The organism is Labilithrix sp., from assembly GCA_019637155.1.
GTDB lineage: Bacteria > Myxococcota_A > Polyangia > Polyangiales > Polyangiaceae > Labilithrix.
Genome location: JAHBWE010000012.1, coordinates 284,243 through 341,786, shown reverse-complemented (window position 1 = coordinate 341,786; position 57,544 = coordinate 284,243). Strand labels below are relative to the sequence as shown.

General features: G+C 71.1%; 51 protein-coding genes (1 of these 51 only partly in view). 23 read left to right on the top strand and 28 right to left on the bottom strand.

What is annotated here, in order from left to right:
* Nucleotides 1-161: 161 nt before the first annotated feature.
* Together KF837_26385 and KF837_26380 are read right to left on the bottom strand one after the other, a co-directional pair.
* The gene (locus KF837_26385) at nt 162-1,478 is read right to left on the bottom strand and encodes a DUF58 domain-containing protein (protein ID MBX3230876.1); all 1,317 of its coding nucleotides are present in this window, start codon (nt 1,476-1,478) and stop codon (nt 162-164) included.
* Between the two features lie 9 nt (nt 1,479-1,487).
* Nucleotides 1,488-2,447, bottom strand: a complete 960-nt coding sequence (locus KF837_26380; protein ID MBX3230875.1) for a MoxR family ATPase — start codon at nt 2,445-2,447, stop codon at nt 1,488-1,490.
* A gap of 35 nt (nt 2,448-2,482) precedes the next feature.
* Here KF837_26380 and KF837_26375 point away from each other — a divergent pair, with 35 nt between their 5' ends.
* The gene (locus tag KF837_26375; GenBank protein MBX3230874.1) at nt 2,483-3,850 is read left to right on the top strand and encodes an FAD-dependent oxidoreductase; all 1,368 of its coding nucleotides are present in this window, start codon (nt 2,483-2,485) and stop codon (nt 3,848-3,850) included.
* A gap of 142 nt (nt 3,851-3,992) precedes the next feature.
* Entirely contained in the window at nt 3,993-5,396 is a 1,404-nt protein-coding gene (locus tag KF837_26370) for a hypothetical protein (GenBank protein MBX3230873.1), read from the top strand.
* A gap of 9 nt (nt 5,397-5,405) precedes the next feature.
* Here KF837_26370 and KF837_26365 read toward each other — a convergent pair whose 3' ends face one another.
* From KF837_26365 to KF837_26320, 10 genes are all read right to left on the bottom strand, one after another.
* Nucleotides 5,406-7,325, bottom strand: a complete 1,920-nt coding sequence (locus KF837_26365) for a hypothetical protein (protein ID MBX3230872.1) — start codon at nt 7,323-7,325, stop codon at nt 5,406-5,408.
* On the bottom strand, nt 7,322-8,143 hold the full coding sequence (locus tag KF837_26360; GenBank protein MBX3230871.1) for a hypothetical protein: 822 nt from the start codon (nt 8,141-8,143) through the stop codon (nt 7,322-7,324). Before KF837_26360 ends, KF837_26365 begins: the two co-directional genes overlap by 4 nt.
* Nucleotides 8,140-9,171, bottom strand: a complete 1,032-nt coding sequence (locus KF837_26355; protein MBX3230870.1) for a stage II sporulation protein M — start codon at nt 9,169-9,171, stop codon at nt 8,140-8,142. Before KF837_26355 ends, KF837_26360 begins: the two co-directional genes overlap by 4 nt.
* A complete protein-coding gene (locus KF837_26350; GenBank protein ID MBX3230869.1) occupies nt 9,168-9,986 on the bottom strand; it encodes an RDD family protein in 819 nt (272 codons plus the stop codon). Before KF837_26350 ends, KF837_26355 begins: the two co-directional genes overlap by 4 nt.
* Nucleotides 9,987-10,013: 27 nt before the next feature.
* Nucleotides 10,014-10,211, bottom strand: coding sequence for a hypothetical protein (locus KF837_26345; protein MBX3230868.1), 198 nt, complete (start codon nt 10,209-10,211; stop codon nt 10,014-10,016).
* Nucleotides 10,212-10,274: 63 nt separating this feature from the next.
* Complete coding sequence (locus KF837_26340) at nt 10,275-10,577, bottom strand: hypothetical protein (protein MBX3230867.1); 303 nt, start codon at nt 10,575-10,577, stop codon at nt 10,275-10,277.
* A gap of 186 nt (nt 10,578-10,763) precedes the next feature.
* A complete protein-coding gene (locus tag KF837_26335) occupies nt 10,764-11,429 on the bottom strand; it encodes a hypothetical protein (GenBank protein MBX3230866.1) in 666 nt (221 codons plus the stop codon).
* Nucleotides 11,408-12,331 carry a branched-chain amino acid transaminase gene (locus KF837_26330; GenBank protein MBX3230865.1) on the bottom strand — a complete coding sequence of 308 codons (924 nt, stop codon included), beginning with the start codon at nt 12,329-12,331 and terminating at the stop codon, nt 11,408-11,410. Before KF837_26330 ends, KF837_26335 begins: the two co-directional genes overlap by 22 nt.
* A gap of 117 nt (nt 12,332-12,448) precedes the next feature.
* Nucleotides 12,449-13,210: a Smr/MutS family protein gene (locus tag KF837_26325; GenBank protein ID MBX3230864.1), complete on the bottom strand. Its 762-nt coding sequence runs from the start codon at nt 13,208-13,210 to the stop codon at nt 12,449-12,451.
* On the bottom strand, nt 13,194-13,724 hold the full coding sequence (locus KF837_26320; protein MBX3230863.1) for a (2Fe-2S) ferredoxin domain-containing protein: 531 nt from the start codon (nt 13,722-13,724) through the stop codon (nt 13,194-13,196). The genes KF837_26325 and KF837_26320 overlap by 17 nt, the downstream gene beginning before the upstream one ends.
* 255 nt (nt 13,725-13,979) lie before the next feature.
* Here KF837_26320 and KF837_26315 point away from each other — a divergent pair, with 255 nt between their 5' ends.
* A complete protein-coding gene (locus tag KF837_26315) occupies nt 13,980-14,996 on the top strand; it encodes a serine/threonine protein kinase (protein MBX3230862.1) in 1,017 nt (338 codons plus the stop codon).
* On the opposite strand, the gene KF837_26310 is transcribed toward KF837_26315, so the two are convergent.
* Nucleotides 14,936-15,520 (bottom strand): NUDIX hydrolase, encoded by a 585-nt coding sequence (locus KF837_26310; protein MBX3230861.1) that lies wholly within the window; start codon nt 15,518-15,520, stop codon nt 14,936-14,938. The genes KF837_26315 and KF837_26310 overlap by 61 nt on opposite strands.
* Nucleotides 15,521-15,556: 36 nt before the next feature.
* Between KF837_26310 and smpB the strand changes: the two genes are divergently transcribed.
* From smpB to KF837_26290, 4 genes are all read left to right on the top strand, one after another.
* Nucleotides 15,557-16,066, top strand: coding sequence for an SsrA-binding protein SmpB (gene smpB, locus KF837_26305; protein ID MBX3230860.1), 510 nt, complete (start codon nt 15,557-15,559; stop codon nt 16,064-16,066).
* Complete coding sequence (locus KF837_26300) at nt 16,063-16,356, top strand: hypothetical protein (protein MBX3230859.1); 294 nt, start codon at nt 16,063-16,065, stop codon at nt 16,354-16,356. The genes smpB and KF837_26300 overlap by 4 nt, the downstream gene beginning before the upstream one ends.
* Nucleotides 16,357-16,406: 50 nt before the next feature.
* The gene (locus tag KF837_26295) at nt 16,407-17,126 is read left to right on the top strand and encodes a hypothetical protein (protein ID MBX3230858.1); all 720 of its coding nucleotides are present in this window, start codon (nt 16,407-16,409) and stop codon (nt 17,124-17,126) included.
* A gap of 65 nt (nt 17,127-17,191) precedes the next feature.
* Entirely contained in the window at nt 17,192-18,547 is a 1,356-nt protein-coding gene (locus tag KF837_26290) for a hypothetical protein (protein ID MBX3230857.1), read from the top strand.
* 37 nt (nt 18,548-18,584) lie between these two features.
* Here KF837_26290 and KF837_26285 read toward each other — a convergent pair whose 3' ends face one another.
* From KF837_26285 to KF837_26275, 3 genes are read right to left on the bottom strand one after another with little or no spacing between them, the layout of a single operon-like run.
* A complete protein-coding gene (locus KF837_26285) occupies nt 18,585-20,096 on the bottom strand; it encodes a hypothetical protein (protein MBX3230856.1) in 1,512 nt (503 codons plus the stop codon).
* On the bottom strand, nt 20,096-21,046 hold the full coding sequence (locus KF837_26280; GenBank protein ID MBX3230855.1) for a hypothetical protein: 951 nt from the start codon (nt 21,044-21,046) through the stop codon (nt 20,096-20,098). Before KF837_26280 ends, KF837_26285 begins: the two co-directional genes overlap by 1 nt.
* Complete coding sequence (locus tag KF837_26275; protein ID MBX3230854.1) at nt 21,043-22,362, bottom strand: serine/threonine protein kinase; 1,320 nt, start codon at nt 22,360-22,362, stop codon at nt 21,043-21,045. Before KF837_26275 ends, KF837_26280 begins: the two co-directional genes overlap by 4 nt.
* A 237-nt stretch (nt 22,363-22,599) precedes the next feature.
* Between KF837_26275 and KF837_26270 the strand changes: the two genes are divergently transcribed.
* From KF837_26270 to KF837_26250, 5 genes are all read left to right on the top strand, one after another.
* A complete protein-coding gene (locus KF837_26270) occupies nt 22,600-22,992 on the top strand; it encodes a response regulator (protein MBX3230853.1) in 393 nt (130 codons plus the stop codon).
* A gap of 102 nt (nt 22,993-23,094) precedes the next feature.
* Nucleotides 23,095-24,807, top strand: coding sequence for a hypothetical protein (locus KF837_26265; GenBank protein MBX3230852.1), 1,713 nt, complete (start codon nt 23,095-23,097; stop codon nt 24,805-24,807).
* A 58-nt stretch (nt 24,808-24,865) separates the two neighbouring features.
* Nucleotides 24,866-25,894: a Holliday junction branch migration DNA helicase RuvB gene (gene ruvB, locus KF837_26260; protein ID MBX3230851.1), complete on the top strand. Its 1,029-nt coding sequence runs from the start codon at nt 24,866-24,868 to the stop codon at nt 25,892-25,894.
* A gap of 60 nt (nt 25,895-25,954) precedes the next feature.
* A complete protein-coding gene (locus tag KF837_26255) occupies nt 25,955-28,045 on the top strand; it encodes a PAS domain S-box protein (protein ID MBX3230850.1) in 2,091 nt (696 codons plus the stop codon).
* 96 nt (nt 28,046-28,141) lie between these two features.
* Nucleotides 28,142-29,362 (top strand): GHKL domain-containing protein, encoded by a 1,221-nt coding sequence (locus KF837_26250; GenBank protein MBX3230849.1) that lies wholly within the window; start codon nt 28,142-28,144, stop codon nt 29,360-29,362.
* A gap of 3 nt (nt 29,363-29,365) precedes the next feature.
* Here the strand turns inward: KF837_26250 and KF837_26245 are convergent, their stop codons facing one another.
* From KF837_26245 to KF837_26235, 3 genes are all read right to left on the bottom strand, one after another.
* Nucleotides 29,366-30,235: a helix-turn-helix transcriptional regulator gene (locus KF837_26245; protein ID MBX3230848.1), complete on the bottom strand. Its 870-nt coding sequence runs from the start codon at nt 30,233-30,235 to the stop codon at nt 29,366-29,368.
* A gap of 24 nt (nt 30,236-30,259) precedes the next feature.
* Nucleotides 30,260-31,045 carry a hypothetical protein gene (locus KF837_26240; GenBank protein ID MBX3230847.1) on the bottom strand — a complete coding sequence of 262 codons (786 nt, stop codon included), beginning with the start codon at nt 31,043-31,045 and terminating at the stop codon, nt 30,260-30,262.
* Nucleotides 31,046-31,203: 158 nt separating this feature from the next.
* Nucleotides 31,204-31,566: a hypothetical protein gene (locus KF837_26235; protein ID MBX3230846.1), complete on the bottom strand. Its 363-nt coding sequence runs from the start codon at nt 31,564-31,566 to the stop codon at nt 31,204-31,206.
* 29 nt (nt 31,567-31,595) lie between these two features.
* Here KF837_26235 and KF837_26230 point away from each other — a divergent pair, with 29 nt between their 5' ends.
* Together KF837_26230 and KF837_26225 are read left to right on the top strand one after the other, a co-directional pair.
* The gene (locus KF837_26230) at nt 31,596-32,876 is read left to right on the top strand and encodes a hypothetical protein (GenBank protein MBX3230845.1); all 1,281 of its coding nucleotides are present in this window, start codon (nt 31,596-31,598) and stop codon (nt 32,874-32,876) included.
* Between the two features lie 51 nt (nt 32,877-32,927).
* Nucleotides 32,928-34,082 (top strand): hypothetical protein, encoded by a 1,155-nt coding sequence (locus KF837_26225; protein MBX3230844.1) that lies wholly within the window; start codon nt 32,928-32,930, stop codon nt 34,080-34,082.
* 9 nt (nt 34,083-34,091) lie between these two features.
* On the opposite strand, the gene KF837_26220 is transcribed toward KF837_26225, so the two are convergent.
* From KF837_26220 to KF837_26205, 4 genes are all read right to left on the bottom strand, one after another.
* Nucleotides 34,092-35,348, bottom strand: coding sequence for a hypothetical protein (locus KF837_26220; protein MBX3230843.1), 1,257 nt, complete (start codon nt 35,346-35,348; stop codon nt 34,092-34,094).
* Nucleotides 35,349-35,464: 116 nt separating this feature from the next.
* A complete protein-coding gene (locus KF837_26215) occupies nt 35,465-37,837 on the bottom strand; it encodes a hypothetical protein (protein ID MBX3230842.1) in 2,373 nt (790 codons plus the stop codon).
* Nucleotides 37,838-37,839: 2 nt separating this feature from the next.
* Nucleotides 37,840-39,630: a cyclic nucleotide-binding domain-containing protein gene (locus KF837_26210; GenBank protein ID MBX3230841.1), complete on the bottom strand. Its 1,791-nt coding sequence runs from the start codon at nt 39,628-39,630 to the stop codon at nt 37,840-37,842.
* The gene (locus KF837_26205) at nt 39,627-42,377 is read right to left on the bottom strand and encodes an FAD-dependent oxidoreductase (protein ID MBX3230840.1); all 2,751 of its coding nucleotides are present in this window, start codon (nt 42,375-42,377) and stop codon (nt 39,627-39,629) included. The genes KF837_26210 and KF837_26205 overlap by 4 nt, the downstream gene beginning before the upstream one ends.
* Before the next feature lie 53 nt (nt 42,378-42,430).
* On the opposite strand from KF837_26205, the gene KF837_26200 reads away from it, so the two are divergent.
* Nucleotides 42,431-43,516 (top strand): MBL fold metallo-hydrolase, encoded by a 1,086-nt coding sequence (locus KF837_26200; protein MBX3230839.1) that lies wholly within the window; start codon nt 42,431-42,433, stop codon nt 43,514-43,516.
* Here the strand turns inward: KF837_26200 and KF837_26195 are convergent.
* From KF837_26195 to KF837_26180, 4 genes are all read right to left on the bottom strand, one after another.
* The gene (locus KF837_26195) at nt 43,498-44,433 is read right to left on the bottom strand and encodes a hypothetical protein (GenBank protein ID MBX3230838.1); all 936 of its coding nucleotides are present in this window, start codon (nt 44,431-44,433) and stop codon (nt 43,498-43,500) included. The two genes, KF837_26200 and KF837_26195, sit on opposite strands and share 19 nt — an antisense overlap.
* A gap of 356 nt (nt 44,434-44,789) precedes the next feature.
* A complete protein-coding gene (locus KF837_26190; GenBank protein ID MBX3230837.1) occupies nt 44,790-46,319 on the bottom strand; it encodes an Hsp70 family protein in 1,530 nt (509 codons plus the stop codon).
* 49 nt (nt 46,320-46,368) lie between these two features.
* Nucleotides 46,369-47,373 carry an LLM class flavin-dependent oxidoreductase gene (locus KF837_26185; GenBank protein ID MBX3230836.1) on the bottom strand — a complete coding sequence of 335 codons (1,005 nt, stop codon included), beginning with the start codon at nt 47,371-47,373 and terminating at the stop codon, nt 46,369-46,371.
* A complete protein-coding gene (locus tag KF837_26180) occupies nt 47,370-49,196 on the bottom strand; it encodes a hypothetical protein (protein MBX3230835.1) in 1,827 nt (608 codons plus the stop codon). Before KF837_26180 ends, KF837_26185 begins: the two co-directional genes overlap by 4 nt.
* 42 nt (nt 49,197-49,238) lie before the next feature.
* On the opposite strand from KF837_26180, the gene KF837_26175 reads away from it, so the two are divergent.
* The 6 genes from KF837_26175 (at nt 49,239) to KF837_26150 (ending at nt 55,832) form a co-directional block, all read left to right on the top strand.
* On the top strand, nt 49,239-49,961 hold the full coding sequence (locus KF837_26175; GenBank protein MBX3230834.1) for a hypothetical protein: 723 nt from the start codon (nt 49,239-49,241) through the stop codon (nt 49,959-49,961).
* Nucleotides 49,958-51,883 (top strand): hypothetical protein, encoded by a 1,926-nt coding sequence (locus tag KF837_26170; GenBank protein ID MBX3230833.1) that lies wholly within the window; start codon nt 49,958-49,960, stop codon nt 51,881-51,883. Before KF837_26175 ends, KF837_26170 begins: the two co-directional genes overlap by 4 nt.
* Before the next feature lie 132 nt (nt 51,884-52,015).
* Entirely contained in the window at nt 52,016-52,879 is an 864-nt protein-coding gene (locus KF837_26165) for a hypothetical protein (GenBank protein MBX3230832.1), read from the top strand.
* Between the two features lie 206 nt (nt 52,880-53,085).
* On the top strand, nt 53,086-54,045 hold the full coding sequence (gene trxB / locus KF837_26160) for a thioredoxin-disulfide reductase (protein ID MBX3230831.1): 960 nt from the start codon (nt 53,086-53,088) through the stop codon (nt 54,043-54,045).
* Between the two features lie 183 nt (nt 54,046-54,228).
* The gene (locus KF837_26155; protein ID MBX3230830.1) at nt 54,229-54,609 is read left to right on the top strand and encodes a cyclic nucleotide-binding domain-containing protein; all 381 of its coding nucleotides are present in this window, start codon (nt 54,229-54,231) and stop codon (nt 54,607-54,609) included.
* A 116-nt stretch (nt 54,610-54,725) separates the two neighbouring features.
* Nucleotides 54,726-55,832, top strand: coding sequence for a family 43 glycosylhydrolase (locus KF837_26150; protein ID MBX3230829.1), 1,107 nt, complete (start codon nt 54,726-54,728; stop codon nt 55,830-55,832).
* A gap of 90 nt (nt 55,833-55,922) precedes the next feature.
* On the opposite strand, the gene KF837_26145 is transcribed toward KF837_26150, so the two are convergent.
* Complete coding sequence (locus KF837_26145) at nt 55,923-56,567, bottom strand: hypothetical protein (GenBank protein ID MBX3230828.1); 645 nt, start codon at nt 56,565-56,567, stop codon at nt 55,923-55,925.
* A 108-nt stretch (nt 56,568-56,675) separates the two neighbouring features.
* Between KF837_26145 and lexA the strand changes: the two genes are divergently transcribed.
* Both lexA and KF837_26135 read left to right on the top strand, forming a co-directional pair.
* Nucleotides 56,676-57,413: a transcriptional repressor LexA gene (lexA, locus tag KF837_26140; GenBank protein MBX3230827.1), complete on the top strand. Its 738-nt coding sequence runs from the start codon at nt 56,676-56,678 to the stop codon at nt 57,411-57,413.
* Between the two features lie 25 nt (nt 57,414-57,438).
* Nucleotides 57,439-57,544, top strand: the 5' portion of a protein-coding gene (locus tag KF837_26135) for a DUF4398 domain-containing protein (protein ID MBX3230826.1). Its footprint extends 236 nt past the window's final position; only the first 106 of its 342 coding nucleotides appear in the window; its start codon is at nt 57,439-57,441; its stop codon lies beyond the right edge, outside the window.

Sequence of the window (57,544 nt, the reverse complement as noted above, 5' to 3'; positions counted from 1 at the left end):
CGCAAGTGGTTGCGAAGCAACCCTCGCGCGCGCCCCCCCACCGAATCAGCGCGGCCCCCCGGGGCCCCAGAAGCGGCCGCGCAAGCGGGCGCGAAGCGCCCCGAGCGCGAAGCGCGAGGGCCGTGTCTGGGGTGGGGGTGTCGGGGGCGAAGCCCCCGACGTTAAAGCAGCCGTCGCGCCTTGATCTCGAGGTAGCGCTTCACCAGAAGCGGCGTGACGTCGTCGGGGCGGGCGTCGAGGACGAGCGCGCCGGCGTTCTTGAGGGTGCGCACGATGCCGTCGCGCCACGCGACCGACTCCGCCGCGGCCGCGCGCACGAGGAGGTCCGCGTCGGCGCCCGGGAGCGGCGGCGCGACCGCGAGCTCCTCGACCTCGACGTCGCGCATGAGGACGCAGAGCGGGAGGTGGCGCGGCAAGAGGCTCTTCACCGCCGCCGCGAGGTCCTTCGCGCCACGCGGGTCGAGGAGGTTCGTGAAGATGACGAAGAGCGAGCGCGCCTTCACCTGCGTCTTCAGGAAGACCATCGCCGAGCGGTAGTCCGTCGCCGCGAAGCCGGCGTCGAGCGCGTACACCGCGCGCGTGAGCTTGCGCCCGCCCGAACGCCCGCCGGTCGGACGGAGGAAGCTCCGCGGCTTGTCGTCGAACGTCACGAGGCCCGCGCGATCGCCGCCGCGCAGCGCGACGTCGGCGGTGAGCAGCGCGGCCGCGAGCGCGCGATCGATGCTCGTGATGCCGGCCTGGTCCTCGCCGCGCATGCCGCGACCGATGTCGAGCGCGAAGACGACGTTCTGGTTCGACTCCGCCTGGAACTGCCGCGCGACGAGCTCCTCGCGCCGCGCCGACGCGCGCCAGTCGACGTGCTTCATCTCGTCGCCGCGCTGGTACGGCCGCAGCCGCTCGAACTCCGTGTCGCCGCCGCGCACGCGGAGCGAGCCGAGCCGCGCGTCCTCGCGCCCTTGCCGGCGCAACATCTCGAGCGTGCGCGCGCCGTGGACGTCGGGGTAGACGTCGACGTCGGCCGGCAGCTCGACGCGCTCCTGCCGCGCGAGGAGACCGAACGGCAGCGCGTACCGCACGGTGACGCCGCCGAACCGCCGCTTCCCGCGCCGCGTCGGCGTGATCTCGTAGCGGAGCTGCGCGGTGCCGCGCGGCGGGAGGTGCAGCTCACCGGGGAGGCCGCTCGCCGTCGCGTCGTCGAGCGGGTCGTCCATCACCGTGCCGGAGATCGCGCGATCGCCCTCGTTCGTGAGCACGAGCGTCACCGCGTTCGGGCGCCCGACGGAGAAGATCTCCCCCGCGCGCCGCTCCGCCCCGACGCGCCGCCGCCGCCCCGCGACCGCGTCGGCCCCGCACGCCGCCGCGAGCAGCGCGTCGATCCCGATCCACGCGCCGTCGACGCCGGGCACGTACCCCGCCGCGAGCGCTATCGCGGTCGCGACGAACGCGAGCGCGACGAGCCGCTTGGTGGGGACCACCACCGCGCGCGCCTATGCCTGCGCCTGCGGGACCGGCGCGGCGCGGAGGATGTCGTCGATGCGCTCGTCGGCGGCGATGCCCTGCAGCTCGGCGTCGGGATGGAGCATCACGCGGTGACGGAGCACCGGCTTCGCGACCGCCTTCACGTCGTCCGGCGTCACGAACGCGCGCCCCTCGCTCGCGGCCACGACCTGCGCCGCCTTCATCATCGCGATCGACGCGCGCGGCGACGCGCCGAGCTCGATCGCGCGGTCCTCCCGCGTGCGGCGCACGACGTCGACGACGTACCCCACGACCGCGTCCTCGACGCGCGTGCTCCGCGCGAGCGCGCTCATCGCGAGGAGCTCTTCCGGCGCGGTGACGGCGGCGAGCTCGGAGAGGTCGGTCGGATCGAACCCCGTCGCGTGGTTCTTCACGATCTGCTGCTCGACCTCGCGCGGCGGATCCGCGACGGTGAGCTTCATGAGGAAGCGATCGAGCTGCGCCTCCGGGAGCGGGTACGTGCCCTGCGACTCGACCGGGTTCTGCGTCGCGACGACGATGAACGGCGCCGGGAGCGGATGCGAGGTGCCGTCGACGGTGACCTGATGGTCCTGCATCGCCTCGAGGAGCGACGACTGCGTCTTCGCCGGCGCGCGGTTGATCTCGTCCGCGAGCAGGAGCTGGCAGAAGATCGGACCTTGCACGAACGTGAACGTGCCTCCTTGGCGATCGAAGATGCTCGAGCCGGTCACGTCGCTCGGCATGAGGTCGGGGGTGAACTGGACGCGCTTGAAGCTCGTCGCCGACACGCGCGCGAACGACCGCGCGACGAGCGTCTTCCCGAGGCCGGGCGCTCCTTCGATGAGCACGTGCCCGCCCGCGACCGCGGTCACGAGGAGCCCGAAGACGAGGTCTTCCTGTCCGACGACGACCTTCGCCATCTGGCTGCGGATGCGATCGAAGGTCTCCGCGAACGTCTCCGGCGTCATCGGCTTCCGACGCTACCATGCTACGTTCGCGCGGGATGAAGAGCGTGAAGACCCTCATCGTCGGGGCGGGGATCACCGGGCTCGCCACCGCCGCTGCGCTCGGCGAGCGCGGCGACGAGGACTACCTCGTCCTCGAGGCCGACGGAGAGATCGGCGGCTACTGCAAGACGATCAAGAAGGAGGGCTTCGTCTGGGACTACTCCGGCCACTTCTTCCACTTCAAGCACAAGGAGATCGAGGAGTGGCTCCGCGCGCGGATGCCGAAGCAGCGCATCCTCGACGTCGTGAAGCGGTCCTTCATCGAATACAAAGGCAAGCAGATCGACTTTCCGTTCCAGAAGAACATCCATCAGCTCCCGCAGAGCGAGTTCATCGACTGCCTCCACGACCTCTATTTCGCCCCCTCTTCCCGCGCTGAACCCGAAGCCCCTCTCGGGGGTCCGGGGCGGGGGAGCGCGTCTTCGCGCGACCGGCCCCGGCGGGAGAGCTCGAGAGGGCAGAGCCCTCTCGAACCTGACGAGAGCTTCCAGGAGATGCTCTACGCGCGCTTCGGTCGCTCGATCGCGGAGAAGTTCCTCATCCCGTACAACGAGAAGCTCTACGCCTGCGACCTCGGCGCGCTCGACAAGGACGCGATGGGCCGCTTCTTCCCCCACGCGAACCTGACCGACATCGTCCGCAACATGAAGGTCGCCGACAACGCGACCTACAACGCGCGCTTCACCTATCCGGAGGGCGGCGCGATCGAGTACGTGAAGGCGCTCGCGAGCGCGGTGCGCCCCGACGCGATCGCGCTGAAGGAGCGCCTCATGGCGATCGACCTCGCGACGAAGACGGCGAAGACGGACAAGCGCGAGATCCGGTTCGAGCGGCTCGTCTCCTCCGCGCCGTTCAACAAGCTCCTCACGATCGCGCGCGTCGACCACGACCCGACCGCGTACTCGTGGAACAAGGTCCTCGTCTTCAACCTCGGCTTCGACAAGAAGGGGCAGAAGGACGTCCACTGGGTCTACTTCCCCGATCGCGAGACCGTGTTCTATCGCGTCGGCTTCTACGACAACATCTTCGACGCCGATCGCCTGAGCCTCTACGTCGAGATCGGCTTCGCGAAGGACGCGACGATCGACGTCGAGGTCGCGCGCGCGCGCGTGCTCGCGGACCTCGAGAAGACGGGCGTGACGAAGGGCCACCGCCTCGTCGCGGAGCATCACGTCGTGATGGATCCGGCCTACGTCCACGTCACGCAGCGCTCGATCGCCGAGCACGCGCGTCACGCCGAGGCCCTCCGCGCGCGCGGCGTCCACAGCGCCGGCCGCTACGGCGGCTGGACCTACTGCAGCATCGAGGACAACATCGTCGAGGCGCGCGCCCTCGTCGCCGGCTTCGCGCGCGGAAAGACCTGATCGCGCAACCGAGGTAGGCGGGATCCAGGAGATGGAGTCCGCCTGGGTCGGAAAGTTCCACTGGCGCCGGACTGCCAGGCTTGAAATCGCTCGGTTTTCCGGGCCACATCCGGTGGCGCCGTCTCTGCAATAGGGTCCGGCGATGCGCTCCCTCCGCCTCCTCCCGCTCGTCGTCTCGCTCCTCGGGATCGCCGCTGCGTGCTCGACCGATCCCGCCGCGACCGACGACAACGACGAGCCGGCCGCCAAGGAAGGGAAGACGTCGCAGGCGCCGCAAGGCAACGAGGAGACCGACGTCGGCTGCGGCGGCAAGAACGCGCCGCCCTGCCCCGAGAACAAAGGCTGCAAGGTCGACCTCGATTGTCAGACCGGCAACTGCGAGACCGGCGGCAAGTGTGGCGCGGCCACGCCCGACAAACCGATCCCCGCGCGTCCCGACGACGGGATCAAGAACGGCGACGAGACGGACGTCGACTGCGGAGGCCAGAGCGCGCCGAAGTGCGGGACCGACAAGGGGTGCGGCGCGGCGGCGGACTGCGAGAGCCAGGTCTGCACCGACGGCAAGTGCGCGGCGCCGAGCCCGACCGACTCGGTGAAGAACGGCGACGAGACGGACGTCGACTGCGGCGGCGCGAACGCGCCGAAGTGCGCGGTGGGCAAGACGTGCGCGGCGCACTCCGACTGCGCGTCCGACGGCTGCGACTACAACAAGAAGTGCGCGGTCGGGAAGAGCTGCACGGCGCACTTCGGCGGCGACACGTGCGGTCCCGGTGAGGTCGGCGATCCCGCCGCGAAGCACGAGAGCTGCTGCGCCGTGAGCCAGAAGCTCGACAAGTACTCGATCACGGCGGGGCGCATGCGCGCCTTCATCGAGCGCTTCAACGGCAACCCGCGCCAGTTCGTGGCCGGCCTCGGCGCGAACCCGAACTGGCAGCAAGCGTGGAACGCCCGCGTCCCGTCGACGTTGGACGAGGTCGCGATCGAGCTCGGCCCGTACGGGAACGACGGCCAGCGTCAGGGTTGTTACCTCAAGGGCCAGGGCGCGCGCACGTATTGGCTCCCCGACAATGTCAACACTGGCTTCAATGACGAGATCGCGCAGAAGTACGGCAAGGACGTCCTCGACACGAAGGCGCTGAACTGCGTCACCTTCTACCTCGCGCAGGCGTTCTGCATCTGGGAGGGCGGCCGCCTGCCCACGCTCGCCGAGCTCGACGCGCAGTGGGGCGGGACGATGCCGTGGGGCAACCAGGCGTGGACGGCCGATCGCGCGGTCCACAAGTACACCTACGCGTTCCCCGAGAACCAGCTCGACAACAGCGCCTTCATCGCCGCGCCGGGCCGCAAGCCCGCGGGCAACGGCCCGAACGGCCACGCCGATCTCGGCGGTCTCGTCTTCAACCTCACGAGCACCTTCAACGCCGCGGGACAGGTCCGCTGGTCGCGCAACGGCTCGTGGGAGAACCACCAGATCCCGTACGGCGTGCACCACTCGCCGAAGGAGCGCGCGTACTGGGCGACGGGCGCGCGCTGCGTGCACCCGTGAAGCCGTGAGCTAAGAGCGGCGCGGCGCGGTGGCCTTCGCCATCATCGTGCGGAGCTCGCCGAGGAGCTCGAGCTCGTCGCCCTTCGGGAGCTCGTCCGGCTTCGCGGCGAGGGCGCGCGTGTACAGCTCCGCGGCGCGCTCTGGTGATGCGCCGCTGCGTTGCGCGAGGAACGCGGTGGGATCGGTGCCGCGTGGGGCGAGCTCGCGGAGGCGGAGCTCCATGAAGCGGCCGTACTGCGCGAGCGCGTGCGTGCGTGCGCGGGCTCGGGCGTAGAAGGCGCCGGTGGCCTCGACGTGCTCGGTGAAGGAGCGGCGCGGCTTCGTCGGGGCGGCGCGCGGGCGCGCGTGGCGGATGCCGTAGCAGAGGAAGAGCAGGACCGCGGCCGCGAGCGCGTGCCACGCGCCCTTGCCCAGGCCCGCGGCGAGGAGCGCGGCGAACGGGTTCGACGGCGGCGGGATGCCGTCCTCCGCGCGCGCGACGCGGAGGTCCGAGAGCGTCACGCCGCCGAGCGGACGGCGGAGGTCGTGCGAGACGGAGCGGATCAACGTGACGAGCGCGGCCGCGTTGCGCGTCGGCATCACGCCGACGTTCGTCCAGAGGTCGTCGTTCGCGACGCCGAGGACGAGGCCGCGGCCGAGGCGGCGCTTCGAGGCGTAGACGTCGCGCCCGAGGAACGCGACCGGATCGGCGGCGACGCGGTCCTTCCACGCGAACGCGTCGTGCCGCGCGACGCGCGCGCCCGCGAAATGGATCGGACGGCCGACGTCGTCCGGCGACTGGTCGGTGTCCGGATCTTCGAGGCCGCCGTTCGGGTCCGGCGTCGAGACGAAGAGGTCGCGCGTGGTGGCGCGGACCGCGTGCGGCGCGAGCTCCGACGGCCACGCGATCACGCTGCCGAAGAGGACGAGCACGCCGCCGCCCTCGACCCAGCGCATGAGGTGCGCCTCCGTCTCGTCGTCGAGCGGGACACGTTCGACGTCGACGACGACGACGGGCGCGCCCTCGCCGCGGGAGGGGACCGGCATCGTCGAGAGCGACGAGGCGAGCGGCTTCACCGTGAAGCCGTTCTTCGCGAGGATCGCGATCGGGAGCTCGTCGCCGGCGGGATCGGCCCCGCGCTGCGGGGGCTTGCAGCCGAGGAGGAGGAGGCCGAGCGTAGTGACGACGGCGGCGGTCCGCACGATGGCGCGCGCCCGCGCGGTGATGCGCGTCGCCGCCTCGCCGGTCGCTTCGGCGCCGCCGAACTCGACCGCGTCGACCGCGCGCACGATCTCGCGGAGCGGGGGACGCGCCGTCTCCTCCGCGCACGAGCGCACGTATTCGCCGTGCGTGCGGTGGCGCGCGATCTTGATCGCGCCGCGGCGGCCGAGCGCGGCGAGCGCGGCCGCGAGCGAGAGCGCGAGCGAGGCGCGGTGGTCGCCGCGCGCGAGCGACTCCTCGGCGAGCCGGAGCGCCTCCTCGGGATCGGCGTCGTCCGGGATCGCGGCCGGCGCGCCCGCGACGATGGTGGCCACGTTCGGCGCGGCGGTCGCCTCCGCTGCCCGCTTCTTGCGCCGGCGGAGCTGGAGGAGCGCGCCCACGACCGGGATCGCGACGACGATCACGATCGCGGCGACGAGGAGGTAGAGGAGCACGGTCGCGAACGGCGCGGCCCACTGCGCGAGGCGCGCGAGCCAGTCCGGCGGCGGCGCGGTCGGCTCGAGGTCGCACGCGCTCACGAGGCCGGGGCAGTCGGGGATCTCCTTCGCGACCGTGCAGAGCCGCTTCTGCCGCGGGCCGAGCGGGCGCGTCGGGTCCGTGCAGAATGCAAATTGTTCCTCGGCGTAGGCGGCGGCCTTCGTGCGCTCGATGCCGTCCACGTCGTGCGCCGGCGGCGGCGGCGCGGGCGCGGCGGCGGAGAGCGCGAGCGCGAGGACGAGCGGCTTCACGTCGGCTCGTCCGTGCGCGCGGCGAGGCCGGCGAAGCGGGTCTGGATGTCCCAGCCCTCGGTGCGGGTGCGCACGTTGAGGTAGAGGAAGAAGCGCGCGGTCGCGAAGAACGGCACCTGGAGGAAGAGGCCGAGGAGCGCGAGCACGCCGCCGCCTTCGGTCCACACCGGACGCGGTGGACGGAACTGGAAGACCTCGGCGATGAGGGTGCGCCCGCCGACGTCGGCGAGGAGCACGGCGGCGACGGGCACGCACGCGAAGATCAAGACCGCGAGCACGACGTCGCCGATCGCGTTCGCCGCGACCGACTGCGCGCGCCCGAACGCGCGGAGGAGCTCGGCGCGCTCGAGGAGCATCGCCTCGCCGGCGAAGAGCGTCAGCGCCGCGACGGCGACGCCGGGGACGACGAAGCAGCCGACGCCCGCCGTCGTGAGCGCGAGCGCGACGAGGCGCGCGGTGAAGACGAGCGGCGTCGCGCGGACGGAGGCCCTGAGCACGTCGCGCGCGCGCACGCCGTCCTCGAAGACGAGGCGCGACGCGAGGACGGTGAACGGCGCCTCCATCGCGACCGCGAGCGGGATCGCGACCACCCACGCGAGGCGCCAGCCGAGGACCTTGCCGGCGACGATCGAGAGCGCGGCGGCGGGCAGGAGCGTGCACGCCGCGAGGCGCGCGAACACGCGGCCGTGGACGGAGAGGAAGCGGACCGCGAGATCGAGCACGTCGGCGAGCCCGCGATCGCGCAGCGCCACGCGCGCGGAGAGGACGTTGAATCCGGCTCGGCCCTCGCCGGGCTTCCTGCGTCCGCCGTGGCTCACCGCGCCTCGTCCTTCGCCGGCGCGCGGCCGGCGAGGAGGATGTACGCCATGAGCAGCACGAACAGCGTCGCGCCGACGACGAGCTTCACCGGCTGCGGGGCGCTCGACGCGGACCAGAAGCCCTCGATCGCGGCGGCCATCACGAGCATGACCGCGGCGCCGGCGACGATGACGAGGATCTCGCGCGCGCGGCGCTGGAGCGACACGACGCGCGGGAGATCGCCCGGCGCGACGATCGACCATCCGATCGAGAGCCCCGCCCCGCCGGCGAGCACGATCGCGCCGAGCTCGAGCGAGCCGTGGCCGATGATGAAGATCCCGATGTTGTCGCCGGCGCCTTGCGACGCGACGTAGCCGAGGATCGCGCCGATCGAGAGCCCGTTCTGCACGAGGTAGAACGCCGACCCCAGTCCGAAGAAGACGCCGCACGCGAAGCAGCGGAGCGCGATGCCGACGTTGTTGTAGACGTAGAAGCCCGCCATCAGCGCGCCTTCGCCCGCCTCGCGGCCGTCGCCGAAGCCCTTCGCGTACGCCTCGGTGAGCGGCCGCAGCATCGCCTCGGGGACGACGCGGAACGCGAAGCTCGGGTCGCGCATCGTGAGGACGGCGCCGAGGAGGAACGGAACGAAGAAGAGCGCGGTCGCGAGCAGCATCTCGCGCCTCCGCGCGCGCACGGCGCGGGGGAACGCGACGAGCCACGCGCGGCGCACGCTGAGCGCGCGCGCGTTGCGGCCGCCGGCGCGGTCGTCGTCGTCGACCTTCGCGTGCGGGCCGTACATCATGCCGTGCGCGGCGGCGGTGAGGCCGAGGAGGTACTCGACGAGCGGCGCGCTGTAGCGGGCGGCCTGCGCCGCGGCGAGGTCGGCGCAGACGCTGCGGTAGAGCGGCGAGACGCGGACGACCTCCTCCGGCTCGAGCTTCTTGATCCCGACGCGCTGCGCCTTCGCGCCGAGCGCGTCGAGCGCGTCCCAGTCCGCGCGCCGGCGCTCGGTGAACGCCTTCTCGGTGAGGGCGGAGGCGAGGCTCATCGCGTGCCCCCGGCCTTCGGGAAGAACGACGAAGGCGGCGCTTCCGTGCGACCCGCGTTTACCGCGCGGTCGTAGACGAGCGCGAGGAGGCGCGACGGGCTCGGATGCGTGTATCCGATCCGCTCTCCGATCTTCTCCGCGAGGATCGCGGCGAGCTCGTTCTCGCGCGCGACGCCGAGCGCGTGACGCCGGCGCAGGAACAGCTCGATCGCGACGCGCTCGTCGGCGTCGAGCGTGACGTGGTCGGGCAGCGTCGCGAGCTCGCGCGGCTCCGCCGGCGGCTCGAGCTCGAGCGGCTTGGTCGCGCGCGCGATGGTGGGCGCGACGACCATCGTCCCGGCGACGAGATCGCCGAGCCGCTGAAAGCGTGAGGACAGCGTCATCGAGGCGAGGCCCGCGACGTACCCGATCGGCAGGAGGTCCGCCGCGCGGAGCAAGTTGCGCAGCGCCGCGGCGCGCCACCCGATCGGCCGCCCCGACGTCGTGACGACGCGGAGCCCCACCGCCATCTTGCCGGGCGAGCGCCCGAGCGCGCCCTCCCAGACGAGGAAGTAGGCCCACTGCGCGAGGAAGAGCGCGACGAGGATGAGGCCGAAGCCGGCCTTCGCGGCGGCGGACACGTCGCCCTTGTCGATGGCGCCGCCGACGGTGGCGAGCACGACGACGAGCGTGAGGACGGCGACGACGAGGTAGCAGAGGAGGAGGTCGAGCACGTGCCCGACCGCGCGCCGCGCGGGCCCGGCGATGCGGTAGTGGAAGACGATGTGCTCGGGCGTCTCGATCGCGACGTCGGTGTCGAGCGGCGCTTCCACCATCGCCCCGCGAGCGTAGCAGGCAACGCGTCAGTCCTCCGTCTCTCCGCTCCCGTCGTCGATGCGAACCTCGATCCGCGCCGGCTCCGGCGGGGGAGGCGGCGGCGGCGCCGGCCCGATCCCCGCCGCGAGCAACATGAGCACGCGCACGAAGCGGCGGAGCCCACGCGACACCAGACGTTCCCAGAGCGCGCGCGGCCCCGCCGCGCCCCGCCGACCCTTCGACATGCGAGACCTCCTTCGTGCGTGTTGCGCGTCGCGCGTAGACGCCGATCGACCGCGCGCGTGGGCTCAGCGAAGGAGGGAGCAGTTGCGGAGGTATTTGCGTGGAACGAGGACGAACGGCGCGAGCGCGAGCGCGGGAGGGCAGGCGGGCGCGGTCTTGTCGGTGACGTCGGGGCGTGGGGGCGGCGGCTGGGTTGCGGTTTCGTCTCGCGCGGAGTCGGCTTCGGCGATCGTGGCGGCGGCGCGCGTCGCGTCGGCGACGAGGACGACCGCGTCGAGGACCGGCGGCGCCGCGACGGCCGGCCGGGCCGCGAAGAACGCGAGGACCGCGACGAAGACGCGGAGGAAGCGCACCCAGCGAGCGGTCACGAATGCCATTCTAACCAACCGCCGACCAGGTGCACCTCGAGTGATGCAGGTGTGGGGCATGCGGGGGAGGGAACGTGCGCGCGGAGCTGCGCCCTGAGCTCGTAGGTGAGGAGGCGGTCGCAGCGCCGCACGCGAAGAGCTCGCGGTCGAGACGACGGTAGTGCAACGTCATTGAGAAGACGTTGGTTAGCGATGGATGGCGGGTTTTTCTTTGGGGAGCTCGGCGTCGGTCGTGGTGCGGGGGGGATCGAGCGTGATGGCTTTTACGATGCGCTCCTCGGCGACGGCGAGGCGCGTCGCGAGGACCTCGTGGTCCTGGTCGGTGGGGACCGAGGTCGAGAGGTGGACGATGAGGCAGTTTCGGATGAAGGAGCCGAAGAGGTAGACGTGCCCCATCACCGCGGCGCCCGGCTTCGCGGCTTCGATCGCGACCCAGACGCGTGAGTCGTAGGCCTCCGGGCCGACCCAGACCGAGTCCTCCACCGTCGTGAACGTCTTCGTCTCGGTGGGGACGATGCCGAGGGCGCGCGCGCGGTCCTCGCAGCGCTGGCGGTTCATCAGGCCCTCCTCGATCGTCGCGCGTACGCGGAGGCCCGTCTGCGTCGGCTCGTGGAAGGCGACGAGCTCGGGCTCGCGGTGGTCGTCGATGCGCCACACCTTGCCGTCCGGGAGCGGGACGGTGAGGTTGAAGCGCTTCGAGTGGAACTTGCCCCACTTCGCCGCCTCGTCGACGGTGTAGCCGGGAGGCCTGGTGGGCTTCGTCGCGAGGTCGGGCGTGACGACGCGCGCCGGCGCGGGGTCCGTGCACGCGGGGACGAGGAGGACGAGGGCTAGGAGACGAGCGAGAGCCACTCGGGGTGACTGTTGTCGCTGCCGCGGACGACGTCGAAGAACTTCGCCTGGAGCTTCTTCGTGATCGGGCCGACCGTGCCTTCGCCGATGGGGCGGTTGTCGACCTCGCGCACCGGGGTGATCTCGGCGGCGGTGCCCGTCATGAAGACCTCGTCCGCGAGCCAGAGCTGGTCGCGCGTGACGCGGCCCTCCTGCACCGTGAGGCCCAGCTCGCGCGCGAGGATGATGACCGTCTCGCGCGTGATGCCCTCGAGGATGGAGGAGGAGAGGTCGGGCGTGAGGAGCGCGCCCTTCTTCACGAGGAAGAGGTTCTCGCCCGTGCCCTCGGAGACGTAGCCCGACGCGTCGAGCATGATCGCCTCGTCGTAGCCGCCGAACTTCGCCTCGCGCTTCGCGAGCACGCTGTTCGTGTACTGGCCCGTCATCTTCGCCTTCGCGAGGCTGATGTTGACGTGGTGGCGCGCGAACGAGCTGATCTTCGCGCGGATGCCGTTCTTGAGCGCCTCCTCGCCGAGGTACGCGCCCCACTTCCACGCGAGGACGGTGGTGCGGACCGGGTTGTTCGGCGCGAAGATGCCCATCGCGCCTTCGCCGAGGAAGACGACGGGGCGGAGGTAGCCCTCCGCGAGGTCGTTCGCCTTCAGCGTGTCGAAGCACGCGCGCGTGACCTGCTCCTTCGTGAACTCCGGCTTGAGGAGCGTCATCTTGCACGTGTCGAAGAGGCGATCGATGTGCTCGCGCAGGCGGAAGACGTAGCTCTTGCCGTCGGCCCGTTTGTACGCGCGGATCCCCTCGAACGCGGCGACGCCGTAGTGAAGCGAGTGCGTGAGGAGATGAATCTTCCCCTCGTCCCAAGCGACGAGCTCGCCGTCGATCCAGATTTTCTGAAGCTTGTCGACCATTCGGGGCTCCTAAGGCGGACACTAGTCTCGGGAGTCGCGGGCGGCCAGCGCTATGACGTTGCCGCGCCGCGTAAACGGACGTGCCGTGTGCCGGTACAGTCGCGAATCGCTTCGACGCTAACGGCGAAGCGCGACGTAGACCGCGCCTTCGCCGCCGTCGGCGGGTTGGGCCGTTGCGAAAGCCGCCACGTGCTCGCGCGCGCGGCCTTGCGAGAGCCACGCTGCGATCTCGCCGCGCAGGATGCCGACGCCGCGCTCGGAGTGGTCGCCCTTGCCGTGGATCACGAGGACGCAGCGCTCGCCGCGCGTGCGCTGGGCCTTGAGGAAGTCGAGGAGCTTCGTGCGCGCGTCCTCGGCGCCGTGGCCGTGGAGATCGAGACGGCCGTCGATCGGGAGGACACCACGGCGGAGCTCGCGGACGAGCGCGGGCGGGACGTCGGTGCGACGGCCCTCGACGCGCTTGCCGTCGTCGGTCACCTCGAAGCGCACCGCGTCGTCGACGAGGTGATGGAGGTGATCGAGCACCGCCTCCGCTTCGCGCTTCGCCCGCTCGCGCACGTCTTCCTGCTTCACCTTCTTCGGCTCGACGCGCGCGGCGCCGGACACCGTCACGCGGCTGCCGCGATCGGCGAGCGGTGTGACGCCGCTCATCATGCGATGGAACGTGAGCTCGTCCGCGAGCGACTCCGCGGGGGTGAGCTTCTTCGGGGGCGGCGGGCGCGGCGGGGGTGGAGGCGCGGGCTTCTTGCCGGCGCGTTCTTCGGCTTCCATCTTCGCCTTCATGTCGCCGAGGCCGGCCGCGAGCGCGTTGAAGCCGGTGAACTTCGGGAGGTCCGGCTTCCGCTCGTCGTCGTCGCGCTTCTTATTCTTCTTCGCCATCGTTCCTTCGGCTCTGCTTACCGCGCGCAGCGAGCGCCATCTTCACCGATGCGATGCCGGCGAGGACGCCGTCGGCGTAGTGCCAGTCGGGATCGTCTAGCTCGGGGAAGTCGTGCGGGTTCTGGACGTCCTCGAGGGTAAGTCCGGGTTTGAGGCGGCGCGCGAGATCGAGCACCTTCTTTCGCTGCAGCTCCTCGAGGAGCGCGAGCTCGTGCGCGACCTCGTCCTTGGACTCGAGGAGCGCCGGGACGTCGGCGGGGGTCACCTCGGTCATGATCGAGGGGCCCGCGTTCGGGTAGCGCGCGACGGTGCAGCCGTGCTTCGGGCAGATGCCGAGGCAGTGGGTCTTCGTCACCCAGATCGACGCGACGCCGCCGGGCACGCGCGTGACGGCGGACTTCAACGCGTCGTAGACCGCGTCGCCGTTGGGTCCGCAGCCGGGGCCGAGGGGCGAGCCTTCGCGGCGGTTCGCGCAGACGAAGAAGTGGAGTCGAGGGGCGATCGCCTCGCGCATGACTGTATTTCTACCTCGGTCCTGTAATTTGAACGTACAAGGGAGCACATTGCGGGCTAAGTGCCCGAGATGACGCGGGATCCGGGGAATGGACGGGGCGCGATCCAGCGCGTGATCGGATCATGCGGGATTTCGGCGCGATCCACAGCTGAGTTCCTGCGGCTTGGTCGTTGCAGTGCTTCGTTTCGCAGCATGTCGCTCGCGAGCCAAGCTCAAGTTCGGCAGGAGAGCATCGATCTTGGTGACGGCCGCAGCGTGCGGCTCGTCTCGACGATCGGGAAGGGCTCGGCCGCCACGGTCCATCGCGGTGAGCTCGTCGGGCGGAACGGCATCCGCCGTCGCGTCGCGGCGAAGGTCGTGTCGGCGGTGTCGAGCGAGGAGGCGGACTTCGTCTTCTCGCACCTGATGACGACGGCGCGGCGCAACGCGTGCGTCGATCACCCGAACGTCGTGCAGGTCTACGACGTCGTCGATCACCGCGGGCAGCCCTGCGTCCTCACCGAGCTGGTCGACGGCGTCACGCTCGCCGATCTCCAGGCGCGCTTCGCCTCGACCGGTCGCCGCATGCCGCTCGATCTCGCGCTCTTCATCGCGGGCGAGGTCGCGGAAGGCCTCGCCGGCGCACGCGTCGCGCGCGGTCCCGACGGGCTCCAGATCGGGATGCTCCACCAGAGCCTCACGCCGCGCGAGGTGCTCCTCTCGTGGCGCGGCGAGGTGAAGGTCGCCGACTTCGAGATGAGCAAGGCGCGCGCGTGCTCCTCCAGCGTGCGCTCGCTCCGCGCGCTCGCGCAGCGCTCCGCCGCGATGGCCCCCGAGGTCGCGCAGGGCCACGAGCCGGACGCGCGCTCCGACGTCTTCGCGTTCGGCGTCCTCTTCCACGAGCTCCTCATCGGTCCCCGCTTCCCCGCCGGCCTCAACAACTCGGAGCTGATGAAGCTCGCGCGCGAAGGTTACGTCCAGCCGCAGACGTTCCGTCCGAACTTGCCCGAGGTCGCGCTGAGCGTGCTGAAGCGCGCGCTCGAGGTCGATCCCGAGCTGCGGTACCCCAACGCCGTCGCGCTCGCGTACGACATGCGCCGCGTGCTCCTCGCGATGGGCGTCGGCGACGGACGCTACTTCCTGCGCCGCACGCTCGAGCACGAGTGGGCCGATCGCGGCGAGGAGGCGACGTCCGAGGTCAGCCTGCCGATGACGGTCGACAGCAGCGAGTATCAGCTATTCGACGGCGAGGTCATCGAGCTCGATCCGCGGTCCACGAAGCGCCGCAAGTAGGTCTCGAGCGGCCCCGTCACGAGCGCGTGCGTGAGCTGCCCGCTGTCGAGCAGCGCGGCGAGGTCGGTCTTCGGTACGAGGGCGACCTCGAGGTCTTCGCAGTCGTCGAAGGACGTGGGGCCGGCGAGGCGCGCGCCGCGGGCGAGGAACGTGAAGCAGCGGTTGCCCTGGAGCGCGGGGTTCGGCTCGACGACGGAGAGGAGCTCGATGCTCGCGGCTTCGTAGCCGGTCTCCTCGCGCAGCTCGCGCGCGGCGGCGACGATGGGCTCTTCGCCGGCGTCGATGACGCCGCCAGGGATCTCGAGCGAGAGCGCGTCGGTGCCGAAGCGGTACTGCCACACGAAGACGACGTCGCCGCGCTCGGTCTCCGCGATCACGTTGCACCAGTCGCGGCACTCGAACACGAAGATGGGGCGCGGGAGGCCTTCGTACTCGTGGCGCTGCACGCGGAAGACGCCGTGGTCGGCGACGTCGTGGACCGCCTTGCGTTCGAGCTTCTTCACGTTCTTCGGCGGGGGGACCATCGGTCGCTGCTTTTACGCTAAGCTACGCGGCCTCGTATGGCATTGGCGAAGAAGACGGCCGCGAAGACGGAGAAGCCCGACGTCATCGAGAAGGTCATCATCACGAACCGCCGCGCGACGTTCGACTACGCGATCGACGAGAAGTTCGAGGGCGGCCTCGCGCTGGTGGGCAGCGAGGTCAAGTCGATGCGGGCCGGCAAGGTCGAGCTCGTCGACGCTTACGCGACGGTCGAGAACGACCAGCTGTGGCTGAAGCAGATGTATATTGCACCTTTCGAGCAAGCGAAGGCGTTCCCGCACGAGCCGCGGCGCGCGCGGAAGGTGCTGGTCCACAAGTCGGAGATCGCGCGCATCCACCGCGCGATCGCGCGCGAGGGGATGACGCTCGTGCCGCTCCGGCTCTACTGGAAGCGCGGCGTCGTGAAGGTGGAGCTGGGGCTCGCGAAGGGCAAGAAGGCGCACGACAAGCGCGCGGACATCGCGGCGAAGACGGCCGACCGCGAAGCGCGGGCGGCGATGGGGCGGGGGCGGAAGGAGCGCGGGTGAGCGACTCCTCGGCTTCTTCGGAGGGCGCGCGCGGGGCTCACCTCGCCTGGGCGAAGGGCGGCACCGCGGAGCTGGTGTCCCTCGCGGACGACGCGATCGTCCTGCGTTCGACGACGCCGGCGCCCCCCGGCGCGCGGCTCGAGGCGACGTTCGAGGGGCGCGCGGTGAAGATCAAGAGCCACGGGACGCACAAGGAGGCGGACGGCAGCTTCACGCTGAAGGGCCGGCTCGTCGACGCCAACCGCGAGCTGCGGGACGCGCTCGCGAGGGTGGCGCAAGGCGTGGGGTGAGCGTGGCCCGGGGGGACCGCGTCCTCGGCGCGTGGTAGACCGGCGCGAGGATGTCCATCGACGGCAAGATCGTGCTGGGGGCGTTCCTGGTGCTCGTCGGGCTCGGGATGATCGTGCTGCTCGTCTCGGTGATGTCGGCGCAGGAGGCGGCGGAGACGGTGGGCGCGGCGGAGGCGAACGCGGGGGTGTCGGCGGGGCTCGTCGCGGGCGCGGCGTTCGCGCTGCCGGGGGCGTTCCTGATCGTCCTCGGCGTGCGGTCGGGCATGAAGGGGCCGAGCGTCCGCGATCGCGTCGCGCTCTTCTTCTCGGGCGGCCGGCTCGTGGTGGGGCTCGCGATCTTCGTCGCGTGCGCGCTCGTCGTCGCGCTCCTCGTGCTTGGTCCGCTCGGGGTCGTGGTCGTTCCAATTCCGCTCCTCCTCCTCGCGTTCAGCGGCGCGCTCACGGGGCTCATCCTCGCTGGGACCTCGCTTGGGCGCGCTTGTCGTGCCTGCGGTCGCGCGCTCGACCACGCGCGGTACGTCCTTCCTCCGGGCGCGGACCTCCGCGACGCGATCGCTCGCGGCGACGCGCGCGCGGTCGCGGCGGTCCTGGCGGAGAGCCGCCGCATCGACGACGCGACGAGCCTCACCTCGCGGACCGGCGCGATCGGCGACGTCGAGGCATGCCCGCGCTGCTCGCAACTCTGCCTCGTCCGCGCGACGGAGGCGCGCTGGTTCGTCGACGCCGACGCGCGGGCGATCGCCGCGAGCGCGCGGAAACCTGCGGCTTGAGCGAGCGCCATGGCGGCAAGGGACTGCATGCGTCGGTGGCGATGCGATGGTACGCTGAGAGGTCCATGCGAAACCTCCTCACTGCGCTCGTTGGGTTTTCGCTCGTGGCGTTTGCTTGTGGCGGTGACGAGGGGGCGCCGAACGAGGCTGACCCGAGCGCGCCTGGGGACAAGCAGAGCTCTTCGGGCGGTGGGTCGAGCAGTGGGTCGAGCGGCGATGATGGGACGAGCGGCGGGCCCAACGAGCCGGGAGCGACCGACGGTATCAAGAACGGGAGCGAGACCGACGTCGACTGCGGCGGGCCCGATCGTCCGAAGTGCGCCGATGGCAAGACCTGCGCCGGCGAGAGCGACTGCGAGAGCGGCGTCTGCAAGGACGGGACGTGCAAGGCGCCGAGCGCCGACGACGAGATCAAGAACGGCGACGAGACGGACGTCGACTGCGGTGGCTCGTCGGGCAAGAAGTGCGCGGTGGGGAAGACGTGCAGCGTGCACGCGGACTGCGAGTCCGACGGGTGCGACTTCGCGAAGAAGTGTGCGGTCGCGCGGAGCTGCACCGCCGAGTCGGGCGGCCAGACCTGCGGCGAGGGCGCCGTCACCGCCGCCAACAAGAAACACGAGAGCTGCTGCAAGTCGCTCGCGGTGCCGCGGCCCGCGGGGCAGGGCGGGCCCTACTTCCTCGACAAGTACCTCATCACCGCCGGGCGCATGCGCACCTTCATCGAGCGCACGAACGGCAACCCGCGCGCGTTCGTCTCGACGCTGCCGGAGGGAGGCTTCGTCGGGTGGAAGCGCGCCTGGGACAGCCGGGTGCCGGACAGCCTCGACGCCGTCCACATCGCGCTCGGTCAGGGTGGCGATCGCGCCGGTTGCGACCTCAACCAGTCGCGGGCTCGCACGTACTGGATGTCGAACGAGGTCAACGCCGCGCAGGGCGACAGGAACCATCCCGCCAACTCGCAGGAGACGCTCGACGCGAAGGTGTTGAACTGCGTTCCGATCTTCCTCCTCTACGCGCTCTGCGCCTGGGACGGCGCGCGCCTGCCCTCGGCGCAGGAGGTCATCTTCGCGTGGCGATCGGACGAGAACCGCAACATGCCGTGGGGGAACACTGGCAACAACGCGACGCGCTCGAGCGACAACCTGGTCCACTTCTTCCCGGACGGATTCCAGACCAACTGGGTCCACGTGCCGGAGCCGGGGCGGTACCCCGCCGGTTATGGCAAATACGGGCACGCCGATCTCGTCGGCAGTCTCTTCCACATGACGCGCGACATCAACGCAGCGAATACGCAGTTCGCTCGCGTGAACAGCGGCTCATGGGAGCCTGCTCACAACGTTACTCCGAATACGACGAACAACAACGTCACGCGCGCCTACTGGGCATTCGGTGGCCGCTGCTCGCGACCTGCTGCGAATTGACGTAATCGAATTTGAGGTGGTCGGAACGTCGGAGCGTTCACGGCCTCTCTCCGGCGGGACCGTTGGGAGCGCCGGCGGCGCCGGGGCCGCTCGCGCCGAACGTGCGGGCTGTCTCCGTGAAACGCACCTGCGCGCCGCCGATGAGGATGTACGTGAACGACGGACCGCCCGGGCCGTTCATGCCGTCGGCGCCCTTGCCGCCGTTGCCTCCGGAGCCGCCGGCGGTACCTGCTGGGAGGACGGGGCTCGGCGTCGGCTGCGTCCCGCACTGCGTGACCCAGTCTGGTGGGCCGTAACATCCGCACTCTGGGCACGTTCCCACCGTGCAGCATTGGTTCGGCCAGCACGTCGCGGGCGTTCCTGCTTTGCCCGCCGTACCAGCTGCACCCGCGCCTCCTCGGCCGCCCGTGCTCCCGGCGCCGCCATTGCCAGCAGTGAGATCCGTGTAAAATGCATCGACCAAGGTGGCGTCGCCGACGGCGTAGAGCGCGAACGAGCCGCCGCCGCCGCGGCCTGGCTGTCCTGGCCCACCTCCCATGCCGCCGCATCCGCACTCGCCTCGGGGTGAGGTGACCGTCGTGAGGTTCTGCGTGCCGCATGGAGGGGTCCCGAGGTGGTTGTTGCAGCCGCTCCAGCAGTCGCTGCGGCTGCCTCCGAGCTGGCCCGGGGTTCCGTTCTCCCCAGCACCACCGGCCTCGCCCAGCGCGGAAGGATGTGCGAGCCCGTTCGCGGTGAGGGTTCCGTACGTCGGCGTCGGTGGAGCTTGCTTGTTCGCGCCGGCGTCTCCGCCAGCGCAGGCAGGGCCCGGCGCGGTAATGCAGCGCGCCGTTACGGCATCCGTGCCGTCGCTGGCCGTCCCCGCTGCGTCGCCCGCATGCGCCCGCACCGTGACGCCGGTGAGCCTCACGATCGAATCCAAGACGAAGACGCCGTAGCGCGACGCGCCGTTCGTGTTCGCGGCGGTCGTGCCGGTGGGACGGGACTCGATCGTCATCGACGTGAGGGTCACGATGGCGGTGTTGTCGTGGATCAAGACGCCGCGATCGGTCGTCGAGCGGAGGATCGTCTTGTCCTTCGCGTCGGTGGCGCAGTCGCGTTTCCAGGTGCCTTCGCTCCAGGTCCATCCGCCGTCGATCACGACGTCGCGGCTCCACCTCTCGAGCACGAGCGCCTCGATGTACGTGCCGTGATCGACGACGAGGGTCGCGGTAGGCCCGGCCGACGCCTTCGCGGCGGCGCGGGCGGCGGTGATCGTCGCGTACGGCGCGGCGGCGGTGCCGTCACGAGCGCCCGCCTCGATCGGCGCGGCGCTCACGTAGACCGCGTTCGCAGGCGGGTCCTCGTTCGGATCGCACGGCGCGACGCCGGCCTCGCCGACGGTGCCGCCGTCGCCGGCTGCGGTCGCATCGCCCTCGATCGCGGGTGCGTCGTCGCCGCCTGCGTCGTCGGGGAGGTCGCCTGCCTCGAGGGGGTCGAGGCCGAGCAGGCTCGCGCAGGCGCCTGCTCCGAGCGTGAACGTCGCGACGAGCGCGAGCCGTGCGAGGCGCATCAGAACGTTCCTCCGAGCAGACCGCCGGCGAGCGTGGTGAGCGCGGTCCGCTTCGCGGCCGGTGCGGTGAGATAGAGGACGACGCCGGCGGCGAGGAGCACGGCGCCCGCGGCGAAGCCGATCGTCGAGATCGCCGCCGAGGTGCGCGCGCTGTTCTGATCGTCCACCGCGCCTTGCGGACAGAAGCGCGGCGGCTGCTTGCACTCGCCGCTCTGATCGCCGATCGCCATCGCGCGGACGCCGAAGATGGTGCCCACCACGAGCCCCGCCGCGCCGACGCCGCCGACGACGAACGCCAGCGTGCGTCGCGGCTGCGGCGAAGGCTGCGTCGCCGTCGTCGCGTGCGCGGTCGGGTCGGGCGCGAGCGGCTGGATCGCGAGACGCCCGACCTCGCCGTCGCGGACGACGGCCTCGGTGCGGAGCTCGAGGAAGCCCGGCGCCGATGCGACGATCGCGTGCGTGCCGGCGTCGAGCGGGATCGGCGCGCTCCACGCCGCGCGATCGAGCGGCGTTCCGTCGATCGTCACGACGAGCGCGGTGTTGGCGCGCGCCTCGCTCGCGACGTCGAGCGCGAGCTTGCCGAGCTGCGGGCCCAGCGCCTCGATCTGCGTGCGCGCGACGCGTTCGCGGTCGGTGCGCTTGTCGCGGAGCGCGAAGCTGAGCGCTTCGTTGAACTCGGTCCACGCGGTCGCGAGCTTGCCCTCGCTCTGGTGGCAGCTCGCGGCGTGCAGGATCGTGCCGCCGGCGGGCTGGAGGCGATGGCTCTCGACGAACTTCGGGCACGCCGCCGCGAAGTCCTCGCGCTTCATGAGCTCGCGTCCCTCGTCGAACAAGAGCTGCGCCGCGGCGGTCGGCGGCGGCGCGGCGGCCGGTGCCTGCGCGCTCGCCGGCGTGACGACCGCGGCGGTGGCGACGAAGAGGAGGAGCGAGAGCGCGCAGTGAAACCTCATAGACGATCGTCCGGAAGAGTAACCGCGGGCTTCGGCTTCGGGCCCGGCGGAGTGGGCGGCGCGACGGCGGGCTTCGGCCGCGGCCCCGGCGGCGGCGGCTCCGGCGGCGAGGTGGACGGCGGCGCGCTCGCGCTCGGCGGCGCCGACACCGCCTCCGTCCCCGCGTCCGGCGGCGGCGGCTCGGCAGACGGCGCCTCGATCGCGCTCGCGGCGACGACGGCAGGCGGCGCGTCGTCGCCGCGGTCGATCGCCGTCGCCGGCGCGTTCGTGCGCGCTCGCGTGCTCCATACCGCGAGGCCGACGCCGGTGAGCAGCAGCGTCCCGAAGAACGACACGAGCGCGACGGTCGCTGCGCGCGAGAGTGCGCCGCGGCCGCGCGCGCCGGTCGAGAACGCGCCTTGCGTGTCGGCGAACACGCCTTGCGGCAGCGGCTGTGGCAGCTGCGGTTGCGACGCCGCTCCCGTCCATGACGGCGTCGAGGGCGGCCCCTCGATCCGTGCGGCGCCGAGGGCGGCGTGGGCGGCGCGTCCGACGTCGCTCGCGAACGGGACGATCTCCTCCGCGAAGGCCGCGATCGAGGGCGTGCGCTCGTCGCGCTTCTTCGCGAGCGCGCGTGCGAGCGCGTCGGCGAGCGGGGGCGGCGCGTCCGGGCGGAGCTTCATGAGATCGGGCGTCGGGCCCTGGAGGATCGCGATGTGGACGAGCGCGAGCGAGTCGGCGAGGAAGGCCGCCTGCCCGGCGAGGAGCTCGAACAGCACCGCCGCGAGCGACCACACGTCCGTGCGCGCGTCCACGTCGGCGGTCGAGTGGAGCTGCTCCGGCGACATGTAGAGCGGCGAGCCGAAGACGTCGCGCGTCGAGGTCCGGCGGACGTCGGCGTCGTCCTGGACCTTCGAGATGCCGAAGTCGAGCACCTTCACGAGCGGCGCGCCGTCGCGACGATGGGTGAGGAAGAGGTTCGACGGCTTGAGGTCGCGATGGACGACGCCGCGCGCGTGCGCCTCCGCGAGCGCGTCGCAGGCCTGGAGCACCCAGTCGACCGCGGTCGCGATCGCGATCGGGCCACGCTCGGCGATCGCGCCGAGGTCCTCGCCGGCGAGGAGCTCCATCACCATGAACGGCGTGCCGTCCTCGATGCGGCCGACGTCGCGCACCTTCACCGCGTGATCGCTGCGGATCCGCGCGGCGGCCTTCCCCTCGCGGACGAAGCGCGCCGTCGCCGACTCGCTCGCGGCGCCGCTCGCGCTGAGGATCTTGATCGCGACCGGCTCGTCGAGGTCGACGTGCCGCGCCCGCGAGCACGACGCCCATCCCACCTTCGCCGACGATGCGCTCGACGCGGTACCTCTGGGCGATGACGGCGCCCACCGTCCACGCCGGCGTCATGGCCTCCTGATCGCTATCAGACGGCCCGCGATCGAGCAATCTGCGGTCCATACCGTGTATCGCGAGACGTCTCGCGGTGTATCGGGCGATACACCCTCGTTTTCCACGGGTTTCGTCGTTTGGTCGGGTGACGCGGGCGTGGTCCACGGGTTGCAGCGTGTGGCTGCATGTTGCGGGTCGCGATCGTCGACGATGAAGCCGCGTTGCGGCGGGCGCTGGCGCGGCTGCTCGCCGACTACGAGGTCGCGGCCTTCGACTGCGCGCGCTCCTTCCTCGCGCGCGTCGGCGACGGGGAGCGCTTCGACGTCATCCTCACCGACCTGATGATGCCGGGGATGTCCGGCGCCGAGCTGCATCAGGAGCTCGCGCGCATCGCGCCGGAGCAGGTCGCGCGCGTGATCGTCCTCACCGGCGGCGCGACGACGGACGGCGCGTGTCGGTTCCTCGACGCGCACGACGGGCTCGTCGTCGAGAAGCCGTTCGAGCGCGCGGAGGTCGTGGCGCTCGTCCGCAGCTTCGAGGCGTGGCCGCGGCTTCAGCGCGTGCGCTTGGCGACGTAGACCGCGGTGCCATCCGTCTCCGGAACGCGCGGAGCTCGCCCGCGTCGGAGGGGAGCGCCCGCGCGGCAAGACGAGCGCGCAGCCCGATGCTAGAAGCCGTTCATGCGGAAAATTGCCGTCGCGTTGGCGCTGCTCGCGGGGTGCAGAAACAGCGCGCCCGCCCCCGCTCCGGTGTCCGCGCCGCCGCCGGCGGCCGCGAAGGTCGCGATCGCCGACGCGGGAGCGAACGACGCCGCGTGCTGCTCGCGCGAGGACATGCGCGCCGACCTGACGCGCCTCCAGGAGCTCCTCGAGTCGAGCCACCCCGATCCGTACGGGCGCGCAGGCGGCGCCGACGCGTTCCGCGCGCGCTTCGCCGACGCGGAGCGGGAGCTGCCGGCGACGCTCGATCCCCAGGCCTTCTATCTGCGCCTCCGTCCGCTCTTGGCGCAGGTGCGCGACGGGCACACGAACCTCCGCCCGCCGGCGGTCCCGAACGAGCGGCGCGTGCTCGTCGGCCTCGACATCGTCGAAGAGCGCCTCGTCGTGCGCGCGGTGTACGACGAGAGCGCGCGCGCCACGATCGGCGGCGTCATCACCGCGGTCGAGGGCGCGCCGGTCGCGACGCTCATCGAGCGGATGAAGGAGCGCCGCGGCTACGACAACGCGTACACGAACCTCTGGCACCTCTCGTCGGCGCTGACGCGCGCCTCGTCGCTCGAGGACCTCGTCGGCCACCCCGTCGGCGCCACCGCGCGCTTCGCGGTCGGCGCCGGCGCGATCGACGCGCGCGTCGTGGGAGTGGGAGTGGGAGCGGGAGCCGATGCCGCCGCGCTCCGCGCCGAGACGAAGATCGCGCTGCCCGAGAAGGACGTGACCGGGATCGGCTCCGGCTTCCTCGGCAAGGACGCGAAGGCGAGCGCGGTGCTGCGCATCGACTCGGCGATGGAGTACCGCGAGGCCTTCGAGGTGTGGCGCGCGACGGGCTTCAACGGGAACCTCGGGGCGCACCTCGACGGCGTCGTCCGCGCGGCGACGAAGAAGGAGTCGCTCGAGGGCATGTCGCTCGACGACAAGATCCGCGCGGTGCCGTCGTTCACCGAGCGGCTGGAGGAGCTCGTCACGGAGATGAAGCGGCGCGGCACGCCCCAGCTCGTCGTCGACCTGCGCGAGAACGAAGGCGGGAACTCGGTCTTCGCCAGCATCCTCGAGTACTTCCTCTATCCGCTCGACGCGGTCCTCTCCGCCGACCACGGCTACCAGGTGCCGCGCTACTCCGCGCTCTACTTCGCGAACCACACCGCGGACTCGCTCGAGAAGGTCCGCGCGCGGACGCGTCCCGACTTCGCGCTCGGCGACAGCGACACCGCCGCGGAGGAGAAGTGGAAGGCGAGCCGCGGGAAGAAGCCATCGCCGGAGGACCTCGCGCGCGACAAGCTCGCGATGGGCCGCCTCGCGAAGATGGTCCCCACCTTCGACGCCGCGCTCACGAGCGGGAAGTGGAACGCGGCGTGGAAGGGACGCGTCGTCGTCCTCACCTCGGCGCGCACCTACAGCGCGGGCTTCGACGCGGTCCTCGACCTGCGCGCGCTCGGCGCCAAGGTCGTCGGCGTGCCGCCGGCGCAGGCGGCGAACTGCTTCATCGACTCGCTCGCGTTCGAGCTCCCGCGCTCGCACCTCGTGGGCAGCATCTCGTACAAGCGGAGCCTCGGCCTCCCCGCCGATCCGAAGAACGGCGAGCTGCTCCGCCCCGACGTCGAGCTGACCTACGAGGCATGGCAGAAGCGCGCCTTCGATCCGAACGCGGCGTATGACCTCGTCGCCCAGGCGCGGTAGAGTCTCGCCCCCGATGGCCGCCGCGAAACGAACGCGCGAAGACGCTCCGCCCCGCGAGATGGACGCGGCGCTCACGAACGAGGACGCGCCGCTCGAGCGCGCGCTGCGGCCGAAGACGCTCGACGATTACGTCGGGCAGGAGAAGCACAAGGAGAACCTCCGCGTCTTCGTGCAGGCGGCGAAGCAGCGCGGGGAGCCGCTCGATCACCTCCTCTTGAGCGGTCCGCCCGGGCTCGGCAAGACCACGCTCGCGCAGATCCTCGCCCACGAGATGGGCGTCGAGCTCCACATGACGAACGGGCCCGTCGTCGAGCACAAGGGCGCGCTCGCCGCGTTCCTCACGAAGCTGCAGAAGAACGACATCCTCTTCATCGACGAGATCCATCGCCTCAACCCGATCGTCGAGGAGAGCCTCTACCCCGCGATGGAGGACTACCGCGTCGAGATCATGACGGGCGAGGGCGCGTTCGCCTCCGCGCTCGCGATCCCGCTCCAGCCCTTCACCCTCATCGGCGCGACGACGCGCACCGGGCTCCTCACCGCGCCGCTGTTCTCGCGCTTCGGGCACATCATCCGGCTCGACTTCTACCCGGTGGAGGACCTCGCGAAGATCGTCGAGCGGAGCGCGCACCTGCTCGGGATCGGGATCGGCAAGAGCGCCGCGATCGGCGTCGCGCGGCGCTCGCGCGGGACCCCCCGCATCGCGAACCGCCTCTTGCGGCGCGTGCGCGACTTCGCGGAGGTGGTCGGCTCGGGTTCCATCGACGACGCGATCGTCGCGCGCGCGAGCGAGGCGCTCGACGTCGACAGCGCCGGCTTCGACGAGATGGACCGGCGCCTGCTTCGCGTCATCATCGAGGACTACGACGGCGGGCCGGTCGGGGTGGAGACCCTCGCCGCCGCCCTCGGCGAGCCGCGCGACACGATCGAGGACGTCTACGAGCCGTACCTCCTCCAGCAGGGGTACCTCGGCCGCACCCCCCGCGGCCGCGTCGCGACCAAACGTGCCTACGAGCACCTGAAGGTGCCGCACCTCCAGCCCTCGGAGTCGTCGCGTGCCAAGCAGAAGCAGCTTTTCGAGGAATAATCGGGCAGATAAGCTCCATCTGTGACCGCTGGCGGGCCTGTCCTGGTCGTCGATGACGACATGGTGTCTCGCCATGTCCTCGCGCAGGCGCTCGCGAAGGCCGGGCTCGACTACGTCGCGGTCGGGTCCGGCGCGGAGGCGCTCGCGCAGCTCGACAAGTGTCAGCCGTCGATCGTGCTGCTCGACCTCGTGATGCCGCAGCCGGACGGCTACCAGATCCTCCGCATCCTCCGCGCGCGCCCGGAGACGAAGGACCTCCCCGTCGTCGTGCTCACCGCGCTCGACGCGGAGGACGAGATCGCGAAGGCCTTCGAGGCCGGCGCGGACGACTTCGTGAAGAAGCCGTTCAAGCCGGTGGAGCTCGTCGCGCGCGTGCGCGGGCAGCTCCGCCTCCGCGCGGCGATGGAGCAGCTCGGCAAGAAGACCGAGGACGCCGAGGTCATCCTCGAGCTGACGCAGACGCTCGCGTCGAACCTCGACTTCCGATCGATCCTCTTCACGGTGGTGCAGCGCCTCGCCGAGGTCGCGAAGGTCGATCGCGTATCGATCGTCCTCGTCCACGAGCGGGAGGAGGTCGGCTACGTCGTCGCCGCGTCGGACGACGAGCAGCTCCGCGATCTCCCGATCGACCTCTCGAAGTACCCCGAGATCCGGCAGGTGCTGGAGAGCGGCGCCCCGCTCCTCGTCGAGGACGCGACGACGCACCCGCTGATGGAGATCGTGCGGTCGCAGAACGCGAGCGCGACCTTCGCCGCCCTCACGATCCTGCCGATCCTCTACGAGGGCAAGCCGATGGGCGTGCTCTTCCTCCGCTCGAAGAAGGCGGGCGCCTTCAACGAGCGCGCGCTCGGACTGTGTCAGACCGTCGCCAGCGCGATGGCGATCGCGCTCCGGAACGCGCGCGTCTTGCAATCGCTACGCGATCAGACGCAGGAGGTCACCGTCGCGCGCTTCGAAGCAGAGCGGCGGATGAAGTCGCTCCAGCGTTATGCCGATTTCTTCGAGTCGAGCGCCGACGGCATCGTCGTCCTCGACTCCGAGGGCAAGCTCCTCTTCTCGAACCCGCGCGCCCGCGAGATCACGGGCTACAGCGAAGGCGAGATGCGGGGGCGGCCGCTCGGGGACGTGTTCCACGAGGAGGAGACCGCGCGCGCGAGCGAGCTCCACGCCTCCTTCATGAAGGGGACGTTCCCGAAGGACGTCGACGTCCGCATCCGCACGAAGGACGGGGGGACTCTCATCATCAACGTCAACACCGCGAGCGTGCTCCGCGAGGAGGGCGCCGTCCTCGCGTCGTTCCGCGACGTGACGCAGCAACGCGCGGTCGAAGGCGAGCTCCTGAGCACGAAGGAGTTCCTCCAGCGCGTCATCGACTCGTCGTTCGACGCGATCGTCTCCTGCGACATGAAGGGGCGGATCCTCCTCTTCAACCGCGCGGCGGAGCGGATGTACCTCCGCAAGTCGAGCGACGTCGTCGGCGACGACGTGCGGACGCTGTACCCCGAGGGCGTCGCGAGGAGCATCATGCGGCGCATCCGCGAGGGCGGGGGGCGCATCGAAGACCTCAAGATCGAGATCGTCGACGGCAACGGCAACACCGTCCCGGTCTCGTTCTCGGGCGCGCTCATCATGGAAGGCGACACGCCGGTCGGCAGCGTCGGCATCTTCACCGATCTCCGCGAGAAGATGCGGATGGAGCACCAGCTCCAGCAGGCGCAGGACCAGATCCTCGCCCAGGAGCGGCAGGCGATCGTCGCCGAGCTCGCCGGGGCGGCGGCGCACGAGCTGAACCAGCCGCTCACGAGCGTCCGCAACTACGCGACGCTCCTGCGCCGCCTGCTCGACGCGGGGACGAGCGCCTCGTCCGCGGCGGAGGTCATCGAGAGCGAGGCGGAGCGGATGGCGGAGATCGTCCGCAAGATCGGCAAGATCACGAAGTACGAGACGAAGAGCTACGTCGGGAAGCAGAAGATCCTCGATCTCGATCGCGCGAGCGAGGAAGGTGTCCCGGTCGCAGAGCCCGTCGCCCCGCCGGACGAGCCGCGGGACAAAGAGCCCGAAGAAGAAGCGCCGCGCTCGGAGCCACGCAGGACCACGGGGGAGGACTGGTCCAAGAGCTCGACGATCCGTTCAAGAGGGGAGGGACAGTAGCCGATGGCCCATTCTCAATCTGGAAAACAGAGTCGGCACGCGCCGGGGCTCCCTCCCGAAGAGGCCGCGCCCAACAGCGGGGCGACCAACGAGCGCGTGACGGTCTCGTCGATCCCGAACAGCCGCGAGGCGCGCGCGGGTGTCGCCTCGCTCGCGGTCGAGGCCTCGTGGCTCGATCGCCTCGTCGTCGCCGCGTGCGAGATGCCGGCGGCGGAGGGCGAAGCCGCGGTCGTCGAGTTCCTCGTCCACAAGCTCTCGGAGATCTTCCCCGAGTGCGGGATCGGCGCGTGTTTCGTGCCGGCGCCGGCGTCGACCTCGTCGCCGGACCTCCTGCCGGCGGAGCAGCGCCTCTTCAAGTACGTGCCGGAGGGCGAAGAGGGCCGCGCCGTCGGGATGGACCCCACGCGCCTGTTCCCCGGCTTCCGTCACGAGCGCGTGCTCGACGTCGAGCCCGGCTCCACCACGCTCCACCTCGCGTCCGACGATCCGCAGATCAACGACGATCGCTCGCCGATGATGCACGTCATCCGCCGCGCCGTCCTCGCGATGTCGCGCGGCCTCGGCTCCGCGCGCCTGCACGCCCGCGCGATGCAGGACGCGAGCGAGCTCCGCGCGCTCTCCTCCCACATGATGCAGGCGGAGAAGCTCGCGAGCCTCGGCCAGCTCGCCGCCGGCGTCGTGCACGAGCTGAACAACCCGCTCACCTCGATCGTCGCGTACACCGACTGGCTCATTCGCAAGCAGGGCCCGAACGGCGACCCCGACTCGCTCGAGCGCCTCCGCCGGATCAGCGAGTCGTCGTCGCGCATCCTCCGCTTCACGCGCGACCTCGTCGCCTACGCGCGGCCGTCGAGCGAGAACCCGGTCCTCGTCTCGATCCAGAACGTGATCGAGCAGGCGCTCGCGTTCTGCGAGCACGTCATCGCGCAGCACGGCGCGAGCGTGGACCGCTCCTTCGCCGATCAGGTGCCGCCGGTGAAGGGGATGCCGGAGCAGCTCGCGCAGGTCTTCGTGAACCTGTTCACGAACGCGTGCCACGCGATGCCGGAGATGGGCGGGAAGCTGATCGTCACGACGTCGTCGAACCCGGCCGGCCGCATCGTCGTCACGGTCGAGGACAACGGGCACGGCATCGCGCTCGATCACCTCGTCTCGATCTTCACCCCGTTCTTCACGACGAAGACGGACGGCCGCGGCACCGGCCTCGGGCTCTCGATCGTCCGCAACATCATGGACAACCACGGCGCCGAGATCCGCGCCGAGCACGCCAGCACCGGCGGCGCGCGCTTCGTCCTCGTGTTCCCCGCGGGCATGTGAGGCTCAGTCGGGGGGCGCCGACGCGAGGGCGACGAGCTCTTCGCGATGCCTCACGCCGAGCTTCGTCGCGGCGCGGTGGAGGAGGACGCCGATCGTCGACGCGCTCGTCCCGAGCAGCGCCGCGATCTCCTTGTTGCTCGTCGTCGTCGGGAGCGCGAGCACCGCCGCCCGCTCGCGCGTCGACAGCACCGCGAGCGGGCCGACCGCGATCGGCTCCACGACGAGCCGCCGCCGCCCATCCTCCTCGAGCTCGCGGATCGGCTCGAAGCCGGCGCGATGGAGGCGCCGGCGCTCGTCGGGCGATCGCGTCCCGGTGAGGAGCGGCGCGGTCCGTGACGGAGGCGCGGCGAGCGTGGGTCGGGCGATCGCGCGCCGGCGAATCGCGATCCGCAGGAGCGCGGCGAGGTCTTCGAGCCAGCGGCGCTCGCCCATGCGCAGGCGGCGCCGTCGCGGGTGCAGCAGCAGGAACGCGGCGCCGCGATGGACCTCGCGCTGCGCGTTGACGCAGACCGCGTCGCGGACGCCCCAGTCGAACACGCGCTCCTGGAAGTTCCGCTCGCACACCACGCCGAGGCCCGACGTCGTCTCGCACTGGACCTCCGCGTAGACGCGGCGGGTCATCTCCGGCGGCGCGGCGACGGTCCCGGCGAAGACGCCGCGCGCGTCGATGTCCGTCCGTACCCCCGCGCCGATCATCGCGTCGAAGCCGATCGAGCGCGACGTCGGCGCGTACGCCGCCGCGATGCAGCCGTAGCCTTCACCGCACTGATCCTCGAGCGCGTGCGCGACGCTGGAGAGCCAGCTCGTCTCGTCCACGACGAGGTCGTCGAATGCCACCGCCGCCACCTCCCCCAGCCGCCGATCGCGTCGCACCGCTCGAGGATAGGCTCGACGTGGTTATTGCGAGACCGTCTTCTCGGTATAGGCGCCGCCGTAGACGTCGTCGGGTTGTAGCCGCACCGAGATGGAGTAGGGATTCGCCGGGCAGCTCGCGTGTACGGTGCCGCTGAAGGTGACCTTGCCGGAGGCGTCGGTGGTCGCCGCGGGCCAGGCGACGCCGCACACCGACGCGCTGACGCTGCGGCCGGCGACCGGCGTCCCTCCGTTGAGCAGCTTCGTCTCCGCGGTGAAGGTGAGCGGCTTGCCCTTTGCCGCCGCCGCGGGGAGCGCCCCGAACGTGAGGCCCATCGGCGCGCGCGCGACGGTGAGCGCGGCCGCCTTCGACGGCATGGCGCGGCAGCCGTCCTTCTGCTCCTTCAGCCGGAAGCTGATCTTGTAGGTGTCGGCCTTCCACTTCGGCGGCGCCCACGGTTGGGGATAGGAGATGCTGCGCTCGTAGCGCGTGGAGTCGCCCTCGACGTAGGAAGCGCCCGTCGTCCCGACGGTGTCCTCGCCGATCGCGACGCCGTTCACCTCCGCGATGACGACCGGCCGGCACGTGTTCGGCGACGCGCTCTTCGGGAGCGTGATGTGGAGCTTCGCGGAGATCGCCGACGGCGAGAACATCGTGCTGTTCTGCGCCGGCACCTCGAAGACTACGTTGAAGGCGGTGTCGGCCCTCGGCGTGAGCACGGGCTTGGCGGGGGCGGGCGCAGGGCCCGGCGTCGGCGCAGCGTCGACGGAGAAGGAGGCGGCGCACACGCACGCGAACGCCAGGGCACCGCACATCCAACGCGACTTCATCGTGATTCCCTCCGGTGGCTCGTATGTTCACCAGAGACGAGTCCCGTGAAAACGCGATTCAGGGAATTCTTATTTACCTAATTCGTAAATACGCGCGGGATTTACAGCCTACGTCCGCGAGGGCGACACTCGCGGTCATGCCTCTTCGCGCGCGACGATCAGGGCCAGGGCGCGAGCAGCCGGAAGCGGGCGCCCTCCAGCGCGAGCCGGCCGGCCTCGGCGAGGCGCGTGAGGTCGTCGCGCACGCTCGCGGCGGTGCTGCCGTCGTGGTTCACGTAGTCGAGCCACGACGCGAGCCCGGCGAGCCTGCCGTCGGTGAGCGGACCTTCGCCGCGCGCGCCGTTCTCGGTGAGCGCGGCGAGGAGGAGGTCGTCGCGCGTGAGGGCGAGCCCCTTTCGCGCGCGCCGGATCGTGCTCGCGGAGAGGCCCGTGCGACGCGTGACCTCCGCCATCGTCACGCCCGGTACGAGCGAGAGCCGCGCGGCGCGCGCCAGCGCGTGCGGATCGGTTCGTGTCCCCATGGACCGCACGTTAGGCGGAGCGCGCGCCGATGACAGCCAAGAAGGAGCTCGCGCGCGCCGCCGCCGAGATCGCGAAGACGCCGCCGCACAAGCTCCATCCGCCGCTCTTCCGCGTCTTCCTCCTCGTCGCGGCGACCGGCGACGTCCCGCGCGTGAAGCGCGTCCTCGGGTGGATGTACGGCGCGCGCACGCCGGCGCCGGAGAAGGTCGCGAGCGCGCTCTCGACGCAGGCGATCGACGGCTTCTGCGCCGCCGCCGGGCTCGGCGACGTGACGCGCGGGCTGCCGTACTTCGGGCCGCCGCGCGGTGAGGTGCCTTCGCTCGCCGCGCGGGTCGCGGCGAACGCGGCGATGATCCACGAGCGGGTCACGTGCGACGCGTTCGATCACGCGCCGCCCACCGACCGGTGGCGGAAGACGAGCCCGAAGGAGCGCGCGCACTGGATCGAGCGCTGGCGCTGGGTCCAGTGCCTCGCGCGTGAGGGCGCGGAGCGCGAGGCGTTCGCGCAGCTCGACGCCTACCTCGAGGCGCTCGGGCCGCGCGATCCTCTCGTGGGATCGGGGGACGAGCTCGCGCTCGCGATGGAGCTCGCCCATCGCAGCGGAGCGGACGCGTTGGCCCGACCGTGGCTCGAGAAGCACGCCCGCCGCTTCGTCGAGGAGCGCTTCCTCCTCGAGACGGCGCTGTGTTTCCCCGCCGTCGCCGCGCGGATCGCGAAGGGAGCCCTCCGCGACGCGAGCGGCCTCTCGCCCGCGGACGTCGATGCCGCGCTCGGCTCGATCGACGCCGCGCTCGGCGAGACGAAGGCGACGACGAAGGCGAGCGCGAAGATCCCGAAGATCCAGAAGCGTCGCGTGTCGTGCTCGTATTCGCAGGTCCACCTCGAGCCGGCCGCGCTCAGCAAGGCCGAGAAGGCGCAGGTCTACTTCCAGAAGCGGGGCGACGCGAAGGCCGGCATGTCGCTCTTCGAGACGATGGTCGCGATCGCGACGCCGAGCGAGACCGACTACGTCGACGTGGAGGTGGTGATCGCGCCGGCGGCGAAGCCCGAGACGAGCCTCGCCGGCGTCGCGCAGGCGGTCGCGTTTCCGATCGTCGTTCGCGGCGCGCTCGTGCTGCGGAGCGTCGCGGGAGGGGACGAGGAGCCCCTCGTCGTTCCGGCGGGGAGCTACGACGTCCTCGCCCGCTTCTTCCCGAAGAAGGCGCCGCGCGCGTCGGCGGAGGCAGGGCTCCGCATCTTCAAGCTCGCGCTCGTGTTCCACGCGAAGGGCGCGCTGAAGGCGCCGCGGACCCTCGAGCTCGAAGCCTGACCTCGAGGAGTCGCTGACGCGCGGGCGACTTCGTGCGAGAACATGGATGCGATGCGATCTCGGACCGTTCGGACGCGGGCGCTCGCGCTCGCCGTGGTCTTCGCCGGCGCGGGCCTCGCCGCGGCGTGTGGTCTCTCGCTCGTCGGCGCGGCTCTCGACGGACAGGACGCGGGGGCGGAGGATCGTGACGGCGGAGGATCGCCCACCCGTCCGCCGCCGGACGGCGCGGGCGAGGTGGAGGCCGACGCGCCGGCGACGTGCGAGCCTTCGCCGACCAACCCGCGCGCGTGCGGCAGGTGCGGTCGTGACTGCGGGCGCGGCGAGTGTCGCGCCGGGGTCTGCATGCCGTACCCGATCGCGGAGGGCATCCCGGCGCCGTGGTACATCGCGGTGGACGAGTCGCGCGTGTTCGTCACGTCGCACGTCTACCAGAGCGCCGGGAGCGGCGCGGTGTACGCGTTCTCGAAGAACGGCGGGGAGCCGCCGGTCGCGATCACGGAGCCACGAGACTCGTTCGACGTCCTCGTCCTCGGCGCGGACCTCGTCGTGAGCTCGATCGACGACAGGACGCTCTTCATGTTGCCGAAGAACGGGCGCGAGGCTCGGCGCGAGGTCTGGGACGGAGGCGGGGCGACGCTCGATCTGGCGACGCGCGACGGCGGCGTCTACTTCACGTCGCGAGGTCCGCTCGACCATGGCGTCCGCGCGATGGCGGAGGGCACGCTGGGCCACCTCGTCTCGCTGGACGCGGGCAGGGAGGTCGAGGGGATCGCGGTCGACGCGACGCACGTCTACTGGGCGAACCGCGGCGGCCCCGGCGCGGGCGGCTCGATCGGCCGCGCGCTCCGCGACGGTGGCGAGCGAAACGATGACTGGCACCCCGCGCCGCGCGTCCGCCGCCTCACCGTCGACGACGAGGCGGTCTACTGGACGAGCGACACGGACGCGGTCCGAACACCCAAGGACGGCGGGAGCGACGTGAAGCTCGTGGGGGACGTGCGCTGGGGCACCATCGTCGTCGACGCGACGTACGCGTACATCACGGTCGACAGGGCGGGCCTCGTCGTCCGCGTGAACAAGCGCGACGGGTCCGACCTCGTCCAGCTCGCGACCGGCCTCTCGCGTCCGATGGGTCTCACCGACGACGGCACGAGCATCTACTTCACCGAGCGCGATCGCGGTCGCGTGTGGCGCGCGACGAAGTGAGCCGCGTCGCTACGGCTCGAAGGTGTTGTCTTCCTCGCCGAAGACGACGGTGAGGTGTGAGCTCGAGAAGTCGCGCGCGAGGAGGTCGTTGTACGACTGCTTCGCGTCGATCATCGCCCGCACGATCGCGAGGGTGGAGCGGCCGTTGTCGCCGTAGGCGGGGCGCGCGGTGGAGATGACGTCGAGGAACTTCGTCCCGATCGGATCGGCGCTGCCGTTCGACGCGCTCTTCCGCTCGTAGATGTCGGGGCTCACGTACTCGAGCGTGTTGCAGCCGTAGAGGTAGAGGAGCTGGTAGCGGTCCTTCTCGACTTCCATCCGCGAGAGGAGGCTCTTGATGTGGCGGCCGAGCCCGGAGTGGCCGCTGTAGACGATGACGTCGGCCTTCGCGCTCGCGGGTCCGTAGACGGTGTCGAAGTCGCGGCCGGAGGTCTCGACCTCGCGGACGTTGAGCGCGCGGACGGAGACGGTGCGCCCGCCGCGGAGCTTGCCGGTGAGCGTGACGTCGCGGCGGATGCTCGGCGTCGCGGCTGCTTCTTTCTTCTCGGGGGTGCTCTCGAGCGAGCCCGCGAGCGAGGAGAGGATCGTGTCCACCTCGCGGTAGCTCTCGTCGGAGCGGTTGTCGTCGCCGATGATGCCGTTCACCATGAGGACGTCGAGGCGGCCGTCGGCCCAGACCTTGTCGTATTCGGGGTAGCGGCCCTGCGTCGTGCCCGGGTGCGGCCGGACGGTGGCGTTCGCGCGAAGGACGTCGGCGTCGTCGAACCTGCAGCCCGCGGCGCGCGGGTTGTAGTCGTACCAGAAGCGGTCCTGACCGTAGTGGCTCTCGCCGCAGGCGCCGTCGTACTTCGCGTTGAAGCGCGCGAGGGCGGAGACGTCGCGCGGGAGGACGAGCGGATAGGTCGCGGGCGCGCGCGACGACTTCGGCCACGCGACCGGCACCGCCGCGCGGTACGCGATCTTCTTGGTGCCGTTCGCGCTCGGCGTCTCTTTCGCTTCGAGAAGCTGCGCGAGCCGCGTCTGCGCGCCGGCGTCGCCGTCCGCGCTCAGGTGACCGGAGAGGTACTGGAGCTGCGTGACGAGCGCCTGCTTCGCCGGCTCCCCCGCGCGCGCGATGACCTCGCCCTCCCATTCGAGCTCGACGATGTCGGCGTGGTTGCTCGTGATGTCCTCGTCCCCGGTGCTCGGCGAAGCCGGTCCCTCATCACCGCAAGCAACCGCGAGCAGAGAAATCACCGCAACGACCGAGGCCACCGAAAAGCGCATGGCCGCCCTGCCTGCACGCCGTGTGCCCAATGTGGGTCAAGGTGGTCTGTATTGTTCTCAGCTAGTTACGCGCCCGAACATGGTGCCCGGAGGATCTACCGCGGGGCATCGGCACTTCACTTCGCGAACGCGCCTGTGACGCGGGCTATCTCCACCGTCTGGATGTTCGGGATCAGTGGGGCGAGGCGGGGGAGTGAGCCGGGGGGCTGCTCGCGGGCCATGCCGCGGATCCAGTAGGGGGGGAGGTTTCGGAAGAGGAGGCGCGCGGTGAAGGTGCCGGTGCGGAGCGTTCGTGGGAGCGGGATCGTGTACGTGTACGAGCGGCGTTGTTGGGGGCGGAGCGGGCCCATGTTCGCGCCGTCGATCGGGCGCTCGCGCGCGACGCCGCCGGCGCCGGGCTCCTGGAGGTAGGTCTCGCCCGTCGCGATCGGCGACTGGATGAGGACGTTCTCGCCGCCCTCGTCGACGACGTTGCGGCCGAAGTTGTCCTTCTTCGTCGCGATCTGATCGACCAGCTTGAGCTGGATGTTCACGAGCTGGCGATCGACCTCCGTGCAGCCGACGACGAAGCCGCGGAGCGGGTTCTTGAGGTCGCCGAACGTGCCCGCGTCGCAGAGGTCGTCGGTCGGCGCGCGGAGGAGACCCGACGAGAAGACCGTGTTGATGCCGTCCTTCACCACGAGCTCGATCCACATCTGGCGCGCGAACGCGAAGCCGGTCGGCAGGTTGTGGCCGCTCTGGTTCTCGATCGCGAGGCGGAGCTGGAAGACGTCGCGCAGCACCGCCTGCGACTCGATCGAGAAGAGCGCCGCCGTCTTGAGGAGCGCCGCGCGCTTCACCTTCTGCGGATCGCGCTTCGCGACCTCGTCGAGCGGGTAGTCCACGCCGACGAACGAGTGATCGTGGATCGTGCGCGGCGGCGGCGTGTAGTCCTGGAGGAAAGGCGCGACCGCGCCGTTCGCCGCTTCGGTCGCGCCGGGGATGACCGGCATGTGGCAGCCGACGCACGTGTCCCGGCCGCCCTTGTTCTGGTACTCGCGATACTCGTCGACCGTCGTCTGGAGCACGAGATCGACGCCCTTCGTGATGCGGCCGTCCTTGTCCTTGTCGAGGTTCACCATGTGGCAGGTCGCGCAGAGCCGCTCCGGCTTCTCGAAGAGGTCGTTCTTCTGGCTGCGGTGGTACGCGTTGCCGACCGGGCCGTCGAGGTTCCCGAAGTAGACGTCGCCGCGCTGCAGCTTCACGTTGTAGACGCTCGGGAAGGCGCCGCCGCCGGGGGTCACCGCCTCCGTGAGCTGATGGCACGAGACGCACTCCACCCCTTCCTTCGCGCGCTCCACGCCGAGCGGGAGGGTGAAGCCGTCCGTCATCGCCGCGACCGCGGGGCCGTGGCAGTTGATGCACATGCGGCGCGGCTCCGGGGCCGGGAGCTTCCCGAGGCCGTGGTTCATGTCGAGGTTGTTCTGGATGACCGTGATCGGGCTCGTCAGCGCGTGCGCGTGCATCGAGTCCGCCCACGCGTCGTAGATCTGCGTGTGGCACTGCCGGCAGTCGGAGGACGGACGGAACGCCGCGAGCGGGCCCTCGGTCGCGACGCCGACGGGGAGGACCTTGCGATGGACGTCGAACGCGCCGAAGAGGTGGACGACGAGGACGAAGAAGAAGACGAGCGCGATCGGGACGTGCCACTTGCGCCAGCCCTGGAGCCGCGCGGTGAAGCGGGCCTGGAGCGGCGGCCGCGCGAGGGCGCGCCGCCGGCTCGCCGCGAGCTGGACGAGCTCGTCGATGAGGCGGTGCTCGTCGGGAGGGATGCGCTGCGCGAGGGCATGCAGCTCCGGCGGCGGCACCTCGCGCTGGAGGAGGAGCTCCTTCAGCGCGGAGAGCCCCTCCGATTTTCCGGCGGTGAGCTTCGAGATCTCGAGCGCGAGCTGCTCGGCGCGGTCCTTCGCGCCCTCCTGCGAGTAGTTGAGGACCTGCGCGGCGGCCTGCGGCGGGATGAACGAATACGCGAGGCGCCAGAACACGCCCGTGAGGACGATGACGGCGAGGAGCAAGAAGAGCAGCTTGCCGCTCGTCATCGTCAACGTGACGAGGCCCGAGCCGGCGTGGAGGAACGCGCAGAAGAGGGCGAGGAACCCGAACCAGACGTGCATCCACAGCCACGTCATCATCGAGGCGCCGGTCACGTTGCGGCGCTTCCGCAGCGGGTACCAGCCGGCGAGGAACATCCACCCGAGCGCGACGACGCCGAGCACGATGCCGATGAACGTGTAGCCGCGGAGGTTGGGGCCGAAGCGGAGGTCGTCGACGCCGGAGAGGAAGCCGAGCGCGAAGAAGCCGGCGATGAGGAAGAAGAGGAACGCGATGAACGCGCTGAGCCCCGCCCACGCCCAGCCCTTCTCGAAGAACGTCACCGGACGTTCGAGCTTCTTCGGGCGCGCGGCCTGCGGGAGGATCGAGCCTTGCGGCGGCGGCATCGCGGGATTCACGATCAGGCCCTGCGGAGCTGCGAATAAGCGAGGTTCTGCGACTCGAGCGACTTCATCGGGTCGATGCGGAACGCCGCGCCGACGGGGCACGCGGTGACGCAGGCGTAATCGGGATATCCCGCGCAGAGATCGCATTTGACCGCGACGCGGTTCGCGCTCGGCTTGAGCTCCTCTTCTGCCGCTTTGCGCGCGCGGAGACCGAACATCCCCATGAGGCGGAGGAGGAATCCCTCCTGCGGCGTATCGAGGTTGTGCATGCGGATATTGCCATAAGGGCACCGCTCCGCGCAGGCGCCGCAGCCGATGCAGTTGTCCTCGACGATCGTGATTTCGCCGCTCGGCAAGCGGACAATCCCGTTCACGCTGCAGAGGAGACACACCGGATCTTCGCAATGCCGGCACGACGCGGGGAAGAGGTAATTTTCGACCTGGAGCCCCTGCAGCGCGAGGCGGCTGTACTTGTGGCGGCGCCCGCACGCGTCGATGCAGTTCTGGCAATTGACACATTTCGTCTGATCGACGACGAGGACCTCGGTCCCGGTCGCGAGGCCCTTCTCGAGCAGGACCTCGGCCGACATCGCGAACGCGGTCGCCGCCTTCGGCCCGCCCTGGCCAGGTGGGGGCGCCGGCATGAACGTGTTCTCGCGCGCCACGCGCTCCGCGGTCTGCGCCCCGCCTTCGAGGACCTGCCGCGCCTGCGGATAGCGCCCGATGATCTCGAAGAGGTGCGCGCCGGGGATGCGGATGACCTCCGCGCGCGTGGTCGCCTGGACCGAGAACGGCGAATGGCGCTCGCCCATGAGGAGGCCGGTGAGCCCGAACATGTCGCCTTCGCGGAAGTAGACGAGCGCGCGCTCCTTGCCGTTCTCGACGTTGCGGAACACGCGGAGGAAGCCGCTCCGTACGAGGTACGCGTCGGTCGGGCGCGCCCCCTCGCGCAGGATCGTCTCGCCCGACTTCAACGTGCGGAGCTCGGCCTTGTCGAGGATGTCCGTCACCGCTTGCTCCGGCAGCGCGGAGAGCACGGTCGGCGAGCGCGCGTAGGTCCAGAGCGCGCGGCGGCGATAGAGCTCGTCCATCGTCGCCTTGAAGTCCTTCGACGTCGTCATCAGGCGGTGCACCGCCGCCTTCGGGATCTCGAGGACGAGCGACGGCACGAGCGCGCGCACGGTGTAGGGCTCCGGCTGATCGGCCATCACCGCCATCTCGCCGAAGAACGAGCTCTCGCCGAGGACGAGGATCGACACCTGCGCGCCGCCCGGCACGCGCATCGACTGATCGAGCGAGCCGGAGAGGATGATGCAGAGGCGGTCGTAGAAGGAGCTCTCCTTGCAGAGGACCTCGTTCTGCGCGAGCTGGCGCAGCGTGGCCTTGAGGAGCAGCGCGCGGAGATCGGTGCGCGCCGCCTTCGCGAAGAGCGGGACCTCGGCGACGCGCGCGGCGAGGTCGTCGAGCGTCCAGCCGGAGGGGCGCACCTGCGCGCCGACCTGGAGCATGAGGGTGTAGTTCGGGACGCGGTCTTCGACCTTGAGCTTGTTGTAGAGCACCATGTCGGCGCGGCTCAGGTCGGAGGGGCAGGCGGGGACGCACTGGCGGCACTGCGTGCAGGCCATCACGAACTCGGCGACGCGCGGGTTCGTGACGACGGGGAGGTGAACGGCGGCGTTGATCTCGGCGATCGTGACGAGCTTGGCGTTCGGGAGCGGGCACGCGAGCATGCAGTCGTTGCAGCCGATGCACGCCATCACGTCGGCCTCGGCGCGGGCGGCGAGGGCTTCGCGCGAGTCGCTCATGGCGCGGCCTCGAAGAGGATCTGGACGTTGGGACCGAGGATCAAGATGTCGCCGTTCGCGAGCTTGAAGGGGTGCGGCCCGAGCCGCTTCCCGCGGCACACGGTACCGCTCGCCGCGCCGAGGTCACGCACGTAGAAGCCGTCGGGCAGGCGCCGGAGCTCGAGGTGCATCGGCCCGAGGTAGGGATCCGGCAGCGCGAGGGTGGACTGCGCGGGCTGGCTGCCGATCACGGTGACGTCGCCGAGCTCCGCGACGCTGCCGGTGTTCGGGCCGCGCTGCACCGAGACGCGACCGCGGACGCGCGCGTGCATCGAGGGCGGGCCCATGTACGCGGACGGCGGCGGCACGTGCGACGACCGCGCGTGCTGCAGCATCGACGGTGGACCGACCGGCAGCGACGGCGGCGGCACGTGCGAAGGTCGCCCCGGCATCGACACCGCCGGCATCGCGGGGAGGCCCGACGGCCGCCCGCTCGGCGCCATCGAAGGCGGGGCGTACCCGACCTGCGGCGTCGGCGGGGCGTGCGAGATGCCGGGCGGCAGCGGGGCCCGCGACGCGGCGGGCACGCCGGGGCCGGTCGGCGTCGGCATCACGCCGGCGACGGAGCCGTGCACGCTCGCCGGGCCGTAGAGGCCCGCGTACTCCACCGCCGGCCGCATCGTGAACGTCATGCGCACCTCGCCGACCTCGATCGTGTCGCCGGGCGCGATCGGTACCCACTGGTTCGGCGTGAGCTCCTGGCCGTTCTTCTTCGTGACGCCGCGGCTCTCCGCGTCGGCGAGCTCGAAGCCGGCGGGCGTCTTCCGGATCCACGCGTGGCGCGCGTCGATCCACTCGTCGTCGAGGCGGATCGTGCACGACGCGTCGCGGCCGATCACCTCCTGCGGATGGACGAGCTCGAAGCCGAGGCCGAGCGAGTTGCCGGTGAGCACGTCGAGGTGCGGCTTCGGCTCGCCGGTGGCCTGCGCGGCGCCGAGCTGGACCGACTGCGGCGCGCTCGCGGGGAGCTGGATGCGCACGACGAGCTCGGTCGATCCGACCTTGATCCGCTCGCCGTCCTTCAGCTTCTTCGGCGCGGCGACGGGCGCGCCGTTGACCCACGTGCCGGTGGCGCTCCCGAGATCGCGCACGTAGACGAACTGCCCCGCGATGGTCAGCTCGGCGTGCTTCCACGACACGCCGGGATCCTGGAGCGGCACCGGCACGCTCGGATCGCGCCCGATGGTGGAGGAGCTCGTGATCTCGATGAACCCGAACGGCGCCTCGAGCCTCACGCGCGGCGGCTCCACCGCCTGCACGAGGCCGTTCAGCGCGGGGTCGTTGATCGCGAGCGCGGCGGCGACGGTGGCGGGGCCGGGATCGTTCGTGCTCTCCGGCTTGATCGAAGGGAGCGGCGGCAGGTCGGCGAGGTTGATCGCGTGGGTGCCCTTCATCCGCGCCGCCGACGCGAGCGTCACCGCGGCGACCTTCGGTTTGTCGACGAGCTCCTGCGTCTTGATCCACGCGGAGAGGTCGAACGCGGCGTCGAGGAGCTCGCCCTTGATCGAGGAGACGTCGGCCTTCGAGTCGATCAGCTTCTTGAACGCGCGCCCATGCCGGCGCACCGCCGCCGCGCGCTCGCCGAAGAGGAGCGCGCCGATCACGCGGTTGTCGCGGAGGCAGAGCTTCTTGTACGAGATCTGCCCGGTGCGCTGCGGGAAGTCGACGATCTCCTCCGCGCCTTGCGGCGTCTGCGCGACCTCGCCGATGCTCGCGACGTCGAGGTCGTAGAGGCGCGTCGCCATGTAGTGCACGCCGGGCTGGTAGCGCTCGGTGCGCCCGAGCATCGTCGCGGCCGCGACGCGCGCCTGCATCCGCGCGGGCTCCCACAGCTGGAGGAGCTTGCCGTTCACCGCCGCGACGTCGCCGGCCGCGCAGACGGTGGGGATGCTCGTGCGCATCTGATCGTCGGTGATGACGCCGCCGCTCTTCGCGAGCGCGACGGGCGTGCCTTGCAAGAACTCGGAGTTGCAGATGACGCCGAAGGCGACGCCGACGAGCTCGCACGAAACGCGCTCGCCGGATTTGAGGACGACGCCCGCGACGCGGCCCTCTCGCCCCGGCATCGCGTGCGTGACCTCGTCGCCCATGCGCACCTCGACGCCGCCCTGGCGGAGGCGCGCGAGGACGAGGTCGCTCGACACGGTGTCGATCGCGGTCGGGAGGAACTTCCGATCGCGCACGACCATCATGACCTTCACGCCGCGGTGGGTGAGGCCGTGCGCCCACTCGAGCGCGAGCGGGCCGCCGCCGCAGATGACGGCGCTGCGGAGGCCGCGCAGCTTGATGAGGTCGAAGACCTTGTGCACGTCCTGCAAGGTCCGCATGACCATGACGCCGGGGAGGAGCGCGCCCTCGAAGGTGGGGGGGCGCGCGCGGGCGCCGGACGCGATGAGGAGCGCGTCGTACGAGAGCGGACGGCCGCCTTGCGCGAGCAACACGTGCCTGCGCTCGGTGTCGATCTTGGCGACGCGGCTGAGCACGCGATGGATCGCGAGCTCGTCGTAGAACGACGGCGGCACCGCCCACACCTGCTCTTCGCGCAGCTCGCCGAGGAGGAAGTTCGTGAGCGCGGCGCGGTAGTACGCGGCCTGCGGATCGTCGGAGAGGATCGCGATCGTGGCCTGGGGATCGGACGCGCGCAGCGCCTGGGCGGCGGTCGTCCCCGCCGCCCCGTCCCCGATGATGATGTACCGCTTCCCCGACAATACGGCGCCAGTGTATCCGGAACGGCGGGGTGGGGGAGAGCATCCCAAGAGCGATGCCGATCGACCTTCGTGACGAGCGCGTGACCGGGTCTGCCAACTGGAGGGACGGCGTGTTCCACAACACGGAGCCGCGGCTCGCGCTCGACTCGGCGAAGCGGCGCTCGATGATGTCGACGACCGGCGAGTACCTGTTCGGCGGGAAGCAGAAGCGGCCGCCCGGCGCGATGCCGCTCGAGCGGCCGCACGAGGCGTGGAGCAAGCGCCCGGAGACCGGGCTGCGCACGACGTGGCTCGGGCACTCGACCACGCTCCTCGAGATCGACGGCTGGCGCGTCCTCACCGACCCGGTGTGGTCGGAGCGCATCTCGCCGGTGTCGTTCGCGGGGCCGCGGCGCTTCCACGCCGCGCCGGCGGCGATCGCGGAGCTGCCGCCGATCGACGCCGTCCTCATCTCGCACGATCACTACGATCACCTCGATCTTCCCTCCGTCCGCGCGCTCGCGCACACGATCGGAGCGAAGGTGCCGTTCGTGACGTCGCTCGGCGTCGGCGCGCGGCTCGAGGCGCTCGGCATCCCGCCGGCGCGCATCGTCGAGCTCGATTGGTGGGAGAAGACGGCGGTGCCCGGCACCGGGCTCGTGCTCCACGCGACGCCGTCGCGTCACTTCTCGGGGCGGAGCCCGTTCGATCGGAACCGCACGCTCTGGTCCTCGTGGGTGATCGAAGGCACGAGGCACCGCGTGTTCTTCAGCGGCGACACCGGGCTCACGCGCGACTTCGAGACGATCCGCGAGCGCGTGATCGACGGCGGCCGCTTCGACCTCGTGATGCTCGAGATCGGCGCGTTCCACGAAGCGTGGGGCGACATCCACCTCGGCCCCGTCAACGCGCTCGCGGCGCATCGCATGCTCGGCGGCGGCACCCTGCTGCCGGTGCACTGGGGCACGTTCGACCTCGCGCTCCACGCCTGGGACGAGCCGGCGGAGACGCTGGTCGCGCACGCGGCCGGTACGCACGTCGTCACGCCGCGCCTCGGCCGCGCGATCGAGCCCGTGCGGATCGAGCGCATCGATCCATGGTGGCGCGAGGTCGCGCGCGCGCCGTCGCGCCTGGCCGCGCCTCAGGGCGGGCTCGCCTGACCTTCGTCGTCGGCGCCCCAGCACACGACCTTGCGGTCGAACATGCGCACCGCGCACGCGTGGTCGGTGCCGACGCTGACGTCTTCGTAGTACCCCGCCGGCGACGAGAAGAGGCGCGCGACGTTGCTGCCCCAGCACGTGAGCGTGTCGTCGTCCTCGCGGACGCCGCACGCGATGCCGTTGCCGGTGGAGACGCGCTTCATCGGCGCCGACGGCGCGTAGCCGAGCATGTCGCCCCAGCAGGTCACGTTGCCCGCGTCGTCGAGCGCGCAGGAGAGGAGGCCGCCGAGCGCGAGCTGGGTGAACGTCGCGGGCGGCGCCGGCGTCCGCGCGATCGCGCGCGCGTCGCCCCAGCACGACACCGCGCCGTCCGCGCGGAGGCCGCACGCGTGGCTCCAGCCCACCGCGAGAGACTCGAACGCCTCGTCGGGCGCGTCGGGCGCGGCGGGGCCCCAGCAGCGCGGCTTGTCCTCCGCGTCGAGCGCGCACGCGAAGCGGTAGCCCATCCCGAGCGCGTGGAGCGGCCCGACGTCGGGCGGGATCCAGCCTTCGATGTCGCCCCAACACTGGAGCGCGCCGGCGCGCGTGAGCGAGCACACCGTCTTGTCGCGCACCGCGAGCTCGTCGACGCTCCACTGCGGGCGCGGCGGCGTGCTCCCCCAGCAGTCGACCGCGCCCCGGTCGTCGATCGCGCACGAGTAGCCGTCGCCGGAGTGGACCTTCGCGTACGCGCGCGTGCTCGTCCGCCGCTCGGTCGCATACGTGGGCCGCATCGGGCGCGACGGCGCCGTCGGTCCCGGAGGCGGAGCCTGCGTGCTCGGCGCCGTCGGGATCGCGAAGTCCTCGTCGCGGGTGTCGAAGGCCCCGCTGCAGGCGGTCAACAAGAGGAGAGAGACGAGGACGAGCCGCATCGGCATCGCGCCAAAGCAACGACCGTGCCGCGCAATTTCCCCCACGATCCGGCCCGAAGCCCCGGCAGAGCCATGGCAGCCACGTCAGGCGCCACGCGAGCCGAGGCCCCCAAGGGGCCCCACGAACGCGACCGCCCCAGCGAAGCAACCCGCCGCGCAAAGTACGCCCTGCACGAAGGACGCCGCTCCGTGCAGGGCGTACGCGCAAACGCGGCGGGTCGTGTTCGCGGGTGGGGCCCCCGAAGGGGCCCCGCGAATGCGACCGCCACAGCGGTTGCGAAGCAACCCGCCGCGCAAACGCGGCGGGTCGTGTTCGCGGGGTGGGGGTGTCGGGGGCGAAGCCCCTGACGTTGCCTGACCCCTCAGGCGCCGAGCTGGAACACGCGCTCGAAGCCCGCGTCGAGGTCCTTGATCTTCACCGCGACGATGCCGTGCTCGTCGAGGGTGTACTCCTCCTCGATGCGCGGGCCGTCGCCGCGCGTGCGCTCGACCGGGACGCCGGCGAGATCGCGCTCGCGGAGGCGCGGCTCGAACGGGAAGAGGCAGTCGCCGGAGACGACCATGTGGCCGCGCGGGCGGCCGGACTCGTCCATCGCGCTGCACTCGAGGAACCGGAAGTGGCCGACGTTGTGGGCCGCGCGGTAGCGCCGCCGGAACGCGACCGGCGCGGCGCCGGCGGAGGGGAGCACGGTGTCGCGCGTGAAGATCGGATCGAACGTGATCGCGTTGCCGCCGTCGCCCTCGCGGAAGACGCCGAACGTGCGCGTGAACCGATCGACGAGCTCGAAGCCCGCCGCCTCATCGCACGCGATCGCGAGGCCGATCGCGATCGCGCCCGACGCGTACGGCGAGCGATGCACGCGCCGGCCGAAGCGGCTCCGCAGCGCGCGCCCGACGATCGGCAGCTCGCTCGCGCCGCCGACGACGTAGATCCCGGCGATGTCGTCGCGCTCCTCGCCCGAGCCCGAGCCCGAGCCCGCGCCCGCCGAGCCGTCTTCGGCGTCGAGGCGGCGCATGACCGGGAGCATCGCCTCGATCGAGCGCTCCACGAGCGGGGTGCACGCCTCGTAGACGTCGCTCACCGGGATCGCGATCGGCGCGTCGTCGATCTCCACCGTGAGCTTCTTCGAGCTCGGGTTGAGCCGCTCCTTCGCCTCGCGGCACTGCTCGCGCAGGCGCGCGACGTCGACGTCGGCGCGCGTCTTCTGCGCCGCCGCGAGGACGAGGTCGAGGATGACCTCGTCGAAGTCGTCGCCGCCGAGGTGGTTGTCGCCGCCGGTCGTGAGGACCTCGTGCGCGAGGCCGCGCATGCGCACGAGCGACGCGTCGAACGTCCCGCCGCCGAGGTCGTAGACGACGACGTGATCGCGCTTCGACGTGAGCGTGTTGCGGTGGCGATGCGTGTACTCGAAGCCCGCGGCGGACGGCTCGTTCAGCATCGCGATCGGCGCGAGGCCCGCGCGGCGGAACGCGTCGAGCGTGAGGAGCCGCTGCGCGCCGGAGGCGTTCGCCGGCACCGCGACGACGCTGCGGAGCGGCTCCTCCTTCAGCTCCTCCTTCAAGGTGGAGCGCTCGAGGACGGCGGACCTCACGTGGGCGAGGAAACGCGTGACGAGCTCCGCCAGCGCGATCGACACCGCGCCGATCCGGATCGGCCGATCGGGCCGCGCCTCCGCGTCGGCGAGGAGGCGCTTGAAGGAGCGAACGACGGTCGTGTCCGAGGCGAGGGCGTCGAAGCCGAAGAGGAGCGCGCCGTCCTTCTCCGCGACGACGGAGGGGATCCAGTCGTGCGAGTCGCCGGCGTCGTCGACGAAGGCGAGGACCGGGTAGTTGCCGCGATCGGCGCACGCCACGACCGTACGCGTCGTCCCGAAGTCGATGCCGAGCCTCACGGCGGCGCATACTAGCGCGGTCCGCATTCCATCGCCGCGCGATCTCGCTTCACGCGAGCGCCTTCGCGAGCCGCTCGTACGATCGCTTGCGCTCGTCGTGATCGTGCACCGCGGAGACGACCATGAGCTCGTCGGCCTGCGCCTCCGCGACCATCGCGCGGAGCGTATCGGCGACGCGCGCGGCCTCGCCGATGAAGCTTCGGCCGCGGCCCTGCGCACGGAGCACCTCCTCGTCCGCGTCGAAGACGTAGGCGCGCGCCTCGGCGACGCTCGGCAGCGGCAGGTCGCGCAGGCCTTGACCGAAGCGGAGCCACCCGAGCGCGGCGGCGCGCTCGAGGTCGTCCGCCGCGCGCTCGTCCGCGGCCGCGATCGCGGCGACGGTGAGGATCGCGTACGGCTCCGCGCGCCCCGGCGACGGCTGGAACGACGATCGATAGAGGCGCATCGCGGCGGCGTACCCGTCGGGGCCGATGTGATGCGCGAACGCGTAGCCGAGGCCGCGCTCCGCCGCGAGCCGCGCGCTGTCGGGGCCGGAGCCGAGGAGGAAGACCGGCGGCGGCGGCACGCCGATCGGCGCCGCCTTGATCGGACCGAAGCGCGCGCCGAGGTCGGGCTCGCGCGACACGAAGTCGAGGAGCTCCGCGAGCTGCGCCGGGAACCGCTCCGCGCCGAGGAGCTCCTGCGCCTGCCGGAGCGCGAGCGCGGTCTTCGGATCGGTCCCCGCCGCGCGCCCGACCCCGAGATCGACGCGGCCGGGATGGAGCGCGCCGAGCACGCGGAACGTCTCCGCGACGTGGAGCGGGCTGTGGTTCGGCAGCATGATCCCGCCCGCGCCGACGCGGACGCGCGACGTCGCGGCGAGGGCCGCCGCGATCATCACCGCCGGCGCGGAGCACGCGAGCGCGCCCGCGTTGTGATGCTCCGCGAGCCAGAAGCGCTCGAGCCCGAGCGACTCCGCGTGGCGCGCGAGGTCGAGCGTGTTCGCGACCGCGCGCGCGGCGCTCGCGCCCGCGGGCACCGGCGAGAGATCGAGGACCGAGAGCGGCGTCCTCAACGGGCGCGCGGATCCCACGCGAAGCGATCGACGAGGAGCGGCGGATCGTCGTCGAGCACGTCGTCCTTCCCGATCGCCCAGCCCTCGATCTTGCCGTCGGGATGGACGCAGAGGCGCACGAAGTGCTTGTACCCGGGATGCCCCAGCACCGTGAACGCTTGCTGGTGCTCGAGGCCGGTGAGCATCAGCAGCGTGAGGTAGACGCCGAAGACGAACGCGCCGACGAACGCGCACGCGATCATCACCGCCGCGTCGGACGCGTAGAAGGGGAGGTGCGGGACCACGCGCTCGAGGCCGGCGGGGAGGAGGCCGATCGCGAGCGCGAACGGCAGCGCGATCCCCGCGCGCTGGAGGCGCGTGCCTTGGGCCCCTTGCAGGGCGATGAAATAGAAGAGGAGGAAGAGCCCGGCCGTGATCGCCGCCGGCGTGCCGTAGCGGACGGCGTCGTGGGCGCGGACCGCGCCGAGGCTCGCCGACGCGAGGAGGCCGAAGACGAGGTGCGCGAGCAGGCCCGCGCGTCCGATCATCAGCTTCAGCGGCACGCCGAGGACGAGCTGCCGCGACGCGGCCGCGTCGGGGTAGACCGCCGCGGGCGGGCCCGACACCTTCGGGTACGGCGCGACGCGTGTACCATGCAAGAATGCGCCGCCCCCGCCCGCGATGACGTGGAGCGACTTGCCGACCGCGCGCCGCTCGTAGTGGTGGAAGTCGCCCGCGAGGAAGAAGACGCGGTCGCGCTCCAGGTTGAGGCGGCAGGCGCTGAGCATGCGCGCCCCCGGCTCGTTCCGGTGGCCGTACGCCATCGCCGGGTCGCCGGCGACGAAGAGCACGGCGCGGGACGTGTCCTCCCGCCGTCGCTTCGTGAAGAACGCGCGCTGGCGGAAGTCGACGCGCCCGAGCTGCCGGTCCGCGCCCCACAGATCGAGGCCCGGCGCGAGCGGGAACGCGAAGTAGCTCGCCTCCTGGATCGGCTCGTAGCCGCGGAGGACGAGCCGGCGGCGCCGCTTGATCGCCTTGCCGGTGAAGAACGCGCGGAGCGAGCGGATCGCGGAGAGGAGGATGCCGTAGAGCGAGCCGACCTCGTCGAGGTGGACCGCGCGCGCGACGAGGCCGATCTTCCTGCCGGCGCGCTTTCGCAGCCGCTTCCCCAGCCTCGGCGTCGTGTCGCGATCGTCGGCCTTGAACGGCTCGTCGATGCGGCGGCGGAAGAGGCGGCCGAACCCGTCGAGGCCGTCATACCAATCGTGATTCCCCGGCGCGCCGAGGAGGATCCGCTTCCGCTTGCTCGCCCCGACCTTCCGCAGCTCCTCGTTCCACGGGAGCACGAGGCGCTTGTAGATCTCGTCCGCGGTCGCGACCGGGTACGAGACGTCGCCCCCGAAGACGAGCATGTCTCCGCGCGGCAGGAGCCGCCCGCCCTCGGTGTAGGTCGCGGCGAGCATCGCGCCGACGCGCGCGCTCACGTCGCGATCGTCGCCCGTGTCGGCGGCGAAGTCGATCCAGACCGGTCGCTCGAGGACCTCGGTGAGCGTCTTGCCGGCCGGCGGCGCGGGCGCGTCGGGGTGGATGAGCCTGATCGCGTGCGCGAGGAGGTCGTCCGGCGCGTTCGGGCGCATCCAGTCGCGTGTGTCGACCGACTCGGTCGCGATCGCGCGGGAGACGAAGTTACGTAAGTGCCCGAAGAGCGAGGTGACGCCGTACCAGCGGATGCCGAACGGCGGGTGGGCGCCCTGCCGAAACACGAGCGGAGCCGGCCGGTCCCCGCGCGGCTCGAGGACGATCGGGACAGCCGTGAGCGCTGAGCTCGGGATCGGCTCCTCCAACGTGGAAGAGGATAGCGTTTTTGGGTTACCCTCGCTCCGCTCATGCAAAGAAAGCTGGTCACGGGGCTCCTGGCCGCCCTCGCGCTGTTCACGACCACGGGTCGCGCCGGCGCGCCGAACGTGAAGGGGAAGATCTCCGGCTACGAGAAGCTGGTGCCCGAGGTCTACGCCGAGACGGCGAAGCCCGAGTCGCGCCGCTGGACGTGGCGCGAGCCCTCGCCTTCGGTCGGCGTCCAGTTCCGCACGCTCTCCGCGAACCCCTCGCGCGACATCTGCCTCGCGGCCACGACCTCGGCGAACCAGGAGAAGCAAGAGTTCCTGATGTCCGTCACCGGCGGTCGCGTCTTCCCGACCACGATCGTGGTGACGCCGAACACGGCGCTCGCCTTCAAGAACTTCGACCCGTTCAAGCACCGCATCTACGTGCAGAGTGCAACCGGTCAGAAGCTCCTCAACGCCGAGGACCTGAACCCGAACGGGAGCCGCACCTGGTCGCCGCAAGGCGCGGGCAAGTACGAGGTCCGCGACGAGCTGTTCCCCAGCATCCGCACGTACATCCTCGTCGACCCGCAGGTCGCGCAGGTCGCGTACCCCGGGCGCGACGGCGCCTTCGGCTTCGCGCTCCCGCCGGGCGACTACGTGCTCAAGGCGTTCTTCAACGGCAAGCCGATCGGCAAGCCGGTCAACTTCAGCGCGAAGGACAAGGGGCTGCCGCTGGAGCTGAAGGAGCCGCTCAAGCTCGACGAAGGGCTCGAGACCAAATGATGATCCTGAGTCGAATCTGGTACGTGATCCTCGCGCTGTTGCTCGCCGCGGCGTACTACGTCGTCGCGCTCGCGGTGGGTCAGTACAACCGTCGCAACCAGGCGGCGATGGAAGAGACGCTCAAGGCCGACAGCCAGGTCGTGAGCTGGGCGATGCAGGTCGACGCGCGCCGCCGCCTCGACCTCCTCCTCCTCGCCGCGACCGATCAGAACATCGGCAAGGCGCTGAAGGGCGCCAACGGCAAGGACACGGTCGCCGCGTCCGCGAAGGAGGAGGGGCAGAAGGCGCTCCAGGGCTTCGCGGAGAAGCTCCCCGCCGAGTACAAGGCCGATGTCCTCTTCCTCGTCGATCGCGAAGGTCGCCTCGTCTCCCAGATCGGCTACGACGCGGTGAACGGCTCTCCCCAGTTCGAGCTCGGCGGCTACCCCGCGGTGTTCGACGCGCTCCACGGCTTCCTCCGTGACGACACGTGGGTCTGGGGCGGGAAGATCGCGCGCGTCGTCACGCGTCCGGTCGAGGACGAGGCGGGGCAGCCCCCGCTCGGCGCCGTCGTCGCGATGCGCTGGGTCGACAACTCGTACGCGAAGGAGGTCGGCAAGCGCACGCGCACGAACCTCGCGTTCTTCGCGCTCGGCATGCGCGTCGCCTCCGCCGCGAACACGGAGGGCTTCGACGACGCGTCGCTCGAGGCGCTCGGCGCGGACCTCAAGAGCGTCGCGGAGGACAAGGGCTTCCGCGAGAGCGGCCGCACCGACGTGCGTCCGCTCGCCGAGGAGAAGGGCGGCGTGCTCTACGTCCGCATCCCCGGCGACTCGTGGGAGCTCGGCGCGGGCTTCGCCGTCGCACGGCCGAAGGTCGCGATCTCCTCGCCGACCGGCTTCCTCACCGGCGCGGACGACACCGACAAGAAGAACGTGAAGCTCTGGCTCGTCGGGGTCATCCTCGCCGGCGCGGCCTTGTTCGGCATCCTCTTCTCGTACCTCGAGCACTCGATGCCGATGAAGGCGCTCGCGCGCGAAGCCGACAGCCTCAAGACGGGGAAGACCGACGCGCTCCAGCTCCCGAAGGTCCGCGGCGCGTACCGCGCGATCGCGAGCGACATCAACGCCGGCATCCAGCGCGTGATCGAGAAGGGCGGCGGCGCCGGCCGCAAGCCGGCCGACCTCGAGTCGATCTTGGGCCCGGTGCCCGCGCAACCGAACATGAGCGCGTTCTCGTTCCCGCTCAACGACGCGTCGGCGCCGCCGCACGTGCCGACGGTGCCGGGGGGCCCGAGCAGCACCGGCAGCCACGCCGGCGCCGCGCCGTCTCCGCCGGGCGCGGGGGGCACGGCGGGTCGTCCTCCGTTCCCGGGCCAAGCTCCGCCGGCGCCGGGCTCCCGCCCCGCCGCCACCGGCAACGCCGCGCCCGCGGGGGGCACTCCGTTCCCGGCGCCCGATCGCACGATGGCGATGACGGGCGGCGGCGCGAACGTCCAGTCCGCGTTCGGCGGCGCGCCGGCTGCGACCGGGGGCGTGCCGAGCGCGACCGTGGCAGCCTCGCCCGCCGCGAACAAAATGCCTCCGCCGCCGTTCCCGGGCGGGACGGGCGCGAACAAGAAGCCGGCGAAGGACGACAGCGAGGATCCGACGATGGTCGCGCCGCCGGGCGACGCGCTCGCCTCGGCGTCGGGCGCGCATCCTCCCGCGGCCGGTGCGTCGGCCGATCCGACCGCGGAGTGGCAGAAGGTCTACGAGGACTTCATCCGCACGAAGAAGGAGTGCGGGGAGCCGACCGACGGCCTCACGTTCGAGAAGTTCCAGGGCACGCTCAAGAAGAACCGCGACGCGCTCATGCAGCGGCACGGCTGCAAGCGCGTGAAGTTCTCGGTCTACGTGAAGGAAGGCCGCGCATCGCTGAAGGCGACCCCGGTCCGCGACTGATGGGCTTGCAGGTTCGAGAGGGCTCTGCCCTCTCGAGCTCTCCCGCCGGGGGCCGTCGCGCGGGGACGCGCTCCGCGCCCCCGGGCCCCCCGAGAGGGTTTGGGGCGGCACTTGGTTTGCGTGTGGGCGGGTATGGATGCGACTGCCCTTCATCTCGAGCTCCGGAATGCGCTTTCGATCGCGGACGAGCTCGGCCGTTACGAGCATGCTTTCGGGAACCAGACGCTGAGCGCGCAGCTCGCCGCGACGCGCACCGTGCTCGGTGAGCTCGAGCGCGACGCGGGGCGCACGCACGCGTGGAAGGCTCCGGCCCGCCCCGACGTCGTCGAGCGCCTCGAGCGCGCGCTCGGCGTGCTGCGCGATCGGAGCGAGGAGATCCCGGTCACGTTGCGCCCGCGCGTCGTGCTCCTCATCGACGCGGTCGAGCGCATCGTGTTCGCGGAGCAGCGCCCGACCGCGACGTTGCCGGCGAAGCCGCTCTTCGGCGCGCTCCCTCTCGCGCGCGTGATCCCGCAGGACGTGCACTGGATCGGCGACTACCTCGCCTGCGGTGCGTACCTCACGTCGGCTGTGCTCGCGCGCACGAAGCGCGGCCGCGCGATGGGCTTGCTGCTGGGCCTCTCCGCCTTTGGCGTGTCCGCGATCACGGACTATCGCCTCTCGCTCGCGAAGCTGATCTCGATCGAGCTCCACGAGCTCGCCGACCACACGTCGGGCGCGCAGGCCGCGCTCGCCCCGGTGCTGCTCGGCTACGCGAAGAAGGACCCGATCGCGTCCGCGATCCAGATCGCGTGCGGCCTCGGCACGATCGCGCTCTCCCTCTTCACCGACTACCGCGCCGCCAAGGGCATCACCCGCGCCCGCCGCTCCAAGGGCGGCCCCACCCCCCGCCGCGTCCGCGTCCGCGACGCGCAACGCGCGCTCGAGGGACTTGCAGGCCCGAGCTACTTCGCGCCGGTCACTTCGCGAGGACGGGGACTGTCTGCGGGCCGCTGAGCGAGTAGGGGCCCACGTCGCCGCCGGCGTCGAGCCCAGCCGTGGACGTTTCCGCGCCGGCCACGGTCGTGTCCGTTCCTCGCGCGGGGAGCACGAAACCCCGTGTTTCGCCGGCGATCGCCGCGCCGAGCGCGACGCCCGAGCCCCCGCCGCCGATCGAGCCGAAGGACTTCGAGGGGCAGAAGTAGCTGCTATGCTGCCGCGTCATGAGCGAGACGCGGAAGGTCATCATCATCGGCTCCGGCCCGGCCGGACACACCGCCGGCATCTATGCGGCGCGCGCCAACTTGAAGCCGCTGATGTTCGAGGGGCTCGCCCGCGGCGGCATCCCCGGCGGGCAGCTGATGATCACGAACGATGTCGAGAACTATCCCGGTTTCCCCGAAAAAGTCGCTGGGCCGGATCTCATGAAGCGCTTCCGCGATCAAGGCATCCACCAGGGCGTCGAGATCCGCACCGAGGACGTGAACAAGGTCGACTTCTCGAAGCAGGGTCAGTTCAAGGTCTGGGCCGGCGACGACGACAAGGAGTGGACCGCGGAGACCATCGTCATCGCGACCGGCGCGCAGGCGAAGTGGCTCGGCATCCCGAGCGAGACCGCGCTCCAGGGCAAGGGCGTCAGCGCGTGCGCGGTCTGCGACGGCGCGTTCTTCCGCAAGCAGCCGGTCATGGTCGTCGGCGGCGGCGACACAGCGATGGAAGAGGCGATGTACCTCTCCGGCCTCTGCTCGAAGGTCACGCTCGTGCATCGCCGCGAGGAGTTCCGCGCGTCGAAGGCGATGCAGGACCGCGTCTTCAAGAACGACAAGATCCAGATCCTCTACAACACCGAGGTCGACGAGATCCTCGACGTGTCGAAGGGCGAGGTCACCGGCGTCCGCGTCCTCAACAACAAGACGAAGGAGAAGATGGTCGTCGACGTGACGGGCTTCTTCGTCGCGATCGGCCACACCCCGAACACCGACCTCTTCAAGGGGATCCTCGATCTCCACGACAACGGCTACATCAAGACGAAGCCGGGCACGACGCAGACCTCGCTCCCCGGCATCTTCGCCGCGGGCGACGTGCAGGACTTCGTGTACCGCCAGGCGGTCACGGCCGCCGGCACCGGCTGCATGGCGGCGCTCGAAGCGGAGCGCTGGCTCGCCGCGAACGGCGCGCACTGACCTCCGTCCTGGACGGTCCGCGGGAGCGCAGGATACGCTCGCGCCGTGGCCAACGACGCGAGCGTCATCGCCGAGCCGACCGACCCGCGTCCGGAGCCGGGCTCGGAGCGCGAGGCGCAGCTCGCGAAGGTGCCGTTCTTCGACGGCCTCACGCCGGAGGCGCTCGCGCTCATCGCCTCGGTCATGACGGAGGAGCAGCACGCGTACGGCTCGCGCCTCTTCCAGTACGGCGACCCCGGCGACAAGCTGTACATCATCCTCGAAGGCAAGGTCCGCATCTCGCGCGAGGTCGGCGGCATGGGCGAGGAGGCGCTCGCGGTGCTCGGCCCGGGCGAGGTCTTCGGCGAGATGTCGCTCCTCGACGAGTCGCCGCGCTCCGCCGGCGCGCTCGCGCACGAGCGCTGCCGCCTCCTCGTCATCACGAAAGACGCGTTCGACGATCTCCTCTTCCTCCACAAGGACCTCGCCTACGAGGTCCTCTGGAGCTGCGTCCGCATGCTCGCGTCGCGCCTCCGCGAGACGAACGACAAGCTCACGTTCCTCTCGACGACCGGCCGCTTCTGAGCGCCTGGCGCCCGGCCGCCGGGGCCCCGCGCGCCCGGCGGATCGTTTGCGAGCCTGGTGTCTCCCGCGGAGACACGCGTCGCCGGCGCTGGCGCGGCGCGTGCTCGTGAGCGCGCATGCCTCGACTCGCTCTCCTCACGTTCCTCGGTCTCGTCGCGTGTTCGTCTCCGGAGCTCGACGGGACGACGAGCGATTCCTTCCGCGCCGATCGCCTCCCGCCCAGCCGCAGCAAGGACGCCGCCGCGAGCGCAGAGCCGACGGCGGACGCCGGCGTCGCCATCGCCGCGGACGACGACGAGCCGATCCCGAACCCCGTCATCCCCGCGGCGCAAGGCGGCGTCGCGGACCCCGGCGTCATGCGCGACGTCGACGGTCGCTACTACATGGTCAGCACCGGCGGCAGCGCAGGCATCTACCCCATTCGCGTCAGCGGCGACCTCGTGCGCTGGCAGCACGTCGGCTACGTGTTCCCGCGCGGGAGCGAGCCGTCCTGGTACGACGGCGCGCCGTGGGCGCCGGAGCTCCATCGCGTCGGCGCCAGGTACGTCGTCTTCTTCACCGCGAAGTCGAAGACCACCGGCAAGATGGCGCTCGGCGTCGCGACGAGCGATGCGCCGACCGGTCCGTTCGTCGATCGCGGGAAGCCGATCCTCGCGGAGTCGCCGATCGGCGCGATCGACTCGCACTACTTCCGCGATCCGAACGACGGCCGCCACTACATGCTCTGGAAGCAGGAGAGCAACGGCCTCCCCCCGGCGGGGACGCCGCTCTTCCTCCAGGAGCTCGCGGCGGACGGCCTCTCGCTCGTGGGCAAGCGCGTCGAGCTCCTTCGCAACGACCTGCCGTGGGAGGCGAACCTCGTCGAGGGCGCGTGGATGATCGCGCGGGACGGCTGGTACTACCTCTTCTACAGCGGGAACGCGTTCTTCGATCATCGCTACGCGACCGGCGTGGCGCGATCGCGCAGCCCGCGAGGTCCGTTCGAGAAGCACGGCGCGCCGATCCTCGCGAGCACGGCCGACGACTGCTGGCAGGGTCCGGGCCACGGCTCGATCGTCGAGGGCCCCGACGGCGCCGACTGGTACGTGTTCCACGCCTGGGAGAAGGGGCGGGTGGGCGGCGGCAGCCCGCGCCTCGGCCTCGCCGATCGGGTGACATGGAAGGACGGCTGGCCCTCGATCAACGACGGTCGACCGAGCCCGGGGAGCTGCGGCGCCCGATAAGCCCCCCCTCGTCGAGGCGAGCACGCGACAGAAAAACGCGCTTCGCGTTTTTCTGTATCGTGCGAGCGGGGTGCAGGGGCGCAGCCCCTGCTATGAAGCCGCGCCGACCTCGTAGAAGGAGCGACCGAACTCCTTCTCGACGAAGGCGAGGAACGCGGGCGCGAAGGCGGCGGCCTCCTCCGAGACCACCTTGATCGCGAAGCGGTACGCTGCACCTCCGTTCACGTCTTCCGTCTTCTTCGTGACCGGATCGGAGAGCTTCGCGGTGCCCTTCGCGGGATCGAAGGTGCGGCTGCACGCTTCGCACTCGGTGTAGATGCCGGTCGACTTCGTGAAGGTCGGGGTCAGCTCCTCCTCGTCCCACTCGAAGGAGAGGTCCTCCTTGCAGCGGCACTCGGTCGGCAGGGGGCCGATCTCCTTCCGGACCGGGTAGACGAAGTCGGGCGCGCGCTGGAGCTCGATCGTCTTCGCCTCCGCGCCTGCGAGCGGCGCCTGCGCACCCGCGCAGGACCAGACCATCCGGAGCTCCTCGCGGCTCTCGTCGTCGATCCACGCGCGATCGATCGTCTCGGGCACCGGCTCCTCGTTGGCCTCGCCCACCTCGACCGTAGTGAAGGCCCGCCCCGGCCCGACGAGCCATTTCTCCTCGCGCATCTTCTTCACGAGCGCGATCAGGGTCTCCCAGTTCGGCGCGAGGACGTTCCCTCGCGCGATCAGCCACCGCTCGTACGCCATGCCGCTTTTCTACCTGTTTCGAGGCGGATTTGGCTCATCTGTAGAACCTGTGGACAAAAGTGAGCCCGTTGCTTGACTCGGGTACGCCCGTTCAGTAGCCTGAACAACGTGCAAGGTCTCACCGAGCGGCAGCAAATGGTCCTCGACTTCATTCGACAGTCGATCGCCGACCGCGGCTATCCGCCGACGCTCCGCGAGATCGGCGCGAAGATGGGGATTCGTTCGACGAACGGCGTCAACGATCACCTCCGCGCGCTCGAGCGCAAAGGCTACCTCACGCGCGAAGACATGAAGTCTCGCGCGCTGCGACCCACCGCACACGCGAACAGTAACGCCGAGGTCCCGGCCGAAGAAGAAGAGGAGCGCGGCTCCGGCTCGGTCGAGATCGGTCGCGACGTCCCGATCGGCCGCGCCGTCGGCGTCGGCAGCGGCGTCGCGGCGAACGACGACGACGACGTGATCGAGGTCGCCGTGCTCGGGCGCGTCGCCGCAGGTCTCCCGCTCTTCGCGGAGGAGCAGGTCATCGACACGGTGCGGGTCGATCGCGGCCTCCTCAAGGGCGGCCGGGAGGTCTTCGGCCTCCGCATCCACGGCGACTCGATGATCGAGGCCGGCATCTTCAACGGCGACTACATCTTCGTCCGGAAGCAGCTCGAGGCGAAGCGCGGCGAGATCGTCGTCGCGCTCATCGGCGACGAAGCGACGGTGAAGTACTACTACCCCGAGAAGGACTACGTCCGCTTCCAGCCCGCCAACAAGACCATGGCCCCCATCCTCGTCCGCGCCATGGACTTCAAACCGACGATGCTGCTCGGCGTCGTCGTTGGCGTCTTCCGCAAGCTTTGAGCCTGTAGTACCTCTGGTGGCCGCGATGCGGCTCTCGATCGGTGCTCTTGCGTTGACTGCGCTCTCCGGGTGCGGGAGCGTCTACTACGCGATCAACGTGAACGCCGCGGAGGCGAAGCTCGAGCAGGCGC

Excerpts from the sequence above, each read along its gene's own strand:
- KF837_26170 (MBX3230833.1), top strand. The coding sequence starts at position 49,958 with ATGATGATCCTGAGTCGAATCTGGTACGTGATCCTCGCGCTGTTGCTC.
- KF837_26145 (MBX3230828.1), bottom strand. The coding sequence starts at position 56,567 with ATGGCGTACGAGCGGTGGCTGATCGCGCGAGGGAACGTCCTCGCGCCG.
- KF837_26380 (MBX3230875.1), bottom strand. The coding sequence starts at position 2,447 with ATGACGCCGGAGACGTTCGCGGAGACCTTCGATCGCATCCGCAGCCAG.
- KF837_26230 (MBX3230845.1), top strand. The coding sequence starts at position 31,596 with ATGACAGCCAAGAAGGAGCTCGCGCGCGCCGCCGCCGAGATCGCGAAG.
- KF837_26210 (MBX3230841.1), bottom strand. The coding sequence starts at position 39,630 with ATGAGCGACTCGCGCGAAGCCCTCGCCGCCCGCGCCGAGGCCGACGTG.
- KF837_26225 (MBX3230844.1), top strand. The coding sequence starts at position 32,928 with ATGCGATCTCGGACCGTTCGGACGCGGGCGCTCGCGCTCGCCGTGGTC.
- KF837_26270 (MBX3230853.1), top strand. The coding sequence starts at position 22,600 with ATGTTGCGGGTCGCGATCGTCGACGATGAAGCCGCGTTGCGGCGGGCG.
- KF837_26295 (MBX3230858.1), top strand. The coding sequence starts at position 16,407 with ATGTCCATCGACGGCAAGATCGTGCTGGGGGCGTTCCTGGTGCTCGTC.
- KF837_26265 (MBX3230852.1), top strand. The coding sequence starts at position 23,095 with ATGCGGAAAATTGCCGTCGCGTTGGCGCTGCTCGCGGGGTGCAGAAAC.
- KF837_26165 (MBX3230832.1), top strand. The coding sequence starts at position 52,016 with ATGGATGCGACTGCCCTTCATCTCGAGCTCCGGAATGCGCTTTCGATC.
- KF837_26195 (MBX3230838.1), bottom strand. The coding sequence starts at position 44,433 with ATGCCGATGCGGCTCGTCCTCGTCTCTCTCCTCTTGTTGACCGCCTGC.
- KF837_26355 (MBX3230870.1), bottom strand. The coding sequence starts at position 9,171 with ATGAGCCTCGCCTCCGCCCTCACCGAGAAGGCGTTCACCGAGCGCCGG.
- KF837_26320 (MBX3230863.1), bottom strand. The coding sequence starts at position 13,724 with ATGCGCGAGGCGATCGCCCCTCGACTCCACTTCTTCGTCTGCGCGAAC.
- KF837_26285 (MBX3230856.1), bottom strand. The coding sequence starts at position 20,096 with ATGCGCCTCGCACGGCTCGCGCTCGTCGCGACGTTCACGCTCGGAGCA.
- KF837_26310 (MBX3230861.1), bottom strand. The coding sequence starts at position 15,520 with ATGGTCCCCCCGCCGAAGAACGTGAAGAAGCTCGAACGCAAGGCGGTC.
- KF837_26290 (MBX3230857.1), top strand. The coding sequence starts at position 17,192 with ATGCGAAACCTCCTCACTGCGCTCGTTGGGTTTTCGCTCGTGGCGTTT.
- KF837_26240 (MBX3230847.1), bottom strand. The coding sequence starts at position 31,045 with ATGAAGTCGCGTTGGATGTGCGGTGCCCTGGCGTTCGCGTGCGTGTGC.
- KF837_26155 (MBX3230830.1), top strand. The coding sequence starts at position 54,229 with ATGACGGAGGAGCAGCACGCGTACGGCTCGCGCCTCTTCCAGTACGGC.
- KF837_26350 (MBX3230869.1), bottom strand. The coding sequence starts at position 9,986 with ATGGTGGAAGCGCCGCTCGACACCGACGTCGCGATCGAGACGCCCGAG.
- KF837_26370 (MBX3230873.1), top strand. The coding sequence starts at position 3,993 with ATGCGCTCCCTCCGCCTCCTCCCGCTCGTCGTCTCGCTCCTCGGGATC.
- ruvB (MBX3230851.1), top strand. The coding sequence starts at position 24,866 with ATGGACGCGGCGCTCACGAACGAGGACGCGCCGCTCGAGCGCGCGCTG.
- KF837_26255 (MBX3230850.1), top strand. The coding sequence starts at position 25,955 with ATGGTGTCTCGCCATGTCCTCGCGCAGGCGCTCGCGAAGGCCGGGCTC.
- KF837_26330 (MBX3230865.1), bottom strand. The coding sequence starts at position 12,331 with ATGGTCGACAAGCTTCAGAAAATCTGGATCGACGGCGAGCTCGTCGCT.
- KF837_26345 (MBX3230868.1), bottom strand. The coding sequence starts at position 10,211 with ATGTCGAAGGGTCGGCGGGGCGCGGCGGGGCCGCGCGCGCTCTGGGAA.
- KF837_26375 (MBX3230874.1), top strand. The coding sequence starts at position 2,483 with ATGAAGAGCGTGAAGACCCTCATCGTCGGGGCGGGGATCACCGGGCTC.
- trxB (MBX3230831.1), top strand. The coding sequence starts at position 53,086 with ATGAGCGAGACGCGGAAGGTCATCATCATCGGCTCCGGCCCGGCCGGA.
- KF837_26175 (MBX3230834.1), top strand. The coding sequence starts at position 49,239 with ATGCAAAGAAAGCTGGTCACGGGGCTCCTGGCCGCCCTCGCGCTGTTC.
- KF837_26220 (MBX3230843.1), bottom strand. The coding sequence starts at position 35,348 with ATGCGCTTTTCGGTGGCCTCGGTCGTTGCGGTGATTTCTCTGCTCGCG.
- KF837_26280 (MBX3230855.1), bottom strand. The coding sequence starts at position 21,046 with ATGAGGTTTCACTGCGCGCTCTCGCTCCTCCTCTTCGTCGCCACCGCC.
- KF837_26200 (MBX3230839.1), top strand. The coding sequence starts at position 42,431 with ATGCCGATCGACCTTCGTGACGAGCGCGTGACCGGGTCTGCCAACTGG.
- smpB (MBX3230860.1), top strand. The coding sequence starts at position 15,557 with ATGGCATTGGCGAAGAAGACGGCCGCGAAGACGGAGAAGCCCGACGTC.
- KF837_26235 (MBX3230846.1), bottom strand. The coding sequence starts at position 31,566 with ATGGGGACACGAACCGATCCGCACGCGCTGGCGCGCGCCGCGCGGCTC.
- KF837_26150 (MBX3230829.1), top strand. The coding sequence starts at position 54,726 with ATGCCTCGACTCGCTCTCCTCACGTTCCTCGGTCTCGTCGCGTGTTCG.
- KF837_26325 (MBX3230864.1), bottom strand. The coding sequence starts at position 13,210 with ATGGCGAAGAAGAATAAGAAGCGCGACGACGACGAGCGGAAGCCGGAC.